The organism is Streptomyces sp. NPDC006335, from assembly GCF_040612795.1.
Lineage (GTDB): Bacteria > Actinomycetota > Actinomycetes > Streptomycetales > Streptomycetaceae > Streptomyces.
Map to the genome: position 1 here is coordinate 458,311 of NZ_JBEXQX010000003.1, position 56,907 is coordinate 515,217.

51 protein-coding genes (2 of these 51 cut by a window edge) are annotated in these 56,907 nt (G+C 72.0%); 27 read left to right on the forward strand and 24 right to left on the reverse strand.

Features of this window, described 5'->3' with window-relative positions; genetic code table 11:
• Positions 1-223 carry the 3' portion of a nucleobase:cation symporter-2 family protein gene (locus ABZ098_RS12795; RefSeq protein WP_356590123.1) on the forward strand. The gene continues 1,142 nt to the left of window position 1, outside the view, so the window shows 223 of its 1,365 coding nt (coding positions 1,143-1,365); its start codon lies beyond the left edge, outside the window; its stop codon occupies positions 221-223.
• On the opposite strand, the gene ABZ098_RS12800 is transcribed toward ABZ098_RS12795, so the two are convergent.
• Both ABZ098_RS12800 and ABZ098_RS12805 read right to left on the reverse strand, forming a co-directional pair.
• The gene (locus ABZ098_RS12800; RefSeq protein ID WP_356590125.1) at positions 208-1,017 is read right to left on the reverse strand and encodes a chitosanase; all 810 of its coding nucleotides are present in this window, start codon (positions 1,015-1,017) and stop codon (positions 208-210) included. The two genes, ABZ098_RS12795 and ABZ098_RS12800, sit on opposite strands and share 16 nt — an antisense overlap.
• 97 nt (positions 1,018-1,114) lie before the next feature.
• Positions 1,115-1,912 (reverse strand): helix-turn-helix domain-containing protein, encoded by a 798-nt coding sequence (locus ABZ098_RS12805; RefSeq protein WP_356590127.1) that lies wholly within the window; start codon positions 1,910-1,912, stop codon positions 1,115-1,117.
• An 87-nt stretch (positions 1,913-1,999) separates the two neighbouring features.
• On the opposite strand from ABZ098_RS12805, the gene ABZ098_RS12810 reads away from it, so the two are divergent.
• Positions 2,000-2,875, forward strand: a complete 876-nt coding sequence (locus tag ABZ098_RS12810; protein ID WP_356590520.1) for an NAD(P)H-binding protein — start codon at positions 2,000-2,002, stop codon at positions 2,873-2,875.
• Between the two features lie 212 nt (positions 2,876-3,087).
• On the opposite strand, the gene ABZ098_RS12815 is transcribed toward ABZ098_RS12810, so the two are convergent.
• Positions 3,088-4,518, reverse strand: a complete 1,431-nt coding sequence (locus ABZ098_RS12815) for an MFS transporter (RefSeq protein WP_356590129.1) — start codon at positions 4,516-4,518, stop codon at positions 3,088-3,090.
• 127 nt (positions 4,519-4,645) lie between these two features.
• Here ABZ098_RS12815 and ABZ098_RS12820 point away from each other — a divergent pair, with 127 nt between their 5' ends.
• Positions 4,646-5,041: a helix-turn-helix domain-containing protein gene (locus ABZ098_RS12820; protein ID WP_356590131.1), complete on the forward strand. Its 396-nt coding sequence runs from the start codon at positions 4,646-4,648 to the stop codon at positions 5,039-5,041.
• A 1-nt stretch (position 5,042) separates the two neighbouring features.
• Here ABZ098_RS12820 and ABZ098_RS12825 read toward each other — a convergent pair whose 3' ends face one another.
• The 6 genes from ABZ098_RS12825 to ABZ098_RS12850 form a co-directional block, all read right to left on the reverse strand.
• Positions 5,043-5,459 (reverse strand): acyl-CoA thioesterase, encoded by a 417-nt coding sequence (locus ABZ098_RS12825; protein WP_356590133.1) that lies wholly within the window; start codon positions 5,457-5,459, stop codon positions 5,043-5,045.
• Between the two features lie 55 nt (positions 5,460-5,514).
• A complete protein-coding gene (locus ABZ098_RS12830; protein ID WP_356590135.1) occupies positions 5,515-6,138 on the reverse strand; it encodes a hypothetical protein in 624 nt (207 codons plus the stop codon).
• Between the two features lie 69 nt (positions 6,139-6,207).
• On the reverse strand, positions 6,208-6,807 hold the full coding sequence (locus ABZ098_RS12835) for a histidine phosphatase family protein (RefSeq protein ID WP_356590137.1): 600 nt from the start codon (positions 6,805-6,807) through the stop codon (positions 6,208-6,210).
• A 323-nt stretch (positions 6,808-7,130) separates the two neighbouring features.
• Positions 7,131-7,523, reverse strand: coding sequence for a hypothetical protein (locus ABZ098_RS12840; RefSeq protein WP_356590139.1), 393 nt, complete (start codon positions 7,521-7,523; stop codon positions 7,131-7,133).
• Between the two features lie 38 nt (positions 7,524-7,561).
• Positions 7,562-9,883, reverse strand: a complete 2,322-nt coding sequence (locus tag ABZ098_RS12845; RefSeq protein ID WP_356590141.1) for a hypothetical protein — start codon at positions 9,881-9,883, stop codon at positions 7,562-7,564.
• Between the two features lie 94 nt (positions 9,884-9,977).
• Positions 9,978-11,186, reverse strand: coding sequence for a pyridoxal phosphate-dependent aminotransferase (locus ABZ098_RS12850; protein ID WP_356590143.1), 1,209 nt, complete (start codon positions 11,184-11,186; stop codon positions 9,978-9,980).
• A gap of 87 nt (positions 11,187-11,273) precedes the next feature.
• Between ABZ098_RS12850 and ABZ098_RS12855 the strand changes: the two genes are divergently transcribed.
• Positions 11,274-11,903 (forward strand): helix-turn-helix domain-containing protein, encoded by a 630-nt coding sequence (locus tag ABZ098_RS12855; RefSeq protein ID WP_356590145.1) that lies wholly within the window; start codon positions 11,274-11,276, stop codon positions 11,901-11,903.
• Positions 11,904-11,943: 40 nt separating this feature from the next.
• Here ABZ098_RS12855 and ABZ098_RS12860 read toward each other — a convergent pair whose 3' ends face one another.
• From ABZ098_RS12860 to ABZ098_RS12870, 3 genes are all read right to left on the reverse strand, one after another.
• Complete coding sequence (locus ABZ098_RS12860; RefSeq protein ID WP_356590147.1) at positions 11,944-12,756, reverse strand: hypothetical protein; 813 nt, start codon at positions 12,754-12,756, stop codon at positions 11,944-11,946.
• The gene (locus ABZ098_RS12865) at positions 12,756-14,021 is read right to left on the reverse strand and encodes a VWA domain-containing protein (RefSeq protein WP_356590149.1); all 1,266 of its coding nucleotides are present in this window, start codon (positions 14,019-14,021) and stop codon (positions 12,756-12,758) included. The genes ABZ098_RS12860 and ABZ098_RS12865 overlap by 1 nt, the downstream gene beginning before the upstream one ends.
• Before the next feature lie 272 nt (positions 14,022-14,293).
• Complete coding sequence (locus tag ABZ098_RS12870) at positions 14,294-15,781, reverse strand: IucA/IucC family siderophore biosynthesis protein (RefSeq protein WP_356590151.1); 1,488 nt, start codon at positions 15,779-15,781, stop codon at positions 14,294-14,296.
• A gap of 75 nt (positions 15,782-15,856) precedes the next feature.
• Here ABZ098_RS12870 and ABZ098_RS12875 point away from each other — a divergent pair, with 75 nt between their 5' ends.
• Together ABZ098_RS12875 and ABZ098_RS12880 are read left to right on the forward strand one after the other, a co-directional pair.
• Positions 15,857-17,374, forward strand: coding sequence for an IucA/IucC family protein (locus ABZ098_RS12875; RefSeq protein WP_356590153.1), 1,518 nt, complete (start codon positions 15,857-15,859; stop codon positions 17,372-17,374).
• A 37-nt stretch (positions 17,375-17,411) separates the two neighbouring features.
• A complete protein-coding gene (locus ABZ098_RS12880) occupies positions 17,412-17,930 on the forward strand; it encodes a GNAT family protein (protein WP_356590155.1) in 519 nt (172 codons plus the stop codon).
• A 90-nt stretch (positions 17,931-18,020) separates the two neighbouring features.
• Here the strand turns inward: ABZ098_RS12880 and ABZ098_RS12885 are convergent, their stop codons facing one another.
• Entirely contained in the window at positions 18,021-19,508 is a 1,488-nt protein-coding gene (locus ABZ098_RS12885; protein WP_356590157.1) for an RICIN domain-containing protein, read from the reverse strand.
• A gap of 267 nt (positions 19,509-19,775) precedes the next feature.
• Here ABZ098_RS12885 and ABZ098_RS12890 point away from each other — a divergent pair, with 267 nt between their 5' ends.
• From ABZ098_RS12890 to ABZ098_RS12900, 3 genes are all read left to right on the forward strand, one after another.
• Positions 19,776-21,707 (forward strand): glycoside hydrolase family 97 catalytic domain-containing protein, encoded by a 1,932-nt coding sequence (locus ABZ098_RS12890; protein WP_356590159.1) that lies wholly within the window; start codon positions 19,776-19,778, stop codon positions 21,705-21,707.
• 128 nt (positions 21,708-21,835) lie between these two features.
• Positions 21,836-22,741 carry a HipA family kinase gene (locus ABZ098_RS12895; RefSeq protein WP_356590522.1) on the forward strand — a complete coding sequence of 302 codons (906 nt, stop codon included), beginning with the start codon at positions 21,836-21,838 and terminating at the stop codon, positions 22,739-22,741.
• Positions 22,738-23,007: a SelT/SelW/SelH family protein gene (locus ABZ098_RS12900; protein ID WP_356590161.1), complete on the forward strand. Its 270-nt coding sequence runs from the start codon at positions 22,738-22,740 to the stop codon at positions 23,005-23,007. Before ABZ098_RS12895 ends, ABZ098_RS12900 begins: the two co-directional genes overlap by 4 nt.
• A 4-nt stretch (positions 23,008-23,011) precedes the next feature.
• On the opposite strand, the gene aceB is transcribed toward ABZ098_RS12900, so the two are convergent.
• Entirely contained in the window at positions 23,012-24,646 is a 1,635-nt protein-coding gene (aceB, locus tag ABZ098_RS12905; protein WP_356590163.1) for a malate synthase A, read from the reverse strand.
• A gap of 184 nt (positions 24,647-24,830) precedes the next feature.
• The gene (locus ABZ098_RS12910; protein WP_356590165.1) at positions 24,831-25,430 is read right to left on the reverse strand and encodes a nucleotidyltransferase family protein; all 600 of its coding nucleotides are present in this window, start codon (positions 25,428-25,430) and stop codon (positions 24,831-24,833) included.
• A gap of 194 nt (positions 25,431-25,624) precedes the next feature.
• On the opposite strand from ABZ098_RS12910, the gene ABZ098_RS12915 reads away from it, so the two are divergent.
• Positions 25,625-25,909, forward strand: coding sequence for a DUF5955 family protein (locus ABZ098_RS12915; RefSeq protein ID WP_356590524.1), 285 nt, complete (start codon positions 25,625-25,627; stop codon positions 25,907-25,909).
• Here ABZ098_RS12915 and ABZ098_RS12920 read toward each other — a convergent pair.
• Both ABZ098_RS12920 and ABZ098_RS12925 read right to left on the reverse strand, forming a co-directional pair.
• Complete coding sequence (locus ABZ098_RS12920; RefSeq protein ID WP_356590167.1) at positions 25,906-26,589, reverse strand: DUF6304 family protein; 684 nt, start codon at positions 26,587-26,589, stop codon at positions 25,906-25,908. The genes ABZ098_RS12915 and ABZ098_RS12920 overlap by 4 nt on opposite strands.
• A complete protein-coding gene (locus ABZ098_RS12925; RefSeq protein WP_356590169.1) occupies positions 26,586-27,380 on the reverse strand; it encodes an IclR family transcriptional regulator in 795 nt (264 codons plus the stop codon). The genes ABZ098_RS12920 and ABZ098_RS12925 overlap by 4 nt, the downstream gene beginning before the upstream one ends.
• Positions 27,381-27,643: 263 nt before the next feature.
• On the opposite strand from ABZ098_RS12925, the gene allB reads away from it, so the two are divergent.
• A complete protein-coding gene (gene allB / locus ABZ098_RS12930) occupies positions 27,644-28,981 on the forward strand; it encodes an allantoinase AllB (RefSeq protein ID WP_356590171.1) in 1,338 nt (445 codons plus the stop codon).
• A 38-nt stretch (positions 28,982-29,019) separates the two neighbouring features.
• Positions 29,020-30,135: an allantoicase gene (alc, locus tag ABZ098_RS12935; protein ID WP_356590173.1), complete on the forward strand. Its 1,116-nt coding sequence runs from the start codon at positions 29,020-29,022 to the stop codon at positions 30,133-30,135.
• Positions 30,136-30,202: 67 nt separating this feature from the next.
• Here the strand turns inward: alc and ABZ098_RS12940 are convergent, their stop codons facing one another.
• Positions 30,203-30,961 (reverse strand): SDR family oxidoreductase, encoded by a 759-nt coding sequence (locus ABZ098_RS12940; protein WP_356590175.1) that lies wholly within the window; start codon positions 30,959-30,961, stop codon positions 30,203-30,205.
• Positions 30,962-31,140: 179 nt separating this feature from the next.
• Here ABZ098_RS12940 and ABZ098_RS12945 point away from each other — a divergent pair, with 179 nt between their 5' ends.
• On the forward strand, positions 31,141-31,530 hold the full coding sequence (locus tag ABZ098_RS12945; RefSeq protein WP_356590177.1) for a ribonuclease domain-containing protein: 390 nt from the start codon (positions 31,141-31,143) through the stop codon (positions 31,528-31,530).
• A gap of 54 nt (positions 31,531-31,584) precedes the next feature.
• Here ABZ098_RS12945 and ABZ098_RS12950 read toward each other — a convergent pair whose 3' ends face one another.
• Entirely contained in the window at positions 31,585-31,785 is a 201-nt protein-coding gene (locus tag ABZ098_RS12950; protein ID WP_356590179.1) for a hypothetical protein, read from the reverse strand.
• A 169-nt stretch (positions 31,786-31,954) separates the two neighbouring features.
• Here ABZ098_RS12950 and ABZ098_RS12955 point away from each other — a divergent pair, with 169 nt between their 5' ends.
• The 3 genes from ABZ098_RS12955 (at position 31,955) to ABZ098_RS12965 (ending at position 35,228) form a co-directional block, all read left to right on the forward strand.
• Complete coding sequence (locus tag ABZ098_RS12955; RefSeq protein WP_356590181.1) at positions 31,955-33,214, forward strand: histidine kinase; 1,260 nt, start codon at positions 31,955-31,957, stop codon at positions 33,212-33,214.
• Positions 33,215-33,296: 82 nt separating this feature from the next.
• Positions 33,297-33,986, forward strand: coding sequence for a response regulator transcription factor (locus ABZ098_RS12960; protein WP_356590183.1), 690 nt, complete (start codon positions 33,297-33,299; stop codon positions 33,984-33,986).
• Positions 33,987-34,025: 39 nt separating this feature from the next.
• Complete coding sequence (locus ABZ098_RS12965; protein WP_356590185.1) at positions 34,026-35,228, forward strand: cytochrome P450; 1,203 nt, start codon at positions 34,026-34,028, stop codon at positions 35,226-35,228.
• 226 nt (positions 35,229-35,454) lie between these two features.
• On the opposite strand, the gene ABZ098_RS12970 is transcribed toward ABZ098_RS12965, so the two are convergent.
• Entirely contained in the window at positions 35,455-36,477 is a 1,023-nt protein-coding gene (locus ABZ098_RS12970) for a Gfo/Idh/MocA family oxidoreductase (RefSeq protein WP_356590187.1), read from the reverse strand.
• 130 nt (positions 36,478-36,607) lie between these two features.
• On the opposite strand from ABZ098_RS12970, the gene ABZ098_RS12975 reads away from it, so the two are divergent.
• The 10 genes from ABZ098_RS12975 to ABZ098_RS13020 all read left to right on the forward strand — a co-directional run bounded on the left by ABZ098_RS12975 (position 36,608) and on the right by ABZ098_RS13020 (position 49,249).
• Positions 36,608-37,345 (forward strand): GntR family transcriptional regulator, encoded by a 738-nt coding sequence (locus ABZ098_RS12975; protein WP_356590526.1) that lies wholly within the window; start codon positions 36,608-36,610, stop codon positions 37,343-37,345.
• A 115-nt stretch (positions 37,346-37,460) separates the two neighbouring features.
• On the forward strand, positions 37,461-38,609 hold the full coding sequence (locus ABZ098_RS12980) for an ROK family glucokinase (RefSeq protein ID WP_037712265.1): 1,149 nt from the start codon (positions 37,461-37,463) through the stop codon (positions 38,607-38,609).
• The gene (locus tag ABZ098_RS12985; protein WP_356590189.1) at positions 38,606-39,190 is read left to right on the forward strand and encodes a sugar kinase; all 585 of its coding nucleotides are present in this window, start codon (positions 38,606-38,608) and stop codon (positions 39,188-39,190) included. The genes ABZ098_RS12980 and ABZ098_RS12985 overlap by 4 nt, the downstream gene beginning before the upstream one ends.
• Positions 39,191-39,315: 125 nt before the next feature.
• Complete coding sequence (locus ABZ098_RS12990) at positions 39,316-42,180, forward strand: SNF2-related protein (protein WP_356590528.1); 2,865 nt, start codon at positions 39,316-39,318, stop codon at positions 42,178-42,180.
• Positions 42,177-44,591 (forward strand): SWIM zinc finger family protein, encoded by a 2,415-nt coding sequence (locus tag ABZ098_RS12995; protein ID WP_356590191.1) that lies wholly within the window; start codon positions 42,177-42,179, stop codon positions 44,589-44,591. Before ABZ098_RS12990 ends, ABZ098_RS12995 begins: the two co-directional genes overlap by 4 nt.
• A 387-nt stretch (positions 44,592-44,978) precedes the next feature.
• Positions 44,979-46,277, forward strand: a complete 1,299-nt coding sequence (gene pcaC, locus ABZ098_RS13000) for a 4-carboxymuconolactone decarboxylase (protein WP_356590193.1) — start codon at positions 44,979-44,981, stop codon at positions 46,275-46,277.
• 73 nt (positions 46,278-46,350) lie between these two features.
• Entirely contained in the window at positions 46,351-46,986 is a 636-nt protein-coding gene (locus tag ABZ098_RS13005; protein WP_356590195.1) for an MBL fold metallo-hydrolase, read from the forward strand.
• A gap of 30 nt (positions 46,987-47,016) precedes the next feature.
• Positions 47,017-47,796: an exodeoxyribonuclease III gene (locus ABZ098_RS13010; protein ID WP_356590197.1), complete on the forward strand. Its 780-nt coding sequence runs from the start codon at positions 47,017-47,019 to the stop codon at positions 47,794-47,796.
• 172 nt (positions 47,797-47,968) lie between these two features.
• A complete protein-coding gene (locus ABZ098_RS13015) occupies positions 47,969-48,376 on the forward strand; it encodes a DUF6278 family protein (protein ID WP_356590199.1) in 408 nt (135 codons plus the stop codon).
• 126 nt (positions 48,377-48,502) lie between these two features.
• On the forward strand, positions 48,503-49,249 hold the full coding sequence (locus ABZ098_RS13020; protein WP_356590202.1) for an amino acid ABC transporter ATP-binding protein: 747 nt from the start codon (positions 48,503-48,505) through the stop codon (positions 49,247-49,249).
• A gap of 167 nt (positions 49,250-49,416) precedes the next feature.
• Here ABZ098_RS13020 and ABZ098_RS13025 read toward each other — a convergent pair whose 3' ends face one another.
• Both ABZ098_RS13025 and ABZ098_RS13030 read right to left on the reverse strand, forming a co-directional pair.
• Positions 49,417-50,982, reverse strand: a complete 1,566-nt coding sequence (locus ABZ098_RS13025) for a CocE/NonD family hydrolase (RefSeq protein ID WP_356590204.1) — start codon at positions 50,980-50,982, stop codon at positions 49,417-49,419.
• Positions 50,983-51,098: 116 nt separating this feature from the next.
• Positions 51,099-51,857 carry a hypothetical protein gene (locus ABZ098_RS13030; RefSeq protein WP_356590206.1) on the reverse strand — a complete coding sequence of 253 codons (759 nt, stop codon included), beginning with the start codon at positions 51,855-51,857 and terminating at the stop codon, positions 51,099-51,101.
• A gap of 144 nt (positions 51,858-52,001) precedes the next feature.
• On the opposite strand from ABZ098_RS13030, the gene ggt reads away from it, so the two are divergent.
• Positions 52,002-53,798, forward strand: a complete 1,797-nt coding sequence (gene ggt, locus ABZ098_RS13035) for a gamma-glutamyltransferase (protein WP_356590208.1) — start codon at positions 52,002-52,004, stop codon at positions 53,796-53,798.
• 69 nt (positions 53,799-53,867) lie between these two features.
• Here the strand turns inward: ggt and ABZ098_RS13040 are convergent, their stop codons facing one another.
• Together ABZ098_RS13040 and map are read right to left on the reverse strand one after the other, a co-directional pair.
• Positions 53,868-56,384, reverse strand: coding sequence for an ATP-dependent Clp protease ATP-binding subunit (locus tag ABZ098_RS13040; RefSeq protein ID WP_356590210.1), 2,517 nt, complete (start codon positions 56,382-56,384; stop codon positions 53,868-53,870).
• Positions 56,385-56,557: 173 nt separating this feature from the next.
• Positions 56,558-56,907 carry the 3' portion of a type I methionyl aminopeptidase gene (gene map / locus ABZ098_RS13045; RefSeq protein WP_356590212.1) on the reverse strand. 418 nt of this gene lie beyond the right edge of the window, so the window shows 350 of its 768 coding nt (coding positions 419-768); its start codon lies beyond the right edge, outside the window; it ends in the stop codon at positions 56,558-56,560.

The window sequence follows — 56,907 nt, forward strand, 5'->3', positions numbered from 1 at the left end:
GATCGTCGCCGTGTCGCTGGCCGTCGGCATCATCCCCATCACCGCGCCGGAGTTCTACCACGCCTTCCCCGAGACCGCGAAGATCGTCCTGGACTCGGGCATCTCGACCGGCTGCGTCGCCGCGGTGGCGCTGAACCTGGTCTTCAACCACCTGGGCCGGGGCGAGGACGCCCAGGAGGTCACCCACCCCATGGAGGCCGTCCCCGCTCAGCCGATCTCGTAACTGTCCCCGTACACCCTCCACTTGAGCGGTGGGTCCAGGTCGAGATTGCCCTGCTCCAGGAAGACCCGCTGGGCCGTCTCGACCCGGCTCACGTCATGGTGCGCGGCCTCCTGCTTCATCGCCCTCACCCGGGCGTCGAGGAAGGCGTGGAGAAACGTCGTCTGGGCGCCGCCTTCGGCGGGGGTGTCCGCCCGCTCGCGGGCCCGGTCCCGGATGCCGCCGAAGCTCAGGGCGTCGGCGCCGGGGCCGTGCATGACCATCGCGTCGTAGTAGATGAACTGGCCGAGCGTGCCCAGACCGTCCCGCTTGGCGCGCGCGACCGCCGGGTCGAAGTAGCCGCGGTCCCGCTCGTCCCGCTGTGTCGCGCGGAACTCCGAGGTCCTCGCAGCCTCCCGCCAGGCCGAGGGAAAACCCGGGTCAAGCCCGTCGTGCGAACCGGTGCCGTCCACCGCGCGCAGCGCGGGCAGATACGGGGCCAGGGGGTTGTCCGGGACCCGCCGCGTGTAGAGCTCGACCAGCGCCAGCATGTCGCTCGTACCGGAGCAGAAGCCGATGATGCCGGCGGTGTAGCCGCGGCCGTCCCCGATGTCCTCGATGTACGCGTACTGCGCCTCCCAGTCCAGCGAGGAGTTCTCCGCGCTCGACACCAGCCGCATCGCGAGGTCCTTCTTGACCGGGTCGTCCAGCTCGGCCGGGCCCGAGGTCTCGGCGGACGGCCACCGGGCGCTCAGCACTCCGGCTCCGAGGACGGCCAGCAGGGTGCGGCGGGCGGCAGCTCTGGACAGGAATGCCACGTCGTCTCCAAGTGGGGCGCCGGGAAAGGGCATTGAGAGTCGCACGCCGGCTTGGGAATGCCCTGAGGGGGCGCCGGCAGGTCACTGTGAAGGCGGATCACGGTCGGTCGATCACCTGGCAGGCGCGGGGAGCGGGAAGCCGTCCCGAGAAGTAGGAGCGCGGCGGGACGCCCATCAGGGTGCGGAAGTCGGACGTCATGTGGGACTGGTCGTAGTAGCCGGTGACCGCGGCCAGTTCGGCCGGGGCCAGCTCGGTGGCACGGGCGAGCACGGTCCGGACGCGGTCGATGCGGGCGTAGTGCTTGGGCGAGAGCCCGACCCCCTCGCTGAACAGCTTGCGCAACTGCCGCTCGCTGACGGCGAGTTCACGGGCGACCTCGCTGACATGACCGGGTGTGCGGCCCGAGCGGACGGACAGGGCGGCGACCGCGGCCCGCAGGAGTTCGGCGCGCGCCCCGTCGGCCGCGCTGGGCAGCCGGTCCGGGAGGACGTCCGCGAGCCGGACGGCCACGTCCTCGGGCTCCAGCCGCCCCAGTTCGTACGCCAACCGCCGCGCGGCCGGGCCCGGCAGCGCGCCCAGCGGCACGATCCGTCCGACGAGGTCGGCCGCGGGGACGCCCAGCAGCGGCCGGGTCGTGCCCGGCGCGAGCCGTACCTCCACACAGGACACGTCCCTCTTGCCCTCGTGGTACGTGGCCCGGACCCGGGGCCCCGAGACCAGCAGGGTGGGCCGGCCCCGCGCCTCGCTGCGGACGATCACCTTGGTCGTGGGGTCCGGCAGCCGGACGAACGGTTCCCGGGGATCCGCCTCCACGGCCAGGACCCCGATCCCCGCGATCCACGGACCCAGCGGGTCGGGAGTGCGCGGGCCGCGCTCGGAAACGGAGTTGGTCACGCATCCACCGTAAGCGCGGGGCCCGGGGCTCCGGGCGCGCGAAACGTGCCGGAATCTCCTATCGGCGCGGGCGGTACCGCGCCCACCGTGGTGCCCATGATCCTTGTCACGGGTGCCACGGGCACCATCGGAAGTGATGTCGTACGACGGCTCCTGGCGCGCGGCGAGAAGGTGCGCGCCCTCACCCGCGACCCGGGGCGGGCCGGGCTGCCGCCGGGAGCGGAGGCGGCCCGGGGGCACCATCGCGACCTCGACTCCGTGACGTCGGCCGTGGCGGGCGCCGACGCCGCCCTCCTCGTGGGTGTCTTCGGTCCGGAGGACGCCGACAGCGACCGGGGGATGGTGGCGGCGGCCCGGGCGGCGGGGGTACGGCGCGTGGTGAAGCTCTCCGCGATCAGCGCGGGGGACCCGAGGACGGGCCTGGGCGGGATCGCCCATGGACACGGCGAGGAGGCGGTCCGGGAGAGCGGCCTGGAGTGGGTGATCCTGCGGCCCTCGGCCTTCGCGTCGAACACGTCGAGCTGGGCGGGGGCACTCCGCTCGGGGGAGCCGGTGCCGAACATGCTGGGCTCGGGCCGGCAGGGGGTCGTGGACCCGCGCGATGTCGCCGAGATCGCGGCCGAGGCCCTGGTCGGTCCGGGGCACGCGGGGCGGACGTACACCCTGACCGGCCCCGAGACGCTCAGCCCCCGGGACCAGGCGGCCGTGCTGGGGGAGGTGCTCGGCCGCCGGGTCGAACTCCGTGACCTGACCCCGCTCGAGACGCGTGCACGGCTGATCGCCTTCGGCTGGAGCGAGGAGTCGGCCGACGGCATGCTGCGGAGCATCCGTTTCGTGGCGGAGGGAGGGAACGCGGTGGTCACGCCGGATGTGAGCGAAGTACTGGGGCGCCCGGCGCGGACGTACCGGGAGTGGGCGCAGGCCCACGCGGGGTTGTTCGGCGGGGGAGGGGGCGTGGGCTGACGCCGAGATCCCGACTGAGGGCCGGCGGGGGCGGGGGCCGAGGCTGGATCCTGACTGCGGGTCGGCGGGGGCCGGTCGCGCAGTTCCCCGCGCCCTTCGGGGCTCGGCTGCCGGCACCGCGACCGCCCCACCCAGGGGCGCGGGGAACCGCGCGACCAGCCACGGCGAACCCGTGGCCGCGAGACACAGAGCGCGTCCCCTCCGAAGGCGGCTCATCCCTTCGTACGCGGCCGCAGCGCCACGGCAGCCAACACCAAGGCGCCCACCGCTATCCCCGTCCCCGCCCCGAACGCCAGCTGATACCCCTCAGCCGTGGCCGCGACCAGGGCCGTCCCGTGCTCCAGCAACCCCTCCGTCCGGTTCGCCGCCAGCACCGAAAGCACCGCGAGGCCCAGCGAACCCCCCACCACCTGCGTGGTGTTGAACAACCCGGACGCCAGCCCCGCGTCCTCCTCCCGCGCCCCCGACATGGCGAGCCCGGTCAGCGCGGGCATGGCCGCCGCGAAGCCGACGGACAGCAACAGCAGCGGCGGAAGGACGTCCGCGAGGTACGAACCGTCGGCGGGGGCACGGCTCAGCAGGGCCATCCCGGCGACGATGAGGGCGAGTCCCGCCAGCAGGACCCGGTACGCGCCGAACCGCCCGATGGTCCGTGCCGACAGCCCCAGCATCAGCACCCCGATCGCGACCGGCGCGGGCAGGAACGCCGTACCGGTGAGCAACTCGCCGAATCCCAGGACACGTTGGACGTAGAGCGCCCCGAGGAACTGGAATCCGTACATCGTGGCGATCATCAGGATCTGTACGGCGTTCGCGCCGGAGAGCAACCGGGAGCCGAACAGCCGCAGTCGCAGCAGCGGGCGGGCGGCACGGGCCTGGCGCAGGACGAACGCCGTGAACAGGGCGACGGCGGCCAGGCCCAGGAACAGCGTGGTGGCCGGCGCGCGGTCGCCGGACCCGACGATCACGTACACCGTCAGCATCAGCGCCCCCGTCACCAGCGCGGCTCCCGGAAAGTCCGCACCCCGGCCGAGCCCTTCGCCGTCCTCCGGGGCGAGCACCCGGACGGCCGCCACCAGGGCGACGATCCCGATCGGGAGGTTGATCAGGAAGATCCAGTGCCAGTTCAGGGCCTGGGTCAGCGCCCCGCCGAGGAAGGTGCCCAGCGCCCCGCCGGCTGCCCCCACCGCGCTGAACACCGCGATCGCGCGGGCCCGTTCACGCGGCTCGGGGAACAGCGCGACCAGCATGCCGAGCACCACGGCCGAGGTCATCGCCCCGCCCACGCCCTGAAGGGCACGCGCCGCGATCAGCATGCCCTGGCCGGTGGCCACCCCGCACAGCACGGACGCCGCCGTGAACACGGCGAGCCCCGCCGTGAACATCCGCTTGCGGCCGACCAGGTCGCCGAGTCGGCCCGCCAGCAACAGCAGCCCGCCGAACGGGATCAGATAGGCGTTGACCACCCACGCGAGGCCCGGCCCCGAGAAGCCGAGGTCGCTCTGGACGGCCGGCATGGCGACCGTGACGATGTTGCCGTCCAGGATCGTCATGAGGGTGCCCGCGCACAGGACGACGAGAGCCGTCCAGCGGGAGTACGTCCGGTGCGGCGTTCGCGTCGGGGTTTCGACGACGGCTGTCATGGTGGCGTGGCCTCCGCGTTTCCATGGGTTCCGACAAGTGGCTTGTTCCGACAAGTGGCTTTGGTGCACGACTTGTAACGGGGAACATCGTCAGTGACCATGGGGAGCGCCGTAAGGAGGCAGTTCGATGTCCCAGAGGAACACCGGTGTAACCGTCCAGGTGGTGAACGCGCACGCGTGCCCGGTGCGGGAAGTTCTTGACAGGGTCTCCGGCAAATGGAGTGTGCAGATCCTCGTCGCGGCCGCCCACGGGCCCATCCGCTTCACCGAGTTGGAGCGCAGCATCGAGGGCATCAGCCGCCGCATGCTGACCCTGACCCTGCGCAACCTGGAGCGCGACGGTCTCGTCACCCGCACCGTCCATCCGACGGTGCCGCCCAGGGTCGAGTACGAACTCACCCCGGTCGCCCGCGAACTGCACGAGACCCTGCAACGCCTGACCGACTGGGCCGAGCGCAACAGGGTCTACATCGCCGAGGCCCGGGCGGCCTACGACGCCGAGCGGGAACCGGAGCCGGTCTGAGCTAGAAGAGGCCGGGGTCCGTGGCCAGGCCCTTCAAGACCTCACCGGGGTCCGCGACCAGGCGCCGCTCCTTGAGGTCCATCAGCCCGCCGACCGCGGTGATCTCGGCCGCCACCGTGCCGTCCTTCTTGCGGATGGTCTGCCGTATGCGGAAGGTCTTGCCCTCGCCCCACTCGAAGGCGCAGGTCACCTCCACCTCGTCACCGGCCAGCAGCTCGCGCCGGTAGCTGATGGTGGTCTCCAGCGCCACCGGGCCCACCCCGCTGCCGATGAGCTCGGCCTGGGTGATCCCGGCGGCCCTGAGCAGCGACCAGCGGGCGTGCTCCGCGTAGTTGAGGTACACGCTCTGGTTGAGGTGGCCCTGCACGTCCGTCTCGTACCCGCGCACGGTCACCGGCACGGAAAACGGCTCGCTCACGTCAATCCCCTCTCACGCCAAGGCAGTTGCCGGACCCGATCCTGACATGTGCCCCCTACACCCGGCGCGGCGAGGCCAGCAGGTACCGGGCCCTGGTCCGCGGTTCCGTGTACTCGCCGACCTGCCAGCCGGCCCGCTCCAGGGTGATCGCGCAGGCCCGCAGTGTCCCGCCGTCCGGCGCGTGCACGGCCACGGCCTCGGGCTGCGGGGTCGCCCGCACCCGGTAGCCGGGCGCGCCCCCCGCTTCCGGCGCGTGCCCGGCCGCCTCCAGCGCCAGCGCGGTCGCCTGCACCAGATGCGCGCGCTCCCAGCCGCACGGCCGGTCCGTGGCCCCGTCGGGGTTGGTCATCCGGCGCAGCTCCAGCAGCCCCTGCCAGGCGCTGTGCACCTCGCGCGCCCGGGCCGGACCGCTGTCGGCGGCCTCCTCGGTGCCGCCGACGTGCGCGGCGAACACCCCGGAGGCCGGTTCCGCGGGCCGCTCCGGCTCCTCCTCGACCGTCTCCCGCACGCGGTGCCCGGCCGGTGTCAGGAAGTGGTCGTGGGGCGGCCGCGGATGCCGGAAGGCCAGCCCGCGCTTCACCAGCGCGTCCAGCTGGGCCTCAGTGCCCCTCAGCCGCCCGGTGACGGGATCGGCGGCGTCGATGACAAGCCGCTGCGCGGCGGTGGGCGGTCGCGACACGGCGTGCTCCTTCCGGGGGAGGGGCCGTACGACGGGCCGTACGGATCACTGACCCCTCCGCTTCGAAGGCTACGACGGGGGTCTGACATTCCACCCGGCGATCACCGGCCGCCCGTGCTCGGTGCCCAGCCGGCACAGCGTCCCCGTCGCGAGCTGGAACAGCGCCCCGGCCGAGGCGGGCAGACCGAGCCGACGGGCGGTGAGCACCCGCAGGAAGTGGCCGTGTGCCACCAGCACCACGCACCCCTCGGTGTTCGCGTGCGCCGCGTCCACCTTGGCCAGCACGCGGTCGGCCCGTTCGCCGACCTGCTCCGGGCTCTCCCCGGGGTGGTCGGGCGGGCCGGGCGCCACTCCGTCCGTGAACAGGAACCAGTCCGGACGCTCCCGCTGGATCTCGACGGTGGTGACGCCCTCGTAGCCGCCGTAGTCCCACTCGCGCAGATCGACGTCGACCCGCAGGTCGTGCAGCCCGATGAGTTCGGCGGTCTCCCGGGCCCGCTGGAGGGGGCTGACGAAGGCGGCGCCGATGCGGTGGGAACGGATCAGCGGCACCAGACGGCGCGCCTCCTCCCGGCCGCGCTCGGTCAGCGGCACGTCCGTCCAGCCGGTGTGCCGCCCGGACCGCGACCACTCGGTCTCCCCGTGCCGCACCAGAAAGAGATCACCCACAGGCCCGCCCTTCCCGCTCGTCTTCCAGCACGGTCCCACACGGCTCCCCAGCCGCGCAGGACGAACTGGGCCGGACGGCCAGGGGTGGGCGGGCCAGGCGGGAAAGCCGGGGCCCGCCCCCTGTTCCCCAACGGATCGGCCGACCCTTCATCCCGCCCCGCGAGCCCACCCACATCCGCCCCGTGACTCCAGTCCAGCGGTCAGGCGGACATCGACCGACCCCCCGGCCAAGGCCCGCCACCTTGCTCGGCGCCCACCTTGCTCGGCGCCCACCTTGCTCGGCGCCCACCTTGCTCGGCGCCCACCTTGTTCGGCACCCCGCCTCACACCCCCGGCAACCCCTGCACGGACTGCGCGAGCTGCCCCACCGCCACGACCAGGGGAGTCACCGGCTGCACGAACTCGTTGAGGCGGTCGAGGGCGCGGCGCAGGACGGTCGGCTGGGGGTCGGGCTCGTCGAGCTCCTCGCGGAGGCGGCGCAGCTCCCTGGTGGTGGCGTCGGGGTCGGCCAGGGCCGCCCGGTGCTCCTCCAGCAACCGCTCGACGTACGCGAGGAGTTCGGCCGTACGCTCGGCGTCCTGCGGCTGGAAGGAGACCGAGCCGGAGAACGCCTGGGCGCCGTGGCCCACGGCCTGGTTGCCGACGTAGTGGGTGCCGCCGCTGATCATGACGCCGTTGTTGACCGGGGGGTCCTGGCGTCCGTCGTCGTTGCCCATGATGAGGATCTCCTGCTCGCCGGAACTGACTGCAAGAACTACTTGCCGGAGCCACCGACGGCGCCCGTGGCCGCCGCACCGGGCTGCGCGGGGACGTTCTGCGTGGCGGTCGCGCCGGTGCCGATCGCCTGGTTGCCGATGATGCTCGTCCCGCCCTGCTGGATGAGCCCCTGGTTGAGGATGGTCTGCTGCTGGGCGCGGAAGTCGGTGATGTCGTAGCCGCGCACCTCGAGGAACTCCCGGATCGCGGCGAGGGTGTGGCGCTCCACCAGGGACGTGATCCGTCTGGCGTCCACGACCTGGAAGTAGTTGTGGTAGTTCGGGCTCAGCGCCAGCTCCCGGATGCTCACCCGGGCGCCGAAGTCGTAGACCGGGTCCTGCTCCAGGGCCTTGAGCTCGTCCGCCATCCGTCTGTTGTGCCGCTCGTCGAAGTAGGCCTGCCGCAGTGCCTTGAACGGGGCGGCGTAGAAGGCCTTCCCGGTGCGGGGGACGGCGTCGAGCAGCAGTCCGCGCCGCGCCGCGGGGGACAGGGGCCCGCGCAGCCGGTCCACGGCGTGGTACTCGGCGTGCACCGGACCGAGCACATGGTTGCTGGAGTGCAGGTGGAGCGTCCGTCCCGTGGTCGAGAAGTGCAGGAACACGCTCGGCACCACGTCCCCGCCCCACAGCGGCACATGGACCGCCAGATAGTGGCGGACCGCACCGGTGGGACGCTCGGTGATCCGCTCGACCTCGTCGGCCGACAGCCGGGCCGCCGGGGCGAGGCTCCTGGCCCTGATGAACCGCTCGTCGTCGCCGATGCTCGTGCCGCTCGCGAAGACCCGGTCCTCGACGACGAGGGAGGTGAGGGACTGCGCGAGGTCCGCCGCCGTCCCGTCCTCCGTGCCGAGGGCGGCGGTCGCCCGCAGCCGCGCGCGTACGTGGTCGACGAGCTCGGTGACGGTGAACGGCTCCGGCCCGGCGGGGCGCGGGATTCCGCCCATGGGGTCCCCGGCGGCCAGCAGCGGCACGGCGAGCGCCCACTGCGAGGCGGCCTTCGCGTAGCCGATGAAGGGCGTGTACCCGCTGTACACCGTGACGTTCCCGTCCTGGGCCTCCCTGATGGCCGTCAGCCGCTCGGCCATCCACTTGCGCCGCGGCACGGTGGGCCGGGGCTGCCGGGCGAAGGCCTCGCGGGTCATGGTCGTGCGCAGCAGCCGGTCGACGGCGAGGTCATGGCGTACGACGGTGACGTACGCGAACGCCACCGTCGCGAGGGACAGCAGCACGGCCGGGACCCCGGCCAGATAGGCGCCCAGCAGCCAGCTCACGAAGCCGGGGGCGGGCAGCGCCGAGACGAGGACGCCGAAGGCGAAGGCGACGAGCACCGTGATGCCCGCCGTGATGGCCGTGCCCACCAGCACCCTGCCCTCGGGCTGGTGGCTGCCCCGGGTCGCCCGGCTGGGCCGACCGCCGGCCCACTGGCTCGCCGACAGGAACACCGTGACGAACACCAGCCACAGGGGCGCGAACACCGCCAGGACCACGAAGGCCGAGGTCAGCCGCAGATCGCGGCGGTGGCGCAGCTCCTGGGCGGTCAGACTGTGCCGCACCACCGCGACCAGGTCGACGTCGGGCGAGGCCGCCACGGCTCCGGCCTCGTCGGCCAGGAGGTCCTCCACCACCCGCTCGGCGAAGCTCTCGTCGACGTAGGCCGCGGCGCACAGGTACCGGGTGACGTCACCCGGCGCGCTCCCGACCGGCATGTGGACCGGCGCGGTCGTCATGCCGAGCCCTCCCTCTCTCCAGCGGCGGAGCGGCGCCGTGACGGCGCCGACGGAGCTTGTGACCCGGGCCCCCCGCGGCCCACCGGTCAGGAGCACGAGCAGTACGCCCGCCACCAGGCCGAACAGCAGGCCGCTGGGCAGCAGGTAGTCCAGCATCATGTCGGTGGGCGGCAGCCGTACCTCGGGGACGAAGGCCTCGTGCAGGCCCCACCACACGAGGGTGGACGCCACCGAGACGAACACGCCCACGACGAGACAGCGCAGCACGCCCGGCTTCCCGCGGACCGACATCCGCCACAGGAAGAAGGCGAGGCCCGCGATCAGGAACAGGACGGCGAGGTCGTTCACCACCAGTCCGGCCGTCGTGCCGTACTGCTCGTTCGAGGTGTCCCAGCCGGGGACGAACGCGGCTTCGAGCAGTCGGCGCAGGGTCTTGCTCTCGGACCCCTCGATGTAGAACTTCCGCTCGTAGAGCTCCCGGACCGGCCCCTGGACCCACGGACTGCCGAGGAGACCGAGGATCAGGACCAGCAGCGCGAGACGGCCGCGTAAGGCCGAGGGCGGGTCCGAGGCACGGCGACGAGACGACAACACCCGGGATCCCCCCATCCCCCGACCCTGCGGATCAGTGGCCGCACTCTATGGCATCCCCGCTCTGCCCGACCACGAATCCCGCCAACACCACCGGCTACTGCCGGTATCCGCTCAGGAACCGTCCGATCCGCCCGATCGCCGCCTCCAGGTCCTGCGCGTGCGGCAGCGTCAGGATGCGGAAGTGGTCCGGGGTCGGCCAGTTGAAGCCGGTGCCCTGGACGACCTGGATCTTCTCCCGCAGCAGCAGGTCCAGGACGAACTTCTCGTCGTCGTGGATCTTGTGGACCTTGGGGTCGAGGCGCGGGAAGGCGTAGAGCGAGCCCTTCGGCTTCACGCACGAGACACCGGGGATCTCGTTGAGCCTCTCCCAGGCCACGGTGCGCTGTTCGTACAACCGGCCGCCGGGCGCGGTCAGTTCGTGGATGGACTGGCGGCCACCGAGCGCGGCCTGGATGGCGTACTGCGCGGGAGCGTTGGCGCACAGCCGCATGGAGGCCAGCATGGTCAGGCCCTCCAGGTAGTTCCTGGCGTGCTGCCTGGGCCCGGTGATCACCAGCCAGCCCGAGCGGAAGCCCGCCACCCGGTACGTCTTGGACAGACCGCAGAAGGTCAGCACGACCAGGTCGGGGGCGAGCGCGGCCACCGAGTGGTGCACGGCGTCGTCGTAGAGGATCTGGTCGTAGATCTCGTCGGCGAAGACCATCAGGCCGTGCCGACGGGCGAGGTCGAGGATGCCCTCGATGATCTCCTTCGGGTAGACCGCGCCGGTCGGGTTGTTCGGGTTGATGATGACGACGGCCTTGGTGCGGTCGGTGATCTTCGCCGCCATGTCGTCCAGGTCCGGGTACCAGTCGGCCTGTTCGTCGCAGAGGTAGTGCACCGCCTTGCCGCCGGCGAGCGTGGTGACCGCCGTCCAGAGCGGGAAGTCCGGGGCGGGGATGAGGATTTCGTCGCCGTCCTCGACCAGCGCCTGTACGGCCATGGAGATCAGCTCGGAGATGCCGTTGCCGAGGAAGACGTCGTCGACGCCGACCTCCAGGCCCAGGGTCTGGTAGCGCCCGGCCACGGCCCGGCGGGCGGAGAGGATGCCGCGCGAGTCGGTGTAGCCGTGCGCCTGCGGGAGCATCCGGATCATGTCCTGGAGGATCTCCTCCGGCGCCTCGAAACCGAACAGCGCGGGGTTGCCGGTGTTGAGGCGCAGCACGCTGTGGCCCGCCTCCTCCAGTGCGTCGGCGTGCTCGATCACCGGGCCGCGGATCTCGTAACAGACCTCGCTGAGCTTGCTCGACTGCCGGAACTCCATGCGCTGCTGCCTCTCCGGTTTCCTGTGTTGCTTGGTTTTACCAAGTAGGAGCTTGGAAAGTCCAACAACTTGTCTAGACTGCGTCGCATGTCACCTCGCCGAAGCTACGACCAGTACTGTTCCGCGGCCCGCGCCCTCGACGTCGTGGGTGACCGCTGGACCCTGCTGATCGTCCGGGAACTGCTGTCGGGCCCGCGCCGCTACACGGACCTGCACGCCGACCTGCCCGGCGTGAGCACGGACGTACTCGCCTCACGGCTGAAGGACATGGAACGCGACGGCCTGACCACCCGGCGCCGGTTGCCCCCGCCCGGCGCGGCCTACGTCTACGAACTCACCGCGCGCGGAAGCGAGTTGCTGCCCGTCCTCCAGGCCCTCGGCACCTGGGGCGAACCCGAGCTCGGCGAACGCCGGCCCACCGACGCCGTACGCGCGCACTGGTTCGCGCTGCCCCTGCTGCGCTTGCTGGAGGGCGAGGGACTCGTCGAAGTGCGGCTGGCGGAAGGGGAGTTCCACCTGCACGTCGGCGGGGTGCAGGGCGGTCCCGCGTACGGCGACGGACCGGCCCCCCGCGAGCCCGACGCCCGGCTGGTCCTGGACGCAGTGACCTGCGAGGCGCTCAGCCGGGGTGAGCTGGACCTGCCGGACGCGGTGCGGGACGGGCGGGTCGAGGTGACCGGGGACGGCACGATCGCCAAGGCACTGCGGGCGGAATGAATGAAGAAGGCCCGCCGGAGCGGGCCTTCTTGATGAACCGTCAGGCACCCGGTGGCACCCGGGAGGGGCGCCCCGAGCCGCGGGTCAGCGCGTATCCGCCGACCCCGGCCAGCGCGGCGAGCGCGCCGCCGAGCGCGGTCCACACCCACCGGTCGGACCACCAGCCGGAGGACCAGCCGTCCTCGGGCTCGATGGCGGACAGGACGGCGGAGGAGTCCTGCGAACCGTCCTTGTCCGCCTCGGACTTCACTGCGATGCCCGGCACCAGCGGCTCGGCCAGCGAACCGTCCACCGCCGCCGAACCGCCGATGTCCTTGGAGTCGACCCGGACCTCGGTGCCGACCGGGAGGCCCAGGTCGGCCGTGGTGAGACCGACGGCCGTCAGCCGGACGTAGTACGTGCCAGGCAGCGGGTCGTTGGCCCACGCCTCCGACCAGGCGCGGACCGTGCGCAGCGTGCAGGCCAGCTCCACCGAGGAGGAGTCCGCGGCGGCGGTGCGGGTCTGGGCGCCGTACTGGCAGGACTGGCGGCGGCGCAGTCCGTCGTACACGTCGATCTGCCAGGTCTGCGAGGCGTGGGTCTCGGGCAGCTTCACCGTCGCCTTCACGGTGGGGCGCTGTCCGGCGTCCGCGGGGAACGACCAGTACAGGTAGTCGCCCGTGGAGCCGCTCGCGGTGGCCGTCTGCCCCTGCTCGACCTCGGTCGCCGTACGGAAGGAGGTACCCGCCTGGGTGGGCGCGTCCCCGTCCGCCGAGGCCGAGTCGGTGGGCGTCGGCGAGGAGTCCGCCGCGGCCGGTGCGACGGCCAGTCCCAGCATCAGCAGAGAAGTGCTCAACACACGGATGATCCGCATCAGTTGGTCCTCCAGACCGCGACCCGCCAGCGTGACAGCCAGCCCCACAGGAGACCGGCGACGAAACCGGCGAGGATCAGCACGCCGAGCAGCCACCAGCCGCGCCCGAGGCCGAAGGAGGCCACGTCGCTGGCGTTCGACGGCCCGTCCACGACGTCGACGGTCAGCTCCAGAGGCAGACCCGGGGTGGTCTTCACCCCGGCGGCCGCCGAGAAGGAGTTGGTGACCTGGAGGCACACGGTCTCGGCCGGGGCGTCCTCGTCGTCGCTCTCCGCCTTCGGGTACCTGAGCCCCGTGGAGATCACGTCCGTACGACCGTTGCCCGCGCCCTCGCCGCGCACGATCTCCCGGCCGTGCACGGTGACCGCCCGCAGCAGCACCCCGTACGAGGGGTTCACCGCCCGGTCGGCTCCCACGCTCACCGAGGCCCGCAGTTCCTGGCCCGGGTCGACGTCCACCCGGTACCAGCGCTGCTGGGTGAACTCCTCGCGGTCGGTGTACAGCCCGGACTTCAGGGTGGGCGCCGTGGCGCAGGTGCCGGCGCCCTCGGTGGCCACCGGCGTCACCACCGGGTCGGCCGCGCGGTCCACCAACTGGTTGACCTTGTCGGAGAGTTCGTCGGCGTGCTCGACCGAGGTGTAGGTACCGCCGGTCGCCTCCGCGATGCAGCTCAGCTGCTGCCGCATCTTGGTGTTCGGGACCAGTCCGAGGGTGTCGATGGTCAGCCCGATGCCCTTGGCGGCGATCTCGCGGGCCACCTCGCACGGGTCGAGCGGGGCGCAGGTGTCCTCGCCGTCGCTGATCAGCACGATCCGCTTGGAGGAGGCGCTGTCGGTGAAGTCGCCTGCGGCCTTCAGCAGGGCCGGGCCGATCGGGGTCCAGCCGGTGGGGGAGAGGGTCGCGACCTGCGTCTTGGCCTCGGTGCGGTCCAGCGTGCTGACCGGGTAGAGCTGCGCGGTGTCCTTGCAGCCCGTCTTCTGGTTGTCGCCCGGGTAGTTGGCGCCGAGGGTCCGGATGCCGAGCTGGACCTCCTCGGGCGTCGCGTCCAGCACCTCGTTGAAGGCCCGCTTCGCCGCCGCCATCCGGGTGCCGCCGTCGATGTCCGCCGTCCGCATCGAGCCGCTCACGTCGAGGACGAGATCGACCTGCGGCGCGGTGCCGCTCGTGGGTTCACCGGCCACCGCCGCGACCGGGAAGGCGATCCCGGCCGTCAGGGCGGCGAGCAGGGCGCCCACTCCTGCCGCCAGCCGTTTTCTTGTGATCATCGCCGGATCCTATTGATCAGGTACGCCGGGCTCCAAAACGGCCGCTCACCGGGCTCCGGAGCGGGTTGCTCGCCGGACTCCCGGAACGGCCGCTTGCCGGGCTCCAAAACGGCCGCTCCCCGGCTCCGTAGCGGCCGTTCACCGAGCTCCGAAGCGGTGGCCGCTCACCGGTTTCGAGAACGCCCGCTCATCGGGCTCCGAAGCGGTCGATCACCGGAACTCCCGTTCACCGAGCTCTGGAACGGCCGCCCGTCCGCCTCCGGAACGGCCGCTCAGAGCAGGGGGTTGGGCAGGTCGGTCCACTGGTCTCCCGGGGTCCCCGGCGACAGCCGCATCAGCGTCAACGCCTTCGCGGGCAGCGGCTGTTCGAGCAGCGCGGCCAGATCGGGGGTGCGCGGAAGATCCCGTACGGCCGTCTCCAGCGCCCCTCGAAGAGCCGTCGCCGAACCCGCCGTACCCGCGAGGGCCCCCGCCACCAGGGAGCCGAACAGCTTGCGCCGCAGGGTGGTCACGTCGTCCGTGACGACCCGCCCGGACAGGGCCGGAAGCGGGATGCCGTGCCGGGCCAGCCGGGCCGGGCTGACCCGGATGTCGGCGAGGTCCCGGTAGACCAGCGCGAGCGGCGCGCCCGACTCGGACAGGACCACGAGGAGGTTCTGGCCGTGTGCCTCCAGGGCGACGCCGAGCTCCAGGAGCCGCAGCCCGGCCGTGAGCGCGAGCCGGGCGAACTCGGCCAGCCACACCGGGGATTCGGGCAGCCCGGTGGTGACGAGGGCGGCCACCGGCAGGACCCGGTCGCCGTACACCTGGGGTGACTCGCGCAACACGGCCGCCAGATCAGGGGAGTTGGCCGTCGCCGCCCCCAGGGTGCGGGTGAAGTGCAGGAGTCCGTCCATGCGTTCGGCCAGGGTTTCCGCGAACCCCGAGAGGGTCCCCGACATGCTGACCGAGTAGACGGAGATGTCCCGCACCGAGGACGTCAGCCGTGCGCTGAGCGCGGTCTTCACATGCGGTCCGCCGCCGGTCAGGGCGAGGGTGCGCAGGGACATCAACGGGTGTGCCGCGACGCCTTCCGTGACGGACCGCTTCAGCACGTGCTCCGCCTGCCACGGATGCACGGGCAGCAACAGCCGCCCCCCGTCCCGCATCTCCGCCGGCCACGCGCCCGTCACCAGGCACTCGTCGACCGGTACGGGGACCAGCCCCAGCCGTACCAGCGGCCGGTGCTCGGGTGCGTAGGCCAGCTGCTCGGCCACCGAGAAGCCGGGCCGGGAACGGCAGTTGGGGTGGTAGGGGTGCCCGTCGACGATCCGCTGCTCCCACTCCCAGTCGTGCGCCGGCCACTCCTTCGAGCGGGGTGGCTGTGCTGCCCGGGAGAGTGCCAACGACGCGACACTGTCGTCCAGTTCGGCCGCGAAGTCCGCGCCGTGCGGGACCCCGAGGCCGGTCATCAGACGCGCCGGATCGCCGTGATCGACCTCGTCGAGCCGTACCGCGGTGACCTGGGCGGCGGTGGCGAACGGGTCCGGGTGCGGGCCGCGCAGCCGGCGGCCGTCCGAGAGGCGCAGGGTGAGCCCCTCCCGGCCGGCCTCCCGCGCGGTGACCCAGGGCAGCGGATCGTGCGTGAGCCCCCGCCACAGCCGGGACAGGACGGCCGCGCGGGCGCCGGGCAGCTCGGCCGCGTACCGCGCCACGAGGTCGGGGCGCAGGACGGCCAGCTCTTCGGCGAACCGGGCCTCGGCGGCGCGGGGACGGTGCACGGGCGGACTCCCTCGGGTACGACTGGTGGCACAGCGGGTCGGTGACGGCAGACATACTGATCGTCATCGCCCCAGATGAACCGTAGAGAACGAGTGAACCGCGTGGATCTCCTGCCCCCGCCGGCCGGCACCGCCGTCGCCCACCGCGCCGACGCGTACGCGGCAGCGCCCCTGCTGAACTGCCTGCTGCGCGAAGTCGCCGTGCCGCTGCCGGAACCCGGCGAGCGCCCGGTGTACCGGCTGCCCGGCGGGCGGCTGCTCAGAGTGCGGGGCGGCCGGCGGCCGGCCGAGCCCGAGGTGCGCACGGCGGCCGGATGGCGGCGGATCGGCCACACCGAGCTCGTGAAGCTCACCGCCGAGGAACTGACCCGGCACACCGGCGTGTCCAACCACGAGCTGCCCGCCGAGATGATCGACAGCCGCGACGCGGTGGCCGCCCTGCTCACGGCCCGGGACCGGACGGCGGCGCCCGTCGACCCGTATCTGCGCTCCGAGCAGAGCCTCGTGACCGGCCACCCCCATCACCCCGCCCCCAAGGCCCGCGGCGGCGGCCCTGCCGCCGCCTGGCTGCCGTACGCCCCCGAGGCGCATGCCCGGTTCCGGCTGGTCCTGCTCGGGGTGCGCGAGGACGCCGTCGTCGAGGAGGGCGACACCGCGGCCCTCGACACGCTCGGCGAGGCCCCGCCCGGCTACCGGCTGCTGCCCGCCCACCCCTGGCAGCTCGACCTGGTGGGCTGCGCCGAGGCCTTCGCGGACGGCCGCCTGGTCCGGCTCGGCACGACCGGCTTCGAGACCTGGCCGACGGCCGCGATCCGCACGGTGTACGCCCCCGGGCGGGATCTCTTCCTCAAGTTCAGCCTCGACGTCCGCATCACGAACGACATCCGCCGGCTCTGGCGCCACGACCTGCTCAAACTCCGCCGTACGGACGAAGCGGTCGCGGACGCCTTCGCCGCGAGCCCCGGCGGCGCCGCCTGGCTGAGCGACCGCGGCTACCGCACGGCCGACTTCGCCTTCGAGGAACTCGCCGTCCTGGTCCGCGACGGACTGCGCGACCAGGTTCGGCCCGGGGCGACCCCGCTCCTTGCCGCGGCCCTGGTGGAGGGCTTCGAGGGCAACCCGCTCGACGCGATCGAGGACCCCGAGGCCTGGTGGGAGGCGTACCTGGGCGCGGTCGTCCCGCCCGCCCTCGCGGCCTTCGCCGACCACGGCGTCGTACTGGAGGCGCACCTTCAGAACACCCTGGTCGCCGTGGACGCCGACGGTACGCCCGTCCAGGCGCTGTTCCGGGACGCGGAGGGCGTGAAGCTGCTGGCGGACGTGCCGCGCGCGGCGGGCTGGGAACGGCTGGTGTACTGCCTGGTCGTGAACCACCTGTGCGAGGTCGCCGCGGCCCTCGCCGAACGCCGGCCCGGCTTCGACCCCTGGCCCGCCGTCCGCCGTGAACTGGCCCGCCACGACCTCCCCGAAGCCGCCGCCCTCCTCGCCGCGCCCACCCTCCCCGGCAAGACGAACCTGTTGCTGAGGTGGACGGGGGCGGACGGGGCGGACGCCCGCTACCTCCCGCTGCCCAATCCGCTGGCCGGCACGTGACCCGAGGCGCCCTGGAACAGGACCGTAGGGTGGCCCCATGAGCATCGACGATGTCGCGCTGCGTCCCGTGGCCGAGTACGACCTGCCGCTCATGGAACGGTTCTTGACCGACCCGGAGACCGCCGCGCCCTTCCAGTGGTTCGGCTGGTGGGACACCGGACGGTGGCGACGCCGGTGGGCGGAGAACGGGCTGCTCGGCGACGACGGCGGGCATCTGATGGTGGTGAGCGGCACGGAGCGGCTGGGGTTCGTCGCCTGGCGCAAGGTCAAGAGCACCCCGGCGACCTGGTACTGGAACATGGGCATCGGCCTGCTGGCGGAGGCGCGTGGACGCGGTGTCGGGACCGAGGCGCAACGGCAGTTGGTCCGCTACCTCTTCGCGCACACGACGGCTGTGCGGATCGAGGCGGACACCGAGGCGGAGAACATCGCCGAACAACGCGCCCTCGAAAAGGCCGGGTTCACCCGCGAAGGTCTCCTGCGCAGCGTCGTCTTCCGTGACGGGCGCTGGCGTGACGGCGTGCTCTACAGCATCCTGCGTGACGACATGGTCTGAGCGCCCGCGTCCATGCCGAGCGGGGCGGTCCGGAGCACTCCCGCCCCGGACCGCCCGCCTCTCCGCCCGACCGGCCCTGTCACGAGCGGGTCAGGAAAGGCCCCACTGCTGGTTGGTCGCGCCGGTGCCCGTCTCCTGGTCCACCGCCGCGCCCTGCGTGGTCGAGCCCGCGACGCCGATGTCCAGGTCGCTGCCCACCCCGGCGAGCATGTACGTGCTGCCCGTGTAGCTGCCGACCAGGTCGAGGAACCACTGCTGGTTCGCTCCGCCGTTGCAGGTCCACTGCTGCAACTGGACGCCGCTGGTGGTCGACTGGTCGGGCACGTCCAGGCACAGGCCGCTCTTGACGCTCTTGAGCGTGTAGACGTTGTCCGCGACCCGCGTCAGCGTCCACTGCTGGTTGGTACCGCCGTTGGACGCCCACTGGATGATCTTGCCGCCGTTGGCCGTGGAGCCGCTCGACACGTCCATCAGCAGGGAGCTGCTGATGTTCTTCAGGGTGTGCACGCCTTCCGAGGGGAGGCCGCTGCCCGCGCTCCAGGTCCCGGCGGCGGCGTCGAGGGACCAGGTGGGGTACTGGCCGAGGTTGACCGTGGTGCCCCGGATGGTCAACGGCAGCCAGATCAGCTTCGAGGCCCCCAGGTTGGAGGTGTCCCAGCGGTCGCCGGCGTACACGTAGGTGGTGCCGGAGGTGCCCTGGACGGTGATGACGTTCGCGGTCTGGCTGCCGTAGGTGTGGGTGCCCGGGGCGGCGAAGTTGCGGAAGGCCGACCAGGGGCCGCTCAGGGAGGTGGCGGTGGCGTAGATGTTGTCGTTCAGGCTCCAGCCCGTGAGGTGGGAGCCGAAGACGTAGTACATGCCGTTGATCTTCACCATGGCGGGAGCCTCGACGCTGCCGCTGCCGCTGCTGCCGAGCACGGCCACCGCGCTGTCGACGGAGAGGTAGTCGGCGGAGAGCTTGTCGATGCGCAGGCCGTTGTTGCGGTCCTCGCTGAGCAGGTAGGCGGTGCCGTCGGTGTCCTGGAACAGGCCGAGGTCACGGCTGAGGTTGCCCAGCGGCCGGAAGCTGCCCCGGTAGGTGAAGGGGCCGCAGGGGGTGCTGCTGATGGCGACGCCGACCTTGGCCTCGGAGTAGTTGGTGCTGTCGATGTGCATGTACATCACGTACGTGCTGGTCGACGCGTTGTAGATGACCTTGGGCCGCTCCACGACACGGCTGGGACCCAGGTCGCCACTGGCCTGTCGGCTCAACGCCTGGCCCTGGTAGGTCCAGTTGGACAGGTCGGTCGAGGCGTAGCAGGTGATGTCCTGGAAGGACGTGTCCGCCGAGGTCTCGCCGGTCTTGTCCTCGCCGTAGCCGTACCAGGTGGTGCCGACCTTGATGATGCCCAGACCGTGCAGCTGGAGCGTGTTGCCGTTGGTGTCGGTCCGCGCGGCGCCCGTCGTGAACGTCACCGAGGCCGCCTGGGCCTGGGTGGCGGGCAGGAGCAGGGCCGCGAGACCGCAGAGCAGCGTCACGAGGGCGGTGGCGGCTGCGCGCCATCGGCCGGTCGGGCGTTGAGGTGTTCCCTTGGGCATGTGCTTGCCTTTCCGGTCCGCAGGCGGGTCCCGTCCGCCTGGCGGGGATCAATGAGAGGCGCAGCGACCTGACGGCGTCAATAACCTCGATCGATTTTGTTCGTTCTTGACCGTCGTCCCGTCTGTCCGATATTTCGGCCATCCGTCCTGCGTTGATGAAGGGTTGACCTTTCGCTCGATCAGGCGCTACAACTTCGCCGCAGTCGGAATCTGTCATCTGCTGGTCGGGTTTGTTTGAATCGGCTTGCCGGAGCGAGGAGAGTCGCCGTGCCCGTCCCCGATCGCCGAGAGCCCTCCCGCCGCGGACTCCTCAAGGGCGTCGCCGCCACCGCCGCGGCAGCCGCGCTGGGCGTAGCCGGCACGCACCCGGCCGAGGCCGCCGACGCCTCCGTCACCGCCACCTCGCTCGACGGCACCACCACCATCACGATGTCGCTGACCGGCGGCGCGCTGACCTGGTCGGCCAGGCGTGACGGCCGCACGGTGGTCGCCCCCTCCGCCCTGGGCCTGCGCCTGAGCGACGGCACCAGCCTCGGCACCGACGTCGTGCTGACCAACTACCAGCACTGGCACGTCGACACCACCTGGAACCCGGTGTACGGACGCAACGCGACCGTCTCCGACACCTACCAGGAAATGCGCTGGAACCTCCGGGACACCCGGACCTCCATCAACTTCGGAGTGCAGATCCGGGCATACGCCTCCGGCGTCGCCTTCCGCTACGTCCTGCTCGACCAGGGCTCCGCCGCCGTCGCCGGCGAACTGACGACCTTCGTCTTCCCCGACGGCACCCTCGTCTACAGCGCACGGGACGAGGACGCCTACAACCCGGTGGCGCCCGGTTCCCTCCCGTCCACCGGAACCTCCTCCACGGACACCGGACCGCTGACCGACCTCCCGCTCACCGCCACCTACGCCGACGGACTCATCGCCTGCGTCTGCGAGTCCGCCCGGGCCAACTACCCCCGGATGATGCTCAGTTCGGTCTCAGGACAGCCCAACACCCTGGCCGCGTACCTGATGCGGCACACCGCGCGCGGCTCCGGGCCGGTCCAGACGACCTCCACCCTCACCACACCGTCCGCCACGCCCTGGCGCGCCGTGGTCATCGGCGCCACCCACGCCGAACTGGTCGACAACGCCGAACTGGTGCTCAACCTGGCCCCGCCGAGCGCCCTCTCCGACACCTCCTGGATCAAGCCCGGGAAGGTGTTCCGCTGCAACCTGACCACCGCCGACGGACTGGCCGGCGTCGACTTCGCGGCCGCCCGGGGACTCCAGTACATCGAGTACGACGCCGGGTGGTACGGGCCGGAGGGCAGCACGACCGACGCCACCCGTCCGATCACCGCGATCGACCTGCCCACGGTCCTGTCCTACGCGGCCGGCAAGGGAATCGGCGTCTTCCTCTACGTCAACCGCATCGCCCTGAGCAATCCGGACAGCCTGTTCGCCCTCTACCGGAGCTGGGGCGTCGCGGGCGTCAAACTCGGCTTCATCAACGACGGCACCCAGGCGATGACGAACCAGATCGTCGCCTGGGCCAGGACGGCGGCGACGTACAAGCTGCTGATCGACATGCACGACGACGTACGGCCCTTCGGCTACGAGCGGACGTACCCCAACTGGATCAGCCTGGAAGGCGTGCGGGGCAACGAGCACTTCCCGACCGCCGGCCACAACGTCACCCTGCCCTTCGCCCGCAACATCGGCGGCCCGATGGACTACACGATCTGCTACGGCCAGTCCCGCGACCTGACGACCAACGCCCACCAGATGGCCATGGCCGCGGTGTACTACCAGCCCCTCAACTTCCTGTACTGGTACGACGCCCCGTCGAAGTACTCCACCACGGCCAACTGGCCCGGCCTGCCCTGGTTCGACGCCGTCCCCACCACCTGGGACGAGAGCCGGACCCTGGCCGGGTCGATCGGTGAGTACATCGCCGTAGCCCGGCGCAGCGGCGCCACCTGGTACCTGGGGGCGATGACCGACGAGAGCGCCCGGACCCTCTCGGTGCCGCTCTCCTTCCTCGGCGGCGGCACCTACACCGCCACGGTCTACGCCGACGGGACACCGGGCACCAGCCCCTACCGGACCCCCGTCGTCGTGAGCACGCGGACCGTCACCTCGGCGACCGTGCTGAGCGTGGCGATGGCCCCGGCGGGAGGCCAGGCCGTGATCCTGAAGCCGAGCTGAGCGCCCGCTCCGGCCTCACCGCCCGGGCGGTGATCACCCGCGGTTACTATGCTCACTTCATGCCGGAGGCCGGCAGCGAGCAGCGGGCGGCCGTGGACGGACCGCAGGAGAGGCAGGTGGCCCGGGACATGCTGAGAGAGGTCACCGCGACCCGCTACGTCGAACCCCTGCGCTCCGGCGGCTCCGTCCCCGGCGTCGTCGAGGCCGACGACCTGGGGACGTACGTCGTGAAGTTCACCGGCTCCGCCCAGGGGCGCAAGGCGCTGGTCGCCGAGGTGATCGTCGGTGAGCTGGCGCGGGCGCTGGGGCTGCGCTTCCCCGAACTGGTCCTGGTGCGCTTCGACCCGGCGATCGCAGCCGGCGAGCCCCACCAGGAGGTGCGGGACCTGCACGCGGCGAGCGCCGGGGTGAACCTCGGCATGGACTATCTGCCGGGTGCGCGCGACCTCACCCCCGAGATCGCCGCGGTCTTCCCCGTGGACCCGCTGGAGGCCGGCCGGATCGTCTGGCTCGACGCGCTCACCGTCAACGTCGACCGCACGGTCCACAGCTCGAACCTGATGGTGTGGCCGACCCTAGGCATCGCGCCCCCGCGGCTCTGGCTGATCGACCACGGTGCCGCCCTCGTCTTCCACCACCGCTGGGACGGCACCGACCCGTCGAAGTCCTACGACTTCCGCCACCACGCCCTCGGCCACTACGGCCCCGACGTGCGCGCCGCCGACGCGGAACTGGCTCCCAAGGTCACGCTCGACGTCCTGCGCGAGGTCACCGCGGCCGTCCCCGACGCCTGGCTCACCGACTTCGCGACCCCGGCCGAGGCCCGCGAGGCGTATGTGACCTACCTCCACGCGCGCGTGCGGGCCTCCGCGTCGTGGCTGCCCACCGACTTCCCCTCCCGGGACGAACTCGCCGCCGAGGAGGCCCTGCGGGCGGCGCGGACACAGCAAGGCCGGCCGCAGTGGCTGAAGCGGGTCCCCGACCTGCACGGCAAACCGGCCGCGGAACAGGATTGGTCGGTGCACCTCGGATGAGCCCCGTCGTACAGATCGAGTACTGCACCCAGTGCCGCTGGCTTCCCCGCGCGGCCTGGCTGGCGCAGGAGCTGCTCACCACCTTCGAGACGGAGCTCTCCGAGCTCGCGCTGAAGCCCGGCACGGGCGGTGTCTTCGTGGTCCGCGTCGACGACGAGGTCGTCTGGGACCGCAAGGAGCAGGGCTTCCCGGAGCCCACGGCGGTGAAGCAGGCCGTACGCGACCGAGTGGCCCCGGGCAGGTCCCTGGGCCACTCGGACAAGTGACGTCTCAGCCGCGCAGCTGCTCGTACGCCGGCAGCGTGAGGAAGTCCGCGTAGTCGTCGTCGAGGGAGACCTGGAGCAGCAGGTCGTGGGCCTGCTGCCAGTGGCCGGCCGCGAAGGCCTCCTCGCCGATCTCCCGGCGGATGTTCGCGAGCTCCTCGGCGGCGACCTCGCGGGCCAGCTCCGGAGTCGCCTTCACGGTGTCGCCCTCGTGCTCGAACTCGACGCCCGCGTTGATCCACTGCCAGATCTGCGAGCGGGAGATCTCGGCGGTGGCCGCGTCCTCCATGAGGTTGAAGATGGCGACCGCGCCGAGGCCGCGCAGCCAGGCCTCGATGTAACGGATGCCGACCTGGACGGCGTTGACGAGGCCGTTGTACGTCGGCTTCGCTTCCAGGGAGTCGATCGCGATGAGGTCGGCGGCCTCGACGTGGACGTCCTCGCGCAGCCGGTCCTTCTGGTTGGGCTTGTCACCGAGGACCTTGTCGAAGGACTCCATGGCGATGGGGACCAGGTCGGGGTGGGCGACCCAGGAGCCGTCGAAACCGTCGTTCGCCTCGCGGTCCTTGTCGGCGCGGACCTTCTCGAAGGCGACCTTGTTGACCTCGGCGTCCCGGCGGGACGGGATGAAGGCCGCCATGCCGCCGATCGCGTGCGCGCCGCGCTTGTGGCAGGTGCGGACGAGGAGTTCGGTGTACGCGCGCATGAACGGGGCCGTCATGGTGACCGCGTTGCGGTCCGGCAGGACGAACTTGGCGCCGCCGTCACGGAAGTTCTTGACGATGGAGAACAGGTAGTCCCAGCGGCCCGCGTTCAAGCCGGAGGCGTGGTCGCGGAGTTCGTAGAGGATCTCCTCCATCTCGTACGCCGCTGTGATCGTCTCGATCAGGACGGTCGCGCGGACGGTGCCCTGCGGGATGCCGCAGTACTCCTGCGCGAAGACGAACACGTCGTTCCACAGGCGGGCTTCGAGGTGCGACTCGGTCTTCGGGAGGTAGAAGTACGGGCCCTTGCCGAGGTCGAGCAGCCGCTGGGCGTTGTGGAAGAAGTACAGGCCGAAGTCGACGAGGGCGCCGGGGACCTGGGTGCCGTTCGCGTCGACCAGGTGCCGTTCGTTCAGGTGCCAGCCGCGCGGGCGCATGACGACCGTGGCGAGCTCCTCGTCGGCCTTGAGGGCGTACGACTTGCCGGACCTCTCGTCGGTGAAGTCGATGTTCCGGGTGTACGCGTCGGCCAGGTTGACCTGCCCGAGGACGACGTTCTCCCATGTCGGCGCGGAGGCGTCCTCGAAGTCCGCGAGCCACACCTTGGCCCCGGAGTTGAGGGCGTTGATGGTCATCTTGCGGTCGGTGGGGCCGGTGATCTCGACCCGGCGGTCGTCCAGGGCGGCGGGGGAGGGGGCCACCTTCCAGGAGTCGTCCGCGCGGATCGCGGCGGTCTCCGGGAGGAAGTCGAGCGTGGAGGTGCGGGCGATCTCGGCGCGGCGCTCGGCGCGGCGGGCGAGGAGCTCGTCACGCCGGGGCGTGAACCGGCGGTGCAGTTCGGCCACGAAGGCGAGGGCCGCCTCGGTGAGGACCTCCTCCTGTCGCGGCAGGGGCTCGGCGTCGACGATGGCCAGCGGGGACGGCGCTGGTGCGGACATGAGCTGTCACTTCCTTCAGCGGTGGCACCGGGTGCCAGTCGAACCGGGTACACGAGCGGCGCCCCTCACGAGGGCAGGGCGCTTCTGAACAGTGGATACTAGTTTCCTCATTGTGGAAGTTCAATGGTTTGTTGATGTCGAGATTCTCCGGATCGAGCAAGGGTGGCTCTGCGTGCCACCGCGTTCACTCAAGGTGCGCCAGATCCCCCGGCGTGTCGATGTCGTACGGCTCGGCCACGTCCCCGCACTCGACGAGCGTGAGGACGCCCCGGTGCTCCTTCAGATAGGCGCGTGCCCCCCGGTCACCGGTCGCAGTCGCCGCGATCCCGGCCCAGTGCCCGGCACCGAGGAGAACGGGATGGCCGCGTACGCCGTCATAGGCGGCCGAGACGAGCGAGTTCTCGTCCTCGTACGCGCCGAGCACCCGGCGCACGGCCTCCGTCCCGATGCCGGGCTGGTCGACGAGCGACACCAGCGCGGCCCGCGCCCCCGTCCCGGCGAGCGAGTCGAGCCCGGCCCGCAGCGACGAGCCCATTCCCTCGGCCCATTCCGGGTTCTCCACCAGCACACAGCCATCGAGCTCGGCCCGTTCCCGTACGACCGCCGCGCCCGCTCCCAGGACCACGTGCACGCGGGTACAGCCGGCCGCGCGCAGGACGCCGACCGCGTGTTCGACGAGCGGACGGCCCCGGTGTGCGAGCAGGGCCTTGGGTCGCCCGCCGAGCCGCCGCCCGCCGCCCGCGGCCAGCAGCACTCCGGCGACCTGCTGTTCGTTCTCCGTCATGCGTCCTGCATACCTGACGCGCCGGCGTGCGCCGGGTTTTCCGCGGGCTGAATTTCGGTCCGCACGGTGGCGCGCGGCGCCCCGCGTGGCGTTTACTGACCCGCGTCCCTCGGCGCCTGACCAACGTCGCTGGGAATGCAGGGTGCAGACGTGCGCGGGGGAGAGCTGTGTTGCGGAGCTTGGGGCAGAGACCGGTGACCGGCAGCGACAACGATCCGAGAGTGGCGCAACTGCGGACCGCGGTGTCCCGGCTGCGCCGCGAACTCGCCGCGCACCCGGCCGAGTTCCCCGACCGGTGCATCGCCGAGGACGAACTCGCCGCGCTGGCCGCCATGACGATCGACGGCACGCCCGAAGTCCCGCGCCTGCGGCGGTCGTTGCTGCTGATCGCGGGGGCGATCGGGTCGGTGAGCGCGCTGTCGCGGGGGCTGACGGAGGTGCGGGCGGCGGTGGAGCTGTTCGGGGAGCAGCGTCGCTAGGGGAACGAACCCCGGTAACCCTTGTGGTTGCCGCGGTGCTCGAACTCCGGGCAGATCCAGGTCTCCTGGACGAACTCGGTGAGGTCGTCCCAGATCGCGAAGATGCCCGTCGGGCCGTGCTTGGCGTCCACCCGCCGGTAGCGGTCCTTGACGTCCCGGAAGCAGGCCAGTCCGGCCATCATCCCGTTGCCGAGTGGACTGTAGTCGGACCAGGCGCACGAGACGCAGGCCCGCAGTCGGGCGGCTCGCGGCAGCGCGCGCTGGATGTCGCGCAGTGCCTCCTCGAAGTCGTACCGCAAGGTCCCGCTGCTGAACTCGTACCCGTCCAGGCGCAGGGTGGTGGTCAGGATCTGAAGATCCGGTCCGGGGCGGGGGCCCGCCGGATCCCCGAGCCGCAGGACGCAGTGCAGCGTGCCGGACCGCACGCCGCTGCCCCTGACGTCGACGGGCATGGGTGTCTCCCATTCCAGGAGGCAGAAGTACAGCGCCCCGTCGCGGAAGGAGAACATCTGCTCGGGGGGCTCCCCGCCCAGCGCCCCCAGATCGTCCATGGTGTCGCCCTCGAAGCGGACACCCCTGATCGTCGTACGGATCAGTTCCCGGCCGTCCGACTCGAAGGCGATCTCCTCCGAGCCGTACCGGTCCGTGTACCGCCCCGGCCAGCGCTGCAAGGCGGTCACGCAGGGCTCTGGGTCGCCAGCGCCTCCGACAGCTCCGACGCCACCTGCTGGAGCACCGGCACGATCTTCTCGGTTGCCGCCTCGGTGACCCGCCCGGCCGGGCCGGAGATCGAAATGGCGGCGGCGGTGGGGGAGTTGGGCACCGAGACGGCGAGGCAGCGGACGCCGATCTCCTGTTCGTTGTCGTCGACCGCGTAGCCCTGGCCGCGCACGTCCTTCAGGGCCGCGAGGAAGCCGTCCGGCGTGGTGATCGTCTTCTCCGTCGCGGCCGGCATGCCGGTCCGGGCGAGCAGGGCGCGCACCTCGTCGTCGGGGGTGTTGGCGAGCAGCGCCTTGCCGACACCCGTGGAGTGCGGCAGGACCCGGCGGCCGACCTCGGTGAACATCCGCATCGAGTGCTTCGACGGCACCTGGGCGACGTAGACGATCTCGTCCCCGTCCAGCAGTGCCATGTTGGCGGTCTCGCCGGTCTCCTCGACCAGGCGGGCGAGGTAGGGGCGGGCCCAGGTGCCGAGCAGCCGGGAGGCCGACTCGCCGAGGCGGATCAGACGCGGGCCGAGGGCGTAACGCCGGTTGGACTGCTGGCGGACGTATCCGCAGGACACGAGCGTCCGCATCAGGCGGTGGATGGTGGGCAGCGGCAGGCCGCTGCTCAAGGACAGTTCGCTCAGTCCGACTTCTCCGCCCGCGTCCGCCATGCGTTCCAGCAGATCGAAGGCGCGCTCGAGGGACTGGACCCCGCCACCGGCGGACTTGGCGGAGTCGGTGGTGCTGGCGCTGGACGTCGGCACGGCGCGTTCCTTTCGGGGCTGCCTTTCGGGTCTGGGCAGGAGGGCAGAAGCCTACCCGGCAGTCGGTTGACTCCCCGCTGGTGCATAGCTACGTTCTGCTTGCCGGAAGTCTAATTCCGCCTTGTGGAAACGTCCAGAGTGTCGACGCGGGGTGCACTGTGAAGAAGTGTGCCCTTGACGACGCTCGACCGGGAGTGAAGACTCCTTCAACAGAAAGTTGAATTCCGTTACGCGGAAGTTAACGGCGGCAGAGAGGGGTCCGGGTGTCCGACACTGAACTGGTGCTGCGCTCGACGCGCGTCATCACGCCCGAGGGGACGCGGCCCGCGTCGGTCGCGGTCGCCGACGGCACGATCACGGCCGTACTGCCGTACGAGGCTCCCGTGCCCGAGGGTGCCCGCCTGGAGGACCTCGGGGACGACGTCCTGCTGCCCGGCCTGGTGGACACTCATGTGCACGTCAACGACCCCGGCCGCACCGAGTGGGAGGGCTTCTGGACCGCCACCCGCGCGGCGGCGGCCGGCGGCATCACCACCCTCGTCGACATGCCGCTCAACTCCCTCCCGCCCACGACGACGGTCGAGAACCTCCGTACGAAGCAGGCGGTCGCCGCCGACAAGGCCCACATCGACGTCGGATTCTGGGGCGGCGCCCTGCCCGACAACGTCAAGGACCTGCGCCCGCTGTACGAGTCGGGTGTCTTCGGGTTCAAGGCGTTCCTGTCGCCGTCCGGCGTGGACGAGTTCCCCCACCTCGACCAGGACGGTCTCGCCCGTTCCCTGGCCGAGATCGCCTCCTTCGGCGGGCTGCTGATCGTGCACGCCGAGGACCCGCACCACCTGGAGGCCGCCCCGCAGCAGGCCGGTCCCCGGTACGCGGACTTCCTGGCGTCCCGTCCGCGCGATGCCGAGGACACGGCGATCGCCCAACTCATCGCGCAGGCGAAGCGGTTGGACGCGTGCGTGCACGTGCTGCACCTGTCGTCGTCCGACGCGCTCCCGCTGATCGCCCAGGCCAAGGCGGACGGTGTGCGCATCACCGTCGAGACCTGCCCGCACTACCTCACCCTCACCGCCGAGGAAGTCCCCGACGGTGCGAGTGAGTTCAAGTGCTGCCCGCCCATCCGTGAGTCCGCCAACCAGGACCTGCTGTGGCAGGCGCTGGCCGACGGCACCATCGACTGCGTGGTCACCGACCACTCCCCGTCCACGGCCGACCTCAAGACGGCCGACTTCGCCACCGCGTGGGGCGGCATCTCCGGCCTCCAGGTGAGCCTGCCGGCGGTCTGGACGGAGGCCCGCAGGCGCGGTCACTCGCTGGAGGACGTGGTCCGCTGGATGTCCGAGCGGACCTCTCGACTGGTCGGCCTGGACCGGAAGGGCGCCATCGAGGCAGGCCGCGACGCCGACTTCGCGGTCCTCGCACCCGACGCCACCTTCACCGTGGACCCGGCGGACCTCCAGCACCGCAACCGCGTCACGGCCTACGCGGGCAAGACCCTGTACGGGGTGGTCAAGTCGACCTGGCTGCGCGGTGAACGCATCGTGGCGGACGGCGAGTTCACGGCACCGAAGGGCCAACTGCTCACCCGCAGGCCCTGATCCACCCGCACCGGCCCACTCCTGAAAGGCACACATACGTGACGGCGATTCCGAGCTTCACCGGCGACGCGAACCCGTACGGGGGCGGTGACCCGTACGCGGACTACCGCACCGCCGACTTCCCCTTCACCCAGTACGCCGACCTCGCCGCACGGACACTCGGCGCCTCGGTCATCGCCGCCAACGACGAGTTCTTCGCCCAGCGCGAGAACCTGCTGCTGCCCGGGCGGGCCGAGTTCGACCCCGAGCACTTCGGGCACAAGGGCAAGATCATGGACGGCTGGGAGACGCGGCGCCGCCGGGGCACCTCCGCCGAACACCCCTGGCCGACGGCGGAGGACCACGACTGGGCGCTGGTGCGGCTGGGCGCGCCCGGCGTGATCCGGGGGATCGTGGTCGACACGGCGCACTTCCGCGGGAACTACCCGCAGGCGGTGTCGGTCGAAGGCACCTCGGTCGCGGGCTCCCCGTCCCCGGAGGAACTGCTGGGCGACGACGTGAAGTGGACGACGCTCGTCCCGCGGACGCCGGTCGGCGGCCACGCGGCGAACGGCTTCCCCGTGTCGCTGGAGCAGCGCTTCACGCACCTGCGGGTCAACCAGCATCCCGACGGCGGCATCGCCCGGCTGCGCGTGCACGGCGAGGTCGTCCCGGACCCGGCGTGGCTGGAGGTCCTCGGCACCTTCGACGTGGTCGCCCTGGAGAACGGCGGCCAGGCGGAGGACGCCTCCAACCTCTTCTACTCGCCGGCGTCGAACACCATCCAGCCGGGCCGCTCCCGCAAGATGGACGACGGCTGGGAGACCCGCCGCCGCCGCGACCAGGGCCATGACTGGATCCGCTACCGTCTCGTGGCCCAGTCCCTGATCCGGGCGATCGAGATCGACACGGCGTATCTGAAGGGGAACAGCGCGGGCTGGGCCTCGGTGTCGGTCCGTGACGGCGAGGACGGCGACTGGCGCGAGATCCTCCCGCGCACCCGTCTCCAGCCCGACACGAACCACCGCTTCGTGCTGCCGGCCCCGGCGGTGGGCACGCACGCGCGTGTGGACATCTTCCCCGACGGGGGCATCTCGCGCCTGCGGCTGTTCGGCTCGCTGACGGAGAGCGGCGCGGCGGCCCTGTCGGCGAGGCACCAGGAACTGGGCGGCTGAGATCTGTCTCTCCGGCGTTCGGGTAAGGGGTCCCCGAACGCCGGAGAGGGCGAGCAGTGCGCCTACCTCACGCCGCGTGCCCGCCGTCCACCGAGAACTCCGCACCCGTGACGTACTCCGCGTCCGCGAGGTAGGCCACCATCGACGCCACTTCCTCCGCCGACCCGAACCGCCCGGCCGCGGTCATCGCGGCCTGCCCCGCCGCGAACGGTCCGTCCGCGGGGTTCATGTCGGTGTCCGTGGGCCCGGGATGCACGATGTTCGCCGTGATCCCGCGCGGCCCCAGCTCACGCGCCAGGGCCTTCGTCAGCCCGATCAGCGCCGACTTGCTCGTCGTGTACAGGGTCCCGCCGGGGCCCGGCACCCGCTGGGTCACGCAGCTCCCGATCGTGATGATCCGTCCCCCGTCCCGCATCCGCGCGGCCGCCGCCTGAGAGGCCAGGAACACCCCGCGCACGTTGACCGCGAGCACCCGGTCGACCTCCGCGAGGGACAGCTCGCCCAACGGGCCGAGCACTCCCACGCCCGCGTTGTTCACCAGGACGTCCGGCCCACCGAGCGCCTCCGCCGTACGCAGGACCGCGCCCGCCGCCTCCTTTGGGTCCGCGGAGTCCGCCCGCAGGGCCACGCCCCGCCGCCCCAGCGCCTCGACCCGCCGTACGACGTCCGAGGCCGCCTCCTCGCCGTCCACGTATGTCACGGCCACGTCCGCGCCCTCCCGCGCCAGCCGCACCGCCGTGGCCGCGCCGATCCCCCGGCTGCCCCCGGTGACGAGCGCGACCTTGCCGTTCAGCTTGCCGTTCACAGTTCCGTGAGTCGTTGTCATGACACCCATCCCACCGGCCCGGCCCCCTGACCGCTGGCGGCGAACGGACACGGACCTCGACCGGATGAACCACGGACGCCGACCGGCAGGTTAACTCCCTGAAAACTCATCGGACTTGACCGGAAAATCCACAGAGTTGACATTGACATGCCACTGTCTACGCGCGTCATCATGGAGGCATGCGATTCCCCCCACGGATCACTCGTATCGGCGCCACGGCCGCCGTCCTGTCCGCGCTCCTCGTCGGCGGCACCGTCACCACCGCCACCCCGGCGGCCGCCGCCGTCGGCAGCGTCTGCTACAGCAAGCTGCCCTCCCAGGCGTACGACACCCTGGACCTGATCGACCAGGGTGGCCCCTATCCCTACTCCCAGGACGGCAGCGTCTTCCAGAACCGGGAGGGCGTCCTGCCCAGCCAGTCGACCGGCTACTACCACGAGTACACGGTGATCACCCCGGGCTCCTCCACACGCGGCGCGCGCCGGATCGTCACCGGTGAGAAGAGCCGGGAGGACTACTACACGGCGGACCACTACGCCACGTTCAACCTGGTCAACTACGGTTGCTGACCAGGTCGTAGCGGCCGGGGGAGCGGCGCGGCCGGCCGGAGGCACGGTCCCCGTTCAGCCGGACCTCCGGCTCTCCGCGGCGGCGAACAGCGCGAACGCCAGCACGATCAGGGCGACGCTCGTGTAGACCCCGTAACCGTCCAGGAAACCGATCCGCTGGACGAGGCCGACGTGCCAGTCGGTGAACTCGTGCAGCAGGCCCATCCCGCCCTGCACCAGGGCGAGGAAACCGAGCAGTTCCAGCAGTTGCTTCATGGGAAGACCCTCGCCCCGCGGACCCCCCACGGACATCGGCCGCGGGGCGAGCCCCGTCCCACCGAAGCATCGGACCCGCGGGGCCGGCCGCGACGAAAGTCTGCGGTGCCGCGACTTTGGTCGCCGATCCCGGTCGCGGGGAGGTGCCGCCGGCCCTCACTGCGTAGATTTGTCGACCGTGAGCGCTGACGAGACGGTCCCCGAGCCCCCGGCCTTCCCCGGCCGGCGCTGGCTGCTGCCGTCCGCCGTGATCCATGAGTTCGAACCGGGCGGCGCGCGCCCCGGACGGCGTCCCCGGCGCACCGCGCGTGACTGGCTCGTCGACTTCTCCTGCTTCCTGCTGGCCGTCTCCATCGGCCTGCTCGCCGCGGACGCGGTCGGCGACAACCCGCACGTGTCGCACACCGCGGCGGAGCTCGACCAGTTGCTGGGCGCGCTCGCCTGCGCGGCCGTGTGGCTGCGCCGCCGCTGGCCGCTCGGCCTCGCCCTGGCCACGATCCCGCTCAGCGTGCTCTCGGACACCGCCGGCGGCGCCTGCATGATCGCCGTCTTCACCCTCGCCGTGCACCGCCCCTTCCGGTACGTCGCCTGGATCGCCGGCCTCAACATCGCCGTGGTCCCCCTCACCTTCCGGCTGCGGCCCGACGCGGACCTGCCCTACCTCGTCTCGGTCGTCCTCACCGTGGTCCTGATCGCCGCGGTCGTCGGCTGGGGCCTGCTCGTGCGGGCCAAACGGCAGCTCATGTTCAGCCTGCGCGACCGTGCCCGGCGCGCCGAGAACGAGGCACGGCTGCGGGCCGAGCAGGCGCAGCGGCTCGCCCGCGAGGCCATCGCACGCGAGATGCACGACGTCCTCGCGCACCGGCTGACCCTGCTCAGCGTCCACGCGGGCGCGCTGGAGTTCCGGCCGGACGCACCCCGGGAGGAGGTCGCGCGGGCGGCCGGCGTCATCCGGGAGAGCGCCCACGAGGCCCTCCAGGACCTGCGGGAGATCATCGGCGTGCTGCGGGCCGCGGACCACGACGACACCGGTCGCCCCCAGCCGACCCTCGCCGCGCTCGACACCCTGGTCGCCGAGTCCCGTGAGGCCGGCATGAAGGTCGTCCTCGACAGCCGGGTCACCGACCCGGCCGCCGTGCCCGCCTCCGTGGGCCGCACCGCCTACCGCATCGCCCAGGAGAGCCTCACCAACGCCCGCAAGCACGCCCCCGGCACGGAGGTCACGGTCACCGTCACCGGCGGCCCGGGCGACGGTCTCACCGTGACCGTCCGCAACCCCCCGCCCGAGGGCGAGGTGCCGCACGTCCCCGGCTCGGGCCAGGGCCTGATCGGCCTCACCGAGCGCGCCGTGCTCGCCGGGGGCGGGCTGGAGCACGGGGTGGAGGAGGACGGGGCGTTCGGGGTCCGGGCGTGGCTGCCGTGGGGGTGACGGTCCCCGTCGGCGTCGGCGGTTCAACTCGCCCGCCCGCAAAGGTGATTGCGTGCCCGCTCGGCGTGATTACGTGGGGCCCATGACTGTGATCAGAGTGCTCCTCGTCGACGACGACCCCCTGGTGCGGGCAGGCCTGTCCCTGATGTTGGGCGGGGCTGAGGACATCGAGATCGTCGGAGAGGCGGCGGACGGCACCGAGGTCGAGGCCGCCGTCGACCGGACCCGCCCGCACGTCGTCCTCATGGACATCAGGATGCCGGCCGTGGACGGCCTCACGGCCACCGAGCGGCTGCGCGGCCGCCCCGACGCCCCGCAGGTCGTCGTCCTGACCACCTTCCACGCCGACGAACAGGTCCTGCGCGCCCTGCGCGCGGGCGCCGCCGGCTTCGTCCTCAAGGACACCCCGCCCGCCGAGATCCTCACCGCCGTCCGCCGGGTCGCGGCCGGCGACCCCGTCCTGTCGCCCACCGTCACCCGCCAGCTCATGGACCACGCGGCCGGCACCGCCGCCGACACCCGGCGGGCACGCGCGCGTGAGCGCGTCACCGCCCTCAACGACCGCGAACGCGAGGTCGCCGTCGCCGTCGGCCAGGGCCTGTCCAACGCCGAGATCGCCGCCGCCCTCTACATGAGCGTCGCCACCGTCAAGACCCACGTGTCCCGCGTCCTGGCCAAGCTCGACCTCAACAACCGGGTGCAGATCGCGTTGTTGGCGTACGACGCGGGGCTCCTGGAGCAGTCCGGGGAACCCGAGCCGGGCGGGCACTAGTCGCGGTCGCCGGGCGTTGACCGGGTGAAGGGGGAGCCCATGACCGAAACAGTGATCGATCTCGGGGAGTACGGCGACGCGTTCCGTGTCGACCCGCACCCCGTGTATGCCGAGTTGCGTGCCCTCGGCCCCGTGCACCGGGTGCGACCGCCCGGTTCCCACGCCGACTACGCGACCTGGCTCGTCGTCGGGCACGAGGAGGCTCGCGCGGCACTCGCCGATCCGAGACTGTCCAAGGACGGCCGCAGAATCGGCGCGCTGTTCCACGATGAGGAACTGATCGGCCGCCATCTGCTGGGCAGCGACCCGCCCGAGCACACCCGGCTGCGCGGCCTGGTCTCCCGGGCCTTCACCATGCGCCGGGTCGAGCAACTGCGGCCCAGGATCCAGGAGATCACCGACGACCTCCTCGACACGATGCTGCCGCACGGCCGCGCCGACCTGGTGCAGTTCCTCGCCTACCCGCTGCCGATCACCGTGATCTGCGAGCTCCTCGGCGTGCCCGAGATGGACCGCACCGAGTTCCGGAAGCTGTCCACGGAGGTCGTGGCACCCACCAGCCCGGAGAGTTCGTACGACGCCGTCCTGCGCCTCGGCGAGTACCTGAAGGAGCTCATCGAGGACAAGCGGTGCGCCGGACCGAGCGACGACCTGCTCGGCGACCTCATCCGCACCACCGCCGAGGACGGCGACCGGCTCTCCCCGTCGGAACTGCGCGGCATGGCCTTCCTGCTGCTGATCGCGGGCCACGAGACCACGGTCAACCTCATCACCAACGGCGTGCACGCCCTGCTCACCCACCCGGACCAACTCGCCGCCCTGCGCGCCGACATGAGCCTGATCGACGGAGCGGTCGAGGAGACCCTGCGCTACGAGGGCCCGGTGGAGAACGCGACCTTCCGGTACGCCGCCGAGCCCCTGGAGATAGCGGGACGGGCCATAGCCGAGGGCGACCCGGTGATGATCTGCCTGAGTGCGGCCGACCGCGACGGCTCCCGTTACCCGGCCCCGGACCGCTTCGACATCCGCCGCGACCCCCGCGGCCACCTCGCCTTCGGCCACGGCATCCACTACTGCCTGGGCGCCCCACTGGCCCGCCTGGAGGCCCGCACGGCGATCCGGACCCTGGTGGACCGCGCCCCCGACCTCGCCCTCGACGGACCCACGGGGGAGTGGCTGCCGGGGATGCTGATCAGGGGGGTGCGGAGTCTGCCGGTGCGGTGGTCGGGGGCGGTGGGGTGAGGTCTTTTTTTGGGGAGAGGGATCTGTGGGGTGAGGTCTGTCGGTGTGACGGGTTGCCGTCAGTGGGGCGTGCCGGGGTGTGGTCGGTGGAGCCTGGCGGTGGGCGGTCGGCAGCGCGTGACGGGTTGATCGGTCGGGTGGGCGGTGGGCGGCCGGCAGCGCGTGACGGGTTGCCGTCAGCGACGCGGGCCGGGCCGCGCTCGGGCGGGTGCGACGGCGTGACCGGTCAGAACGCGGCCGCGTTCGTGCCGCCCGGGAGTTCCGCCAGCCGTACGGCCCTGCGCTCGCGGCGGGACACCTCGCACGCCTCGGCGACCCTTAGCGCCTGCAACGCCTCGCGCCCGTCGCAGGGGTTCGCTCTCTCACCCCGGACCACCTCGACGAACGCGGCCAGCTCGGCCTCGTAGGCCGGTCCGAACCGCTCCAGGAACCCCGTCCACGGCTTGTCCGCCGCAGGCGGCCCGGTGGGCTCGGTGGACGCGATCGGCGTGCGGTCGTCCAGGCCCACCACGATCTGGTCCAGCTCCCCGGCGAGTTCCATGCGCACGTCGTACCCGGCGCCGTTCAGCCGGGTGGCCGTGGCCGTCGCGAGGGTCCCGTCGTCGAGAGTGAGCACCGTCGCCGCGGTGTCGACGTCCCCGGCCGCCCGGAACATCGGCGGACCGGCGTCGGACCCGGCCGCGTACACGTCGACGATCTCGCGCCCGGTCACCCAGCGCAGGATGTCGAAGTCGTGGATCAGGGTGTCCCGGTACAGCCCCCCGGACAGCGGCAGCCACTCCGCCGGCGGCGGTGCCTGGTCGGAGGTGAGCGCCCGCACGGTGTGCAGCCGTCCCAGGCGCCCCGAGCGCACGGCCTCCCGCGCGCCGGTGTAGCCCGTGTCGAAGCGGCGCTGGAAACCCATCTGGAGAATCGTCCCGGCGGTCTCCACCTCGGCGATGGCCTGCATCGTGCCGGGCAGGTCGAGCGCGATGGGCTTCTCGCAGAACACGGGAAGTCCCGAGCGCGCCGCCCGGCCGATCAGTTCGGCGTGGGCGGAGGTCGCCGTGGTGATGACCACGGCGTCGACGCCCCATTTGAAGATCTCGTCGACGCCCGGGGCCGCGGTCTCCCCGAGGCGGTGCGCGAGCTCCTGGGCCCGCGCGCCGTCCGCGTCCGTGAGGATTAAGGAACCGACCTCCCGATGGCGGCTGAGCGTGTTCGCATGAATGGTGCCGATGCGGCCCGTCCCTATGACCCCGATGCGCATGTGAACAAAGTGTGGTCGCGAACCCCGCGCTGTCAATCCGTATGTCCGGACAATCTGACTACACGACTTCCCGTCAACAGCGCACGGAGCTACGCTCGGGCCCGTGCCGAAACCAGGAGTGGACCCGACCGTGACGCTCGAGCTCAGTGTGGACCGCAGCAGCCCGGTGCCGTTGTACTTCCAGCTCTCCCAGCAGCTGGAGGCCGCGATCGAGCACGGAACGCTCACCCCCGGCAGCCTGCTGGGCAACGAGATCGAGCTCGCCGCCCGGCTCGGCCTGTCCCGGCCCACCGTCCGCCAGGCCATCCAGTCGCTCGTCGACAAGGGCCTGCTCGTGCGCCGCCGCGGAGTCGGCACCCAGGTCGTGCACAGCCAGGTCAAGCGCCCGCTGGAGCTCAGCAGCCTCTACGACGACCTGGAGGCGGCCGGCCAGCGGCCCGCGACGAAGGTCCTCGTCAACACCGTCCTCTCCGCCACCGCCGAGATCGCCGCCGCGCTCGGCGTCGCGGAGGGCAGCGACGTGCACCAGGTGGAGCGCCTGCGCCTGGCCCACGGCGAGCCGATGGCGTACCTGTGCAACTACCTCCCCCCGGCCCTCCTCGACCTGGACACCCCCCAGCTGGAGACCACCGGCCTGTACCGCATGATGCGCGCGGCCGGCATCACCCTGCACAGCGCCCGTCAGTCCATCGGCGCGCGAGCGGCCACCGCGGAGGAGGCGGAACGCCTGGCGGAACCGGAGGGCGCCCCCCTCCTGACCATGCAGAGGGTCACATTCGACGACACGGGCAGAGCGGTCGAGTACGGCACGCATACATATCGCCCGACTCGCTACTCCTTCGAATTCCAGCTCCTGGTACGCCCGTAGGGGCGCGGGGAACGGCGCGACCAGCCACGACGCATCCGCACCCGGCAAAGAACGCGCGCCACCCTCCGCTCCCCCGCACCGCACCCCTACACCGGGTGAGGCAGAATCAGGGCCGATGAGCACCTACGGCAACTTCAGCGCCCCCATAGGCTCCCGCCGCGCCCCCGCCCTGCGGACCGTCGGCACGAGGGAACGCCGCTCACACCTGACCGCACCGCGCGTGCCGACGGTGGGCATCGACATCGGCGGCACCAAGGTCATGGCGGGTGTCGTCGACGCCGACGGCAACATCCTGGAGAAGGTCCGCACCGAGACCCCGGACAAGTCCAAGAGCCCCAAGGTCGTCGAGGACACCATCGTCGAACTGGTCCTGGACCTGTCCGACCGCCACGACGTCCACGCCGTCGGCATCGGCGCGGCGGGCTGGGTCGACGCCGACCGCAACCGTGTGCTGTTCGCCCCCCACCTCTCCTGGCGCAACGAGCCGCTGCGCGACCGCATCGCCGGCCGCCTCGCGGTCCCCGTCCTCGTTGACAACGACGCGAACACCGCCGCCTGGGCGGAGTGGCGCTTCGGCGCGGGCCGCGGCGAGGACCACCTCGTCATGATCACGCTCGGCACCGGCATCGGCGGCGCGATCCTGGAGGACGGCCAGGTCAAGCGCGGCAAGTACGGCGTCGCCGGCGAGTTCGGCCACATGCAGGTCGTCCCCGGCGGCCACCGCTGCCCGTGCGGAAACCGCGGCTGCTGGGAGCAGTACAGCTCCGGGAACGCGCTGGTCCGCGAGGCCCGTGAGCTGGCAGCCGCCGACTCGCCCGTCGCCTACGGGATCATCGAGCACGTCAAGGGCAACATCGGCGACATCACCGGCCCGATGATCACCGAGCTGGCCCGCGACGGCGACGCGATGTGCATCGAGCTGCTCCAGGACATCGGCCAGTGGCTCGGCGTCGGCATCGCGAACCTCGCGGCCGCCCTCGACCCGTCCTGCTTCGTCATCGGCGGCGGCGTCAGCGCGGCCGACGACCTGCTGATCGGCCCCGCGCGGGACGCCTTCAAGCGCCAGCTCACCGGCCGCGGCTACCGCCCCGAGGCCCGCATCGCCCGCGCTCAGCTCGGCCCCGAGGCCGGCATGGTCGGCGCCGCCGACCTCGCCCGCCTGGTCGCCCGCCGCTTCCGGCGTGCCAACCGGCGCCGGGTGGAGCGTCACGAGCGCTACGAACGGTACGTGGAGGCCCGTCGTACGTCCCGGGACACCGCATGACGGCATCCCTGCCCCGCCAGGTCCCGGCGCCCCCGGACGGGCCCGAGCGGCCCCCCGAGGACCGCCGCCACATGATCCGCCGCAGGGCGATCACGCTGCTGATCATCGGTCTGCTCATCGGCGTCCCGGCCGGCTACCTGGTGATCTCCGCCAACCAGAGCCGGGACAGCGGCAAGGACAAGGAGGCGAAGTACTCGGCGACGGGCCTCACCCCCGGCTGGCCGTCGAAGGTCCAGCGCCGCCTCTACCAGGTGCCGGTCCCGCACCCCGCGGACCTGGTCGCCTCCTATGAGACCAACAACTGGAAGACCAGCCGCCTCTACGTCCAGTTCCGCACGACCGACGCGGGCCTGGCCGCCTTCCTCACCGGTATGGGCGTCAGCCGCGCCGACCTCGAGAAGAACGACATCACCATCAGCGAGCGCGACCAGAAGGTCAGCGGCTGGAAGTTCGACGGCCCGCGCTCCTGGTGGGGCCTGACCCACGCGCAGAAGGACCCGGCGCCCACCCAGGACGTCATGGTCAACCTGACCGTGCCGAACGCCCCGAAGGTGTACGTCGTCTCACGCACGGTTCCCTGACCCGGCCGGTCCGGCGAGCGGCTCCGGCGGTCACCGGAGCCGATTGTCAGACCCCGCCCGTAGAGTCGAAGACGACTGATCCGACACGCGGGCGGGAGGTGACAGGACGTATGAGCGACAGGGCCATGGTGGCCGAGCGCAAGGACGAGCGCGGCGCCTCGCGGCAGGAAGCGGCCGTCCCCGTCCGGCTCGCCGCCGTCTTCCTGCCCGCGCCCCTTCCTCGCGACGGCCGGATCGCGTTCTGGGACCCCGAAGGCGCCCCCCTGCCGACCGACAGCCCCGACCCCGACACCACGTCCCCCGAGCGCACCGAGCTCACTGTCGTACGACCGCACGGAGCCGCCGTCCGGCGCCGGACCGCCCCCGCCCTCACGCTCCCGGTCGGCGAGGCCCTGCCGCTGCTCGTCCGGGCCCGGCGCGATCCCGCCGCCCACCCCGCCACCGCCTGCTGGGGCGCGGCCGCCCTGCACGCGCTGCGGCTCACCGCCCGCGGCCGCCTCCTACCCGGCCTGACCGCCACCGGCCACGACGCCTGGCGGGCCGGCCCCCTCGACCCGGACGACATCGCCCACCTCCGCGCGGTCGCCGCCGCCCTGCCCCACGAGGGCCACGCGGTCCCGCTGCCCGGCCCCGGCCCGCTCCGGCTGCCGGAACCGGAAGCCCTCATGCGCTCCTTCCTGGACGCGGTCGCCGACACCCTGCCCCGCACCCCCGCGGCCCCCTACGCCTCCGGCAAGCCCTTCGCGGCCCGCGCGCCGCAGCGGCTGCCGCACGCCCAGGACTGGGCCGCCGAAGTCGCCGCCGGCATGGACGCGGGCGTGCGGATCTCCCTGCGCCTGGACCTGTCCGCGTACAACCTCTTCAACGCCGACGACGCCGGTGCGCGCAGCGCGGGCGCCGCGATCGTCCAGGTGCACAGCCTCGCCGACCCGACCCTGGTGACCGACGCGGCGGCCCTGTGGGCGGGGGACGCCGACGCCGTCTTCGGACTACGCGCCCGCGTGGACGCCGCCCTCGCCGTGCGGCGCGCCGCACGGGTCTGGCCGCCCCTGGACCGCCTCTCCGAGCAGGACGTGCCCGACGTACTGGCCCTGTCCGACGAGGAGCTGGGCGACCTGCTCGGCGTGGCCGCGACCCGGCTCGCGGCGGCGGGAGTGGCGGTCCACTGGCCGCGGGACCTGGCCCAGGACCTCACCGCGGCGGCGGTCGTACGACCGGTTCCGGGCTCGGCGACCGACGGCACCGGCTTCTTCGAGAGCGAGGAACTCCTCCAGTTCCGCTGGCAGTTGGCGCTCGGCGGCGACCCGCTCAGCGAGGCCGAGATGGACGCGCTGGCCGAGGCCCACCGCCCCGTCGTCCGCCTCAGGGACCAGTGGGTGCTGGTCGACCCCGCCCTCGTGCGCAAGGCCCGCAAACGCGAACTGGGTCTGCTCGACCCGGTCGACGCGCTCTCCGTGGCCCTCACCGGCAGCGCGGAGGTCGACGGCGAGACCGTGGAGGCGGTGCCGGTCGGCGCGCTCGCCGCCCTGCGCGACCGCCTGACGACCGGAGTACAGCCCGCCGAACCGCCCCCGGGCCTGCACGCCACCCTCCGCGACTACCAACTCCGCGGCCTGGCCTGGCTGGACCTCATGACCTCCCTCGGCCTCGGCGGCTGCCTCGCCGACGACATGGGACTCGGCAAGACGATCACCGTCATCGCCCTGCACCTGCGCCGGGCGCGCCGCGAGCCGACCCTCGTCGTCTGCCCCGCCTCGCTCCTGGGCAACTGGCAGCGGGAGATCACCCGGTTCGCGCCCGGCGTCCCCGTGCGCCGCTTCCACGGCACCGACCGCAGCCTGGACGGCCTCGACGGCGGCTTCGTCCTCACCACATACGGCACCATGCGGGCGGCCGCGGCCCGGCTGGCCGAGCAGCGCTGGGGCATGGTCGTCGCGGACGAGGCCCAGCACGTGAAGAACCCGTACTCGGCGACCGCGAAGGCGCTGCGCACGATCCCGTCGCCCGCGCGGGTGGCCCTGACCGGCACCCCGGTCGAGAACAACCTCTCCGAGCTGTGGGCCCTGCTCGACTGGACGACCCCCGGACTCCTCGGCCCGCTCAAGTCCTTCCGCGCCCGGCACGCGCGCGCGGTGGAGAACGGCGAGGACGAGGAGGCGGTGACCCGGCTGGCCCGTCTGGTCCGCCCCTTCCTCCTGCGCCGCAAGAAGTCCGACCCGGGCATCGTCCCCGAGCTGCCGCCCAAGACGGAGACGGACCATCCGGTCCCGCTCACCCGCGAGCAGGCCTCGCTGTACGAGGCGGTGGTGCGCGAGTCGCTGCTGGCGATCGAGACGGCGCAGGGCATCGCGCGCAGGGGCCTGGTGCTGAAGCTGCTCGGCGCGCTGAAGCAGATCTGCGACCACCCCGCGCTCTACCTGAAGGAGGAGGTCCCAACCGCCGCGGGCGATCGCCTCGCCGCCCGCTCGGGCAAACTGGCCCTGCTGGACGAGCTGTTGGACACCCTGCTGGCGGAGGACGGCTCCGCCCTCGTCTTCACCCAGTACGTCGGGATGGCCCGCCTGATCACCGCCCACCTCGCCGCCCGGGCGGTCCCGGTGGACCTGCTGCACGGCGGGACGCCGGTACCGGAGCGCGAGCGCATGGTGGACCGTTTCCAGAGCGGTGCGATCCCCGTCCTGGTCCTGTCGCTCAAGGCGGCGGGCACGGGCCTGAACCTCACCCGCGCGGGGCATGTCGTCCACTTCGACCGCTGGTGGAACCCGGCCGTCGAGGAACAGGCCACCGACCGCGCCTACCGCATCGGCCAGACCCAGCCCGTCCAGGTCCACCGCCTCATCACCGAGGGCACCGTGGAGGACCGCATCGCCGAGATGCTCGAAGCCAAGCGGGCCCTCGCCGACGCGATCCTCGGCTCCGGTGAGTCCGCCCTCACCGAACTCACCGACCGCGAGCTGACCGACCTGGTCTCCCTCCGGAGGCCGTCATGACCCCGGGCCCCGCCGACGAGGCCCGCCGAGCCCTGCGGGCGGCACGGGAACGGGCGGCACGGGAGACGGCCGACGGGGCGAGCGGCGGGGAAGCGCGGGAGGGCGGCGACTCCCCGGCGGTGGGAGAGGCCGGCGCTGCCGTGCCGGGGAGTGCGGGGAGCCTCGCGGCCGACGGGGACGGCGACCCGGCGGTGCCGACAGCCGGGAACTTTGCGGGGACCGGAGTGCCGGGTGCGGAGAGTCGCGCAGTGGAGCAGAGCGGGAACCCTGCGGCGCAGGTCATGGGCGACCGGGGGGCGTCGGTTGAGGAGAGCCGCGCGGCCGAGCGCCACCAGGGCCCGCAAGAGGGCGACTCTGCGGTGCCGGGTGCGGAGGTGGCGGTGGACCGGGCGGCCGCCGAGGGCGCACACCATCGGGGGAGCGGGTCGGCTCCCGCCGACGGGCAGGGCGCCGTGCACGACCCCGGCCCGACCGAGCCCCGGCCAGGTGACGCTGCTCGTGCCGCCCTGCGGGAAGCTGTCGCGGCGCGCCGTGCTGCCTTTGCGGACGGTGCCGTGGACCGGTCCGAGACGGACGCCGGTGACGCTGCCTCCGGCCACGTCGCTGCCGAACCCGACTCGATCGTGGACGCGACCGGGGGGCCCGGTACTTGGGCCACAGATCGGTCCGAGGCGGGCGCCGCCCCCAGAGACACGGATCGGTTCCCTCAGGCCGCTTCACCGACCGCTGACGGCCGCGAAGCGGCATCCACCGAGGCTCCCGGCACACGCCCCGCGGACGCGGCACGCGAAGCGCTGCGGGCGGCACGCAAGAGGCGGGCGGACACCGAGGCCGCAGAGGCGCAAGCCGACCTCGCACGTCGGTCGCGCAGGGTCACGCCGACCGCGTCCCGAGAGCGGGACCGGGAGTCAAGCCGGACACCCGGTACGGCCGCCGTCCGGGCGCGTGACGTGCGGGAGTTGCTGGCCGACGCCTTCCGGATGCCCGAGGACGCGCCCCGGCCAGGGGAGGGGCACGAGGCCGAGCACGAGGACAACAGCTCTTCGCGCCAGGCCAGTTCACTCCAGGAGACCCAGGAGACCCAGGAGACCCACGCTCCCGACGGCATTCCCCCGGACACCCGCGCCGCCCCCCGCCACCCCCACTCCATGGCCGCCCCCACCCGGGACAACGACCTGCGTCGCACCTTCCCCGCCTTCCCACCCCACTCCTCCGAGGACGCCCGGTTCGCCGCCACCTGGTGGGGCAACGCCTGGGTCACCGCGCTGGAGGAGGGCGCGCTGGACGCCAAGCGGCTCGCGCGGGGCCGTGGTTACGCCGAGCAGGGGCACGTGGACGCGATCACCGTGACGCCCGGGCTCGTGCTCGCCTATGTGCAGGGGAGCCGCGCCCGGCCGTACCGCGTGCAGGTGCGGTTGCGGACACTCGGGGACGCCGACTGGGACCGCTTCCTGGATCTCGCCGCCGACCGGACCGGACACATCGCCGCACTGCTCGACAAGGAGATGCCCGAGGCGCTGGCGGAGTGCGGAGTGCCGTTGCTTCCCGGCCCCGGCGATCTCGAACCGCAGTGCAGTTGCCCCGACCGCGGCCACCCCTGCAAGCATGCCGCCGCCCTCTGCTACCAGACGGCACGCCTGCTGGACGCCGACCCCTTCGTCCTGCTCCTGCTGCGCGGCCGGGGTGAACGCGAGCTGCTCGACGCCCTGTCCCGCCTCAGCGCCGCCCGCGCGGCCCGGTCCGCCCAGGAAAGGGAGCCGGCTCCGCTGCCCGGCGTACGAGCGGTCGAAGCCCTCGCGCCCCGCCGACTCCCGCCGCTTCCGGCCCCGTTGCCCGTTCCTCCCCACCCCGAGCAGCCCCCGGCCTATCCCGCGTCGCCGGGCGGCCCCGACCCCTTCGCCCTGGACCAACTGGCCACGGACGCCGCCGCCCGCGCTCACGCCCTGCTCGGCACGGGCCGCGACCCGGTCGGTGAACTCACCCTCTGGCAGGACGCCGTTCGCCTCGCCGCCGCCCGCCCGGGTTCCGGCCTCACCGCCGGCACCCGCGCCCTCTACGCGTCCCTCGCCGCAGCCACCGACCGCACCCCGGCCGACCTGGCCCGCGCGGTCGCCGCCTGGAGACAGGGCGGGCTCGAAGGACTCGCGGTCCTCGAAGAACCCTGGGACCCACCGGCCGGCCGCTTCGACCGCGCCCGCCCTCTCCTCCTCGCCGCCGACCTCCCCGCCTTCCGCCCGTGGCGCAACCACCTCACCCACCCCCGCGGCCACCTCCAGCTCCGCCTCGGCCGCGACGGCCTGTGGTACGCCTACGAGTCCGAACCGGGCCACGACGACTGGTGGCCCCGCGGCACCCCCGACCTGGACCCGGTCGGCGCCCTCACCGGCCTGGGCACCCCGACCGACCTCTGACCCGACAGACCCGAACCGATCCCCAGGGCCTGACGCCGACTCGCACCCGCCCCTGATCCCGCAACAAGGACTGCACCCGACAAGTCGCCCCGCCGCGACCCCCTCCGCAAGTGTGGCGGCGGGTCGGCACCTTGGGCGCGGTCCACGTGAAGTTGGGCGGGACGGTCGGCCGGGGGGCAGGGCGGCCCTGGTACGGGGAATCCGCAGCAGCCAGCCACCCTCCGCACCGCTCCCGCACCCCTCAACACCCCCGCCGATCCCGCCCCCGCCCTCGCCCCGAACCCCGTGAAGGCCGTGTGAGAGTTCGCCGGTGATGTTCGGTAGCCGAGTGTGTGGAGCAGGGGCCAAGGGTCCAGGCCGCAAGAAAAGACGGTTAGCGTGGGGGCCGTGAGTGAGACGAAGACCCCCACCCTCCAGTACCGCTTCGACGGCCCGGAAGACGCCCCCGTTCTCATCCTGGGGCCGTCGCTCGGGACCACGTGGCACATGTGGGACCGCCAGGTTCCCGAACTGGTCAAGCAGTGGCGCGTCTTCCGGTTCGACCTGCCGGGGCACGGTGGCGCGCCCGCCTACCCGGCGGGTTCCGTCGCCGACCTCACCGACCGGCTGCTGGCCACGCTCGACCGGTTCGGGGTGCAGCGCTTCGGCTACGCGGGCTGCGCGCTCGGCGGCGCGGTCGGCATGGAGCTGGCGCTGCGCCACCCGGAGCGGCTCGCCTCGCTCGCCCTCATCGCCGCCTCGCCCCGCTTCGGCACGGCCGACGAGTTCCGGCAGCGCGGGGTGATCGTACGGACGAACGGGCTCGATCCCATCGCCCGTACCTCGCCCGACCGCTGGTTCACCTCCGGGTTCGCCGCCGCCCAGCCCGCGATCACCGAGTGGGCCGTGCAGATGGTGCGCACCACCGACCCCGGCTGCTACATCGCGGCCTGCGAGGCGCTCGCCGCGTTCGACGTGCGGGCCGACCTCGCGAGCGTCGGTGTGCCGACTCTGGTCCTGGTCGGATCAGACGACCAGGTCACCGGTCCGGCCGAGGCCCGCACCCTGGTCGCGGGCATCCCGGACGCCCGGCTCGCGGTCGTGCCCGGCGCCTCCCACCTGGTGCCGGTCGAGCAGCCCGCCGCCGTCACCGACCTCCTGGTCAGACACTTCTCCACCGCCTGGCAGCCCGCCTTCGACTCCTCCACCGGACAGACGGCGATCCCCACCGCCCCGGTCACGCCGGTCCTCACGTCCGCGCCGCCGCATCCCGTGCCGATCGCCGAGATCGCCCCGGCCGCCCCGGACCCCCAGGCCGCGGGGCGTGTCGATCCGTACGACACCGGCATCAAGGTGCGCCGCGAGGTGCTCGGCGACGCGCACGTCGACCGGGCACTGGCGCAGGCCGACGACTTCGGGGCCGACTTCCAGGAGCTCCTCACCCGCTACGCCTGGGGGGAGATCTGGGACCGGCCGGGGCTGGACCGCCGTTCCCGCAGCATCGCCACCCTCACCGCGTTGGTCGCCGGCGGGCACCTGGACCAGCTCGCCGCCCACACCCGGGCCGCCCTGCGCAACGGCCTCACCCCCTCCGAGATCAAGGAAGTGCTGCTCCAGGCGGCCGTGTACTGCGGGGTCCCGGCGGCAGGCAGCGCGTTCAAGGTGGCCCAGCAGGTCATCCGCGAGGAGACCACCCCCACCGAGTGATCGTCCGAGGCGGGTGGCGAGAGCACCAGCCTGTGCTGCCCGTCCGTGCGGGACGCGGGGCAGGATGGACCCCATGAAGCTCACGAAGATGTCGCACGCCTGTGTCCGTCTGGAGAAGGACGGACAGACGCTCGTCCTCGACCCCGGGGCCTTCAGCGAGGAGGACGCCGCCCTCGGCGCCGACGCGATCCTCGTCACCCACGAACATCCCGACCACTTCAGCGAGGAACGGCTGCGGGCGGCCCTCGACGCCAACCCGGCCGCCGAGATCTGGACGCTGAAGTCGGTCGCCGACAAGCTCCGGGCGGCCTTCCCGGGCCGCGTGCACACCGTCGGCCACGGCGACACCTTCACGGCCGCCGGTTTCGACGTCCAGGTCCACGGCGAACTGCACGCCGTGATCCACCCGGACATCCCGCGCATCACCAACGTCGGCTACCTGATCGACGGCGGCACGGTCTTCCACCCCGGCGACGCGCTCACCGTCCCCGACCACGCCGTCGAGACGCTGATGCTGCCCGTCATGGCCCCCTGGAGCAAGATCTCGGAGGTCATCGACTACGTCCGTGAGGTCAAGCCCCAGCGCGCCTACGACATCCACGACGCCCTCCTCACGGACCTCGCGCGTCCGATCTACGACAACCAGATCGGCGCCCTCGGCGGCGCGGAGCACCTGCGGCTGAAGCCGGGGGAGAGCACGGCTCTGTGAGTGTCAGTGCCGCCGGGTAGGTTGTCAGGCATGCGCATCGCGACCTGGAACGTCAACTCGATCACCGCTCGTCTCCCGAGGCTGCTGGCCTGGCTGGAGAGCACCGGCACCGATGTGCTGTGCCTCCAGGAGGCCAAGCTCGCCGAGGAGCAGTTCCCGTTCGACCAGCTCCGCGAGGCGGGCTACGAGGCCGCGGTGCACGCCACGGGGCGGTGGAACGGGGTGGCGGTGATCTCCCGGGTGGGCATCGAGGACGTCGTCAAGGGCCTGCCCGGCGACCCCGGCTACGACGGCGCCCCGGAACCCCGCGCCATCTCCGCGACCTGCGGCCCGGTCCGCGTCTGGTCGGTCTACGTGCCCAACGGCCGCGAGGTCGACCACCCGCACTACGCGTACAAGCTCCAGTGGTTCGAGGCCCTCAAGGCAGCCGTCGCCGGTGACGCGGCGGGCAGCCGCCCCTTCGCCGTCCTGGGCGACTACAACGTGGCACCGACGGACGACGACGTCTACGACGTGGCCGCCTTCGAGGGCCTCACCCATGTCACCCCGGCCGAGCGCGCCGCCCTCGCCTCCCTGCGCGAGGCGGGCCTGTCGGACGTGGTCCCGCGGCCCCTCAAGTACGACCACCCGTTCACGTACTGGGACTACCGCCAGCTCTGCTTCCCCAAGAACCGCGGCATGCGCATCGACCTGGTGTACGGCAATGAGCCCTTCTCGAAGGCCGTCACCGACGCCTACGTCGACCGTGAGGAGCGCAAGGGCAAGGGCGCGTCCGACCACGCGCCGGTGGTCGTCGACCTGGAGGTCTAGAGTTCGGCCCGGCTCCCCGGCTGACCCGCCTCGCGCCCGTGAGGGACGAAAGCCGCATCGCGCGGCCAAGGAGACATCGTCGGCGCGTCGAGGCGCGCGGCGCGAAGTCGGCCGGAAACCGAGGCCCGCGCGCCTGTGGTGCACGCGGCCGGGTGAGTGACACGCTGGGCGTATGAAGATCCCTTTTCTGGGCGGCTGGAGTGACAAACCAGGGACCCGCGACCCCGAGGGCATCGCCGAACTCCTGTCCGAGTGCGAGCTCCTGCGCTCGCACGCCTCTCGTTCGGGTGTCCGACTGGACGACACTCCGGCCTCGTTGGAGGCGCTCGACCAGTTGGTGCCGGGCTGGCGGGACGACGAGGAGATCCTGCTCTGGCTGGGCAACGACGCGGGGCTCTACCTGGGCACCGTCATCGTGCGGACCGTCCCCGGGGCGGCCTGGGATCTGCGCTCCGACGGCCAGCCCGTGATCCGGCTGGAGTCCGGCCGCGAGTTCGACGTAGTGGCCTCCGGTCACGAGTGGGCGGCCAGTGGGGTGCCCGAGCTGTCCCAGCTCTACGCGGAGGTGGCCGAGGAGTGAATCCATGGCCGTAAGCGCGGCGTAAATACGGCTAATGACCGAAAAGTGCGTGTCGTTCCTTATGCGCAATCCTGCCTCGATAGGTTGCGGCAACCACGACACAGCTGAGAGTGAGTAGGGCTGGGCATGGCCGTCGTCGATCCGTTGATCGAACTGCGTGACGTCAACAAGTACTACGGGGAGCTGCATGTCCTTCAGGACATCAACCTCACCGTCGGCAAGGGGGAGGTGGTCGTGGTCATCGGCCCTTCGGGGTCGGGCAAGTCCACGCTCTGCAGGGCGATCAACCGTCTGGAGACCATCAAGTCCGGTTCCATCACGCTCGACGGACAGCCGCTGCCCGAGGAGGGCAAGGCCCTCGCACAGCTCCGTGCCGAGGTCGGCATGGTCTTCCAGGCCTTCAACCTGTTCGCCCACAAGACGGTCCTGCAGAACGTCTCGCTGGCCCAGGTCAAGGTCCGTAAGCGCAAGAAGGAGCAGGCCGACAAGCGCTCCCGCGAACTCCTCGACCGGGTGGGCCTCGCCGACCAGGCCGACAAGTACCCGGCCCAGCTCTCCGGGGGTCAGCAGCAGCGCGTGGCCATCGCCCGCGCCCTCGCCATGGAGCCCAAGGCCCTGCTGTTCGACGAGCCCACCTCGGCCCTCGACCCGGAGATGATCAACGAGGTCCTGGAGGTCATGCAGCAACTGGCCCGGGAGGGCATGACCATGGTCGTCGTCACCCACGAGATGGGCTTCGCCCGCTCGGCCGCCAACCGCGTGGTGTTCATGGCCGACGGCCGCATCGTCGAGGACCGCGCCCCCGACGACTTCTTCACCAACCCGGACAGCGAGCGCGCCAGGGACTTCCTCTCCAAGATCCTCAAGCACTGAGAGGGGCGACGGCCATGTCTTCGAGCCTCGACTACGATGGTCCGCTCACCCCCACGGTGACGGCGACCGAGCCAGGGACGCCGCCGCCGGGCGGGGGTCCCCCCACGGCCCGTCAACCGTAGGGGGCAGCAGTCACAGAGCCATACCCGCCCGGCGTCGGCCGGAGATCACTGCTCGCGCAGCGGAATCGACACGTACGACGGGTCGTTCGCCGGTGAGGAGAAGGTCAGCCGCGCGCCGGACGGGTTGTGCTCGATGTAGAGCGGGTCGACCGTGTCCACCACCAGGGCCAGCCGGTGCCCTGCCGGGACGTCGTAGGCCGTGGAGAACAGTTCCAGGTCGACGTCGAACGGCTTCCCGGGTGCCTGCCCGTGGAAGGTGTACGGTGCGTTGGAGACCAGCTTGCCGAGGCCGAGCGGCCCCACGTCGTACAGGTAGGCGACGAGGGTGCCGCTCTCCTTGGTCGGGGTGACCGTGGTGTGCAACTTCGCGGTGCCGCGCACCTGTTGGGCGCTCGGGTACTTCTCCGACTGCCATACGGCGGCCCAGCGGCGGGGGAGCAGGGGGATCGAGGCGACCGGGGGAGCCTGGGCCAACTGGTCGAGGATGCTGGACAGGAAGACGATTCCGCCGTCCGCGCCCGAGTCGACGTTGGTGTGGATCGTGGTGGTGCCCGAGAGGGCGATCTTCTTGCGGGTCGCGCCGACCGACTTCCAGTCCGGGTAGCCCTCGTAACCGCCCGTGGAACGGGACTTGAGCCGGACCGGCTGCTCACGGTCGATCCCGTTGTCCGTGCCCTTGAGGTAGTGGTCGAACCAGCGCTCGGTGTCGGTCCACACGTCGTTGGGCAGGCCGAACAGCCCGGTCAGCTCGGCCGTGGCGTGGTCGCCGGGGCGGAACTCGAGTCTCTTGGGGCCGGTCAGCTTCTCGTAGAAGTCCGCGTACTGGTTGGGCGGGAAGACCGTGTCGCCCCAGGCGTTGGCCATCATGACCGCGGCGCCGTTCTTGTTCAGTTGGTCCACGTATGTGGCGGCCGAACGTTTCTTCCCCCAATCGATCATCTCCTGTTCCTTCGACAGGTTCGACGCGTAGAAGTTGTCGAAGATCCGCCTCAGTTCGGCGCTCTGGCGGCCGGTGACGACGCTCGCGCCGTCCAGCAGGGCCGCTGCCTGGACGTGCTGGGTGCGGCCGGAGTAGATGGAGTCGATCAGGTCGGCCCAGCCGCTGAGGGCCGCGACCGCCTTGACGCGCTTGTCCTTCGCGGCGGTGAGCAGGCTGATGCCGGCGCCGTAGGAGACGCCCGCCATGCCGATGTGCGCGGCGTCCGCGGGGGTGTTGGCGAGCGCCCAGTCGATGACCTTGGACGCGTCGGCGGTGTCGGGGGGACCCGCGACTTCTATCTCCCCGCCCGACTGCCAGAACCCGCGGACGTTGTAACTGACCACGATGTAGCCGGAGTTCGCGAGCTTCTGGGCCTGGGCGAGGTACTCGACCTGGGGCAGGCCCCAGCTGGTGGGCAGGACGAGGAGGGGGTAGCGCTGTGAACCGTCGGCTCCGGCGGGCGTGATGACGTTCGCCTCGAGGACCGTGCCGCCGTCACCGGAGATGTCGACGAAGCGGACGGGGTCCGCGGCCTGGGCGGTGGGGGCGAGTCCGAGGGCGCCACCGGCGATCAGCGTCGCGGAGACGGCGCCCACGGTGGTCGTACGCAGGGCCTTGCGAGGGTGTCCCACGGGTCACTCCCTACTCGTGTCAATGCAAAGTGACCAGACGGTAACCGCGTCGCTTTACCGGAGGTAACCCGTCGGTAAGTTACGTGGGAGTAACGATTGTTGTGGTGTGAATCAATTCAGGAGGCGCGGTGGGAGTTCCGTGGAGCGGTGGCCGTCGGCAGGGGTGTCTTGGCCTCCCGTGTCACGTCCGCGACCAGCTCCACGACATCCGGGCCGTACGCACCGGAGTTGACCACCTTCAGCAGCAGGACGAAGGTGCTGTCGCCGTACTTGCGGGTCAACCGCTCGTGGTTGCGGGCCAGATAGCGGGTCGCGGCCTGGTTGGTGATCGCGGTCTGGCCACAGAAGAGGAAGACGGGCCGGGTGCCGTTGCTCTGCTCGACGGTGAGCCGGGCGAGGAGGGCGTACTCCGACGTGCCGACCTCCACGCGGTAGCGCTCGGTGCCCACCTGGAAGGCGCCGCGGTCCGGGCTGGGTTCGGCGTCCACGTTGACCCGGACGCCGGGCAGCAGGGAGGAGAGGTGCGCCGCCATGCGGCGGTTGGAGGCCGGCCCGCCCACGCAGAACTCGGTGCGCTCGCCGAAACCCTGCCGTGCCGCGTCGTGCGGGAGGACCTGGGCGTGGGCGTTGCAGTCCTTGATGAGCGCGGCGAGTTCGAGGAGCGCGAACACGTCGTAGCGCATCACCGCGAGGTCCGGGCCGCCCGCGCCCCGGTTCACGACCAGCAGTGATTCCGAGTTGTCCGGCAGCCCGAAGAACGCCTGCTTGCGGCGGAGCTTCCGCCTCCACAGGTACGTCCGGGCGAGCCAGCCGAGCGCGGCGCTGATGCCCGCCGCCACCACGCCCAGGACGATGTTGCGCACGTCGTCTGTCATGTGCGCGCATGCTAGCGGGCCGACACGACTCCTACGTACCGGTGTTCGAAGTGTGGCATTCGTATGACACCTGACCCGAAGAGGGCTGTCGGGGCCCCGGCGATGTGGTTACGCTGCGCGGACGGTCCTGGACTGGAGGTACGGATGCGTCGCCCTGTCGCACGGAAACTGTCGGTCCTGGCGGTCTCGGCCGCCGTGGTGTCGGTGGGGGCGGCAGCACCGCCGCAGGCCGCCCCGGCACCCGAGAAAGCACCCGTCGCCGTCGGCTACGGCGGCGCCGTCTCCAGCGTCGACGCGGACGCCTCCGCGGCCGGCATCGAGGTCCTGAGGAAGGGCGGCAACGCGGTCGACGCGGCCGTCGCCACCGCCGCCGCGCTGGGCGTCACCGAGCCGTACTCCTCCGGCATCGGCGGGGGCGGCTACTTCGTCTACTACGACGCCAAGTCCCGTACGGTCCACACGATCGACGGGCGCGAGACGGCACCGCTGACCGCGGGCTCCGACCTGTTCGTGGAGAACGGCAAGCCGCTCGCCTTCGCCGACGCCGTCAGCAGCGGGCTGAGCGTCGGCACCCCGGGCACCCCGGCCACCTGGGCCACGGCCCTGGACGAGTGGGGCAGCAGATCGCTCGGCAGCGTCCTGAAGCCGGCCGAGCGGCTCGCCCGGGACGGGTTCACGGTCGACGACACCTTCCGCTCGCAGACCGCGTCCAACGAGACGCGGTTCCGGTACTTCCCGGACACCGCGAAGCTGTTCCTGCCCGGCGGACGGTTGCCGGTCGTCGGCTCCACCTTCAAGAACCCCGATCTCGCCCGCACCTACCGGGAGTTGGGCCGCGAGGGCGTCGGCGCGATCTACCACGGCGACCTCGGGGACGACATCGTCGACACCGTGAACCACCCGCCGGTGGACCCGGCCTCGGGCTGGAACGCACGGCCGGGCGACCTGTCCGAGAAGGACCTCGCCGCCTACCGCGCCAAGCTCCAGAAACCCACCAAGACCTCCTACCGCGGGCTCGGCGTCTACTCCATCGCCCCCTCCTCCTCCGGCGGCACGACGGTCGCGGAGGCCCTCAACATCCTTGAGCACACCGACCTTTCGAAGGCCAGTGAGGCGCAGTACCTGCACCACTTCATCGAGGCCAGTCGGATCGCGTTCGCGGACCGCGGGCGCTGGGTCGGCGACCCCGCCTTCGAGGACGTACCCACCAAGGGGCTGCTGTCGCAGAAGTTCGCCGACTCGCGGGCCTGCCTGATCAAGGACGACGCGGTGCTCACGAGCCCGGTGGCGCCGGGGGACCCGCGCCGTCCGGGAGCCTGCAACGACCGGGGAACCGCGGCTCCGACGACGTACGAGGGCGAGAACACCACGCATCTGACGGTGGCCGACAAGTGGGGGAACGTCGTCTCCTACACCCTGACCATCGAGCAGACCGGCGGCAGCGGGATCACCGTGCCCGGGCGCGGGTTCATCCTCAACAACGAGCTGACGGACTTCTCCTTCACTCCGGCGAACCCGGCCGTGCACGACCCGAACCTGCCGGGGCCCGGCAAGCGGCCGCGGTCCTCGATCTCGCCGACGATCGTGCTCGACAAGCACAACAGGCCCGTGGTGGCGCTGGGGTCGCCCGGTGGGGCGACCATCATCACCACCGTGCTCCAGGTGCTGACCGAGTTCGTCGACCGCGGGCTGCCGCTGGTGGACGCGATCGCCGCGCCCCGGGCGAGTCAGCGCAACGCCGCCCAGACCGAGCTGGAGCCGGCGCTGTACAGCAGTGGGGAGCGGTCGCAACTGGAGGCGATCGGGCACTCGTTCAAGCTGAACCCGGAGATCGGGGCAGCCACTGGTGTTCAGCGGTTGCCGGGTGGGAAGTGGCTGGCGGCTGCTGAGACTGTTCGGCGGGGTGGGGGGTCTGCGCAGGTGGTCCATCCCGCTCCGTAGTCGGCCTCGGGCGCGTGGGGGCTGGTCGCGCCCCGCGGCGGAGCCGCAAATCGACACAGCCCCGCGCCCCTAGGGAGTCTTCGTGAACGTCAGTTTGCCTGCCGCCGTGTCTACCGTCACCTGGCCGCCATCCTCGATCGTGCCGTCCAGGAGCAGGCGGGACAGCTGGTTGTCCACCTCCCGCTGGATCGTGCGGCGCAGCGGGCGGGCGCCGTACTCCGGCTGGTAGCCGCGTTCCGCGAGCCAGTCCACCGCGCTGTCGGTGAAGTCGACCGTGACGCCCTGGGCGTGGAGCAGGCGGCGGGTGTTCTCCAGCAACTGCTCAGTGATCTTTCGTAGTTGCTCGCCGGTCAGCTGGCGGAAGACGACGATCTCGTCGATGCGGTTCAGGAACTCCGGGCGGAAGTGGTCGCGCAGGGGGCGCAGGATCTGTTCCCGGCGGGCCTCCTCGTCCGTGCCGTCCGGGCCGAAACCGATGCCCGCGCCCCTGCGCGTGATCGCCTCCGAGCCCAGGTTGCTGGTCATGACGATCACCGTGTTGGTGAAGTCGACCGTGCGGCCCTGGGAGTCGGTGAGCCGGCCGTCGTCGAGGACCTGGAGGAGGATGTTGAAGACGTCCGGGTGGGCCTTCTCCACCTCGTCCAGGAGGAGCAGCGAGTAGGGGTGCCTGCGGACCACCTCGGTGAGCTGGCCCGCCTCCTCGTGGCCGACGTATCCGGGCGGGGCGCCGACCAGGCGGCTGACCGTGTGCCGCTCCTGGTACTCGCTCATGTCCAGGCGGACCATGCGCTCCTCGCTCCCGAACAGCGACTCGGCGAGGGCGCGGGCCAGTTCGGTCTTGCCGACGCCGGTCGGGCCGAGGAAGAGGAAGCTGCCGATCGGCCGGTCCGGGCTCGCGAGGCCGGCCCGGGAGCGCAGGACGGCGTCCGAGACGACCCGTACGGCCTCGTCCTGGCCGACCACCCGCTCGTGCAGGTGCTGCTCCAGGCCGAGCAGCCGGTCCTTCTCCTCCTGGGTGAGGCTGCTGACCGGAATGCCGGTCAGCCGTGACACCACCTGGGCGACGGCCTCCGTGGTGACCTCCAGGTGCTGGCCCTCGTCGGCCTCGTCGCCCCCGGCGGCCTCGGCGATGCGCTGCTTCAACTCGGCGATGCGGTCCCGCAGTTGGGTCGCCTGCTCGTACTGTTCGTCGGCGACCGCCTGGTCCTTGTCCCGGGTGAGCTGCTCGACCTGGTGCTCCAGGGCCCGTACGTCGGTGCCCTTGGTCCGCGCGCGCAGGCGTACGCGTGCGCCCGCCTGGTCGATGAGGTCGATCGCCTTGTCCGGCAGGCGGCGGTCGGTGAGATAGCGGTCGGACAGCTCCACGGCGGCCACCAACGCCTCGTCGGTGTAGCGGACCTGGTGGTGGGCCTCGTAGCGGTCGCGCAGCCCGCGCAGGATCTCGATCGCGTCCGCGGGGGTGGGCTCCGGGACCAGGATGGGCTGGAAGCGGCGGGCCAGGGCCGCGTCCTTCTCGATCCGGCGGAACTCCTCCAGCGTGGTCGCGCCCACGATGTGCAGCTCGCCGCGGGCCAGGGCGGGCTTGAGGATGTTGCCGGCGTCCAGGGAGCCGCCCTCGCCGCCCCCGCCCGCGCCGACGACCGTGTGCAGCTCGTCGATGAAGACGATCAGCCGGTCGGAGTTGTCGCGGATCTCGCCCACGATGTTCGTCAGGCGCTCCTCGAAGTCGCCCCGGTAGCGGGTGCCCGCCACCACCCCGGTCAGGTCGAGGGCGAAGACCCGGCGCCCGATCAGCACGTCGGGTGCGTCCCCGTCGGCGATCCGCTGGGCCAGACCCTCCACGACGGCGGTCTTGCCGACACCCGCGTCACCGATGAGCACCGGGTTGTTCTTGCCGCGCCGGGACAGCACCTCGATGGTCTGCTCGATCTCCTCGTCGCGGCCGATCACCGGGTCGATACGGCCCTGGCGGGCCAGGTCGGTGAGATCGCGGCCGTACTTGTCGAGGGTGGGCGTGGCCGTGCCGCGCGGTGCCTCGGCGCCGGGCTGCCCGGCGTCCGGGGCCGTCTCGGGAGGCAGACCGGTGGGCGCGAACCGGGCCGAGTTGAGGATGTGCCCGGCGGCCGAGTCGGGGTTCGCGGCCAGGGCGCTGAGCACGTGCTCCGGGCCGATGTAACCGGCGCCCCGGGCCCGGGCCAGCTCGTGCGCGTCGAGCAGGGCGCGCTTGGCGGCCGGGGTGAGGGACAGCGAGGTGGGCGGCGGGGCTTCCTCCGGCTGGTGCTGGACGGGGCCGGAGCGTTCGTCGATCTCCGAGGCGAGGGTGTCGGGATCGGCACCGGCCCGGCTCAGCAGGGTCCGGGTCGGCTCGGCGGCGAGTGCGGCCCGCAGCAGGTGCTGGGTGTCCAGATCCCGGCTGCCGTGCTCGGCGGCGTACTGCGCGGCGCCCCGTACCAGCTCCCTGGCCGGCTGGCTCAGCAACTGGCCGATGTTGATCTGCCGGGGGCCGGGACGCGGCCCGCCGAAGAAACGGGCGAGGAACTCTCCGAAGGCGTCATAGCCTTCCGGTCCGCTGAATCCGCTGGTCATGGCGTTCCCATCCGGCATCCCCGCGCGGGCCGGGGACACCCCTCGCTGATCGACGTGCCGGGGCCGGGTAACCCGGGTGTCAGCCGGTTACACCTTCGCACGGATGGGGGAGCGGGGCACACGCAGCGCTCGGCGGGCGACGCCGGTTCACCGAGCGCTTGCGGAGAGCCTGCTCAGCGTGCCGTCAGGACGCGTGGTCCCGCGTCCGTGATCGCCACCGTGTGCTCGACGTGCGCCGCGCGCGAGCCGTCGTTCGTCTTCAGCGTCCAGCCGTCCGGCGCGGTGTGGTACTCGTCCGTGCCCCCGGCGATGAGCATCGGCTCGATCGCGAGCACCATGCCGTGCCGCAGTGCGAGGCCCCGCCCCGGGCGCCCCTCGTTCGGCACCGGCGGGTCCTCGTGCATACGGCGACCGATGCCGTGCCCGCCGAAGTCGTCCATGATTCCGTAGCCGCCCTCGCGGCACACCGTGCCGATCGCGTGCGCGATGTCGCCGATGCGGTTGCCCACGACCGCCGCCGCGA

Excerpts from the sequence above, each read along its gene's own strand:
- ABZ098_RS13005 (WP_356590195.1), top strand. The coding sequence starts at position 46,351 with ATGAAGCTCACGAAGATGTCGCACGCCTGTGTCCGTCTGGAGAAGGAC.
- ABZ098_RS12820 (WP_356590131.1), top strand. The coding sequence starts at position 4,646 with ATGTCCCAGAGGAACACCGGTGTAACCGTCCAGGTGGTGAACGCGCAC.
- ABZ098_RS13030 (WP_356590206.1), bottom strand. The coding sequence starts at position 51,857 with ATGACAGACGACGTGCGCAACATCGTCCTGGGCGTGGTGGCGGCGGGC.
- ABZ098_RS12940 (WP_356590175.1), bottom strand. The coding sequence starts at position 30,961 with ATGACAACGACTCACGGAACTGTGAACGGCAAGCTGAACGGCAAGGTC.
- ABZ098_RS12985 (WP_356590189.1), top strand. The coding sequence starts at position 38,606 with ATGACGGCATCCCTGCCCCGCCAGGTCCCGGCGCCCCCGGACGGGCCC.
- ABZ098_RS12910 (WP_356590165.1), bottom strand. The coding sequence starts at position 25,430 with ATGACGGAGAACGAACAGCAGGTCGCCGGAGTGCTGCTGGCCGCGGGC.
- ABZ098_RS12970 (WP_356590187.1), bottom strand. The coding sequence starts at position 36,477 with ATGCGCATCGGGGTCATAGGGACGGGCCGCATCGGCACCATTCATGCG.
- ABZ098_RS12960 (WP_356590183.1), top strand. The coding sequence starts at position 33,297 with ATGACTGTGATCAGAGTGCTCCTCGTCGACGACGACCCCCTGGTGCGG.
- ABZ098_RS12900 (WP_356590161.1), top strand. The coding sequence starts at position 22,738 with ATGAGCCCCGTCGTACAGATCGAGTACTGCACCCAGTGCCGCTGGCTT.
- ABZ098_RS13020 (WP_356590202.1), top strand. The coding sequence starts at position 48,503 with ATGGCCGTCGTCGATCCGTTGATCGAACTGCGTGACGTCAACAAGTAC.
- aceB (WP_356590163.1), bottom strand. The coding sequence starts at position 24,646 with ATGTCCGCACCAGCGCCGTCCCCGCTGGCCATCGTCGACGCCGAGCCC.
- ABZ098_RS12855 (WP_356590145.1), top strand. The coding sequence starts at position 11,274 with ATGTCACCTCGCCGAAGCTACGACCAGTACTGTTCCGCGGCCCGCGCC.
- ABZ098_RS13010 (WP_356590197.1), top strand. The coding sequence starts at position 47,017 with ATGCGCATCGCGACCTGGAACGTCAACTCGATCACCGCTCGTCTCCCG.
- ABZ098_RS12895 (WP_356590522.1), top strand. The coding sequence starts at position 21,836 with ATGCTGAGAGAGGTCACCGCGACCCGCTACGTCGAACCCCTGCGCTCC.
- ABZ098_RS12815 (WP_356590129.1), bottom strand. The coding sequence starts at position 4,518 with ATGACAGCCGTCGTCGAAACCCCGACGCGAACGCCGCACCGGACGTAC.
- ABZ098_RS12995 (WP_356590191.1), top strand. The coding sequence starts at position 42,177 with ATGACCCCGGGCCCCGCCGACGAGGCCCGCCGAGCCCTGCGGGCGGCA.
- ABZ098_RS13040 (WP_356590210.1), bottom strand. The coding sequence starts at position 56,384 with ATGACCAGCGGATTCAGCGGACCGGAAGGCTATGACGCCTTCGGAGAG.
- ABZ098_RS12885 (WP_356590157.1), bottom strand. The coding sequence starts at position 19,508 with ATGCCCAAGGGAACACCTCAACGCCCGACCGGCCGATGGCGCGCAGCC.
- ABZ098_RS12965 (WP_356590185.1), top strand. The coding sequence starts at position 34,026 with ATGACCGAAACAGTGATCGATCTCGGGGAGTACGGCGACGCGTTCCGT.
- ABZ098_RS12860 (WP_356590147.1), bottom strand. The coding sequence starts at position 12,756 with ATGCGGATCATCCGTGTGTTGAGCACTTCTCTGCTGATGCTGGGACTG.
- ABZ098_RS12865 (WP_356590149.1), bottom strand. The coding sequence starts at position 14,021 with ATGATCACAAGAAAACGGCTGGCGGCAGGAGTGGGCGCCCTGCTCGCC.
- ABZ098_RS12980 (WP_037712265.1), top strand. The coding sequence starts at position 37,461 with ATGAGCACCTACGGCAACTTCAGCGCCCCCATAGGCTCCCGCCGCGCC.
- ABZ098_RS12990 (WP_356590528.1), top strand. The coding sequence starts at position 39,316 with ATGGTGGCCGAGCGCAAGGACGAGCGCGGCGCCTCGCGGCAGGAAGCG.
- ABZ098_RS12875 (WP_356590153.1), top strand. The coding sequence starts at position 15,857 with ATGAACCGTAGAGAACGAGTGAACCGCGTGGATCTCCTGCCCCCGCCG.
- ABZ098_RS12950 (WP_356590179.1), bottom strand. The coding sequence starts at position 31,785 with ATGAAGCAACTGCTGGAACTGCTCGGTTTCCTCGCCCTGGTGCAGGGC.
- ABZ098_RS12850 (WP_356590143.1), bottom strand. The coding sequence starts at position 11,186 with ATGGAGTTCCGGCAGTCGAGCAAGCTCAGCGAGGTCTGTTACGAGATC.
- ABZ098_RS12880 (WP_356590155.1), top strand. The coding sequence starts at position 17,412 with ATGAGCATCGACGATGTCGCGCTGCGTCCCGTGGCCGAGTACGACCTG.
- ABZ098_RS12945 (WP_356590177.1), top strand. The coding sequence starts at position 31,141 with ATGCGATTCCCCCCACGGATCACTCGTATCGGCGCCACGGCCGCCGTC.
- ABZ098_RS12840 (WP_356590139.1), bottom strand. The coding sequence starts at position 7,523 with ATGGGCAACGACGACGGACGCCAGGACCCCCCGGTCAACAACGGCGTC.
- ggt (WP_356590208.1), top strand. The coding sequence starts at position 52,002 with ATGCGTCGCCCTGTCGCACGGAAACTGTCGGTCCTGGCGGTCTCGGCC.
- ABZ098_RS13015 (WP_356590199.1), top strand. The coding sequence starts at position 47,969 with ATGAAGATCCCTTTTCTGGGCGGCTGGAGTGACAAACCAGGGACCCGC.